The 56,357-nt window shown below is 75.6% G+C and carries 53 protein-coding genes (2 of these 53 cut by a window edge); 24 read left to right on the forward strand and 29 right to left on the reverse strand.

The window, feature by feature from the left end:
* Positions 1 to 719: the 5' portion of a type IV toxin-antitoxin system AbiEi family antitoxin domain-containing protein gene (locus MT994_RS11510; RefSeq protein WP_354806353.1), read on the reverse strand. The gene continues 295 nt to the left of window position 1, outside the view; only the first 719 of its 1,014 coding nucleotides appear in the window; it begins with the start codon at positions 717 to 719; its stop codon lies off the left edge, out of view.
* Positions 720 to 977: 258 nt separating this feature from the next.
* Here MT994_RS11510 and MT994_RS11515 point away from each other — a divergent pair, with 258 nt between their 5' ends.
* Entirely contained in the window at positions 978 to 3,362 is a 2,385-nt protein-coding gene (locus MT994_RS11515) for a prolyl oligopeptidase family serine peptidase (RefSeq protein WP_354806354.1), read from the forward strand.
* A gap of 68 nt (positions 3,363 to 3,430) precedes the next feature.
* Here the strand turns inward: MT994_RS11515 and MT994_RS11520 are convergent, their stop codons facing one another.
* Together MT994_RS11520 and MT994_RS11525 are read right to left on the reverse strand one after the other, a co-directional pair.
* Positions 3,431 to 3,637, reverse strand: coding sequence for a hypothetical protein (locus MT994_RS11520; protein WP_354806355.1), 207 nt, complete (start codon positions 3,635 to 3,637; stop codon positions 3,431 to 3,433).
* A 130-nt stretch (positions 3,638 to 3,767) separates the two neighbouring features.
* Positions 3,768 to 4,505 (reverse strand): alpha/beta hydrolase, encoded by a 738-nt coding sequence (locus MT994_RS11525; protein ID WP_354806356.1) that lies wholly within the window; start codon positions 4,503 to 4,505, stop codon positions 3,768 to 3,770.
* A 50-nt stretch (positions 4,506 to 4,555) separates the two neighbouring features.
* On the opposite strand from MT994_RS11525, the gene MT994_RS11530 reads away from it, so the two are divergent.
* Entirely contained in the window at positions 4,556 to 5,473 is a 918-nt protein-coding gene (locus MT994_RS11530) for a WYL domain-containing protein (RefSeq protein ID WP_354806358.1), read from the forward strand.
* A gap of 10 nt (positions 5,474 to 5,483) precedes the next feature.
* Here the strand turns inward: MT994_RS11530 and MT994_RS11535 are convergent, their stop codons facing one another.
* Both MT994_RS11535 and MT994_RS11540 read right to left on the reverse strand, forming a co-directional pair.
* Complete coding sequence (locus MT994_RS11535) at positions 5,484 to 5,849, reverse strand: VOC family protein (RefSeq protein WP_163186449.1); 366 nt, start codon at positions 5,847 to 5,849, stop codon at positions 5,484 to 5,486.
* Positions 5,850 to 5,890: 41 nt separating this feature from the next.
* Positions 5,891 to 6,592 carry a TetR/AcrR family transcriptional regulator gene (locus tag MT994_RS11540; protein WP_043659720.1) on the reverse strand — a complete coding sequence of 234 codons (702 nt, stop codon included), beginning with the start codon at positions 6,590 to 6,592 and terminating at the stop codon, positions 5,891 to 5,893.
* A gap of 129 nt (positions 6,593 to 6,721) precedes the next feature.
* Between MT994_RS11540 and MT994_RS11545 the strand changes: the two genes are divergently transcribed.
* The 4 genes from MT994_RS11545 to MT994_RS11560 all read left to right on the forward strand — a co-directional run bounded on the left by MT994_RS11545 (position 6,722) and on the right by MT994_RS11560 (position 13,804).
* On the forward strand, positions 6,722 to 9,799 hold the full coding sequence (locus tag MT994_RS11545; protein ID WP_354806361.1) for an MMPL family transporter: 3,078 nt from the start codon (positions 6,722 to 6,724) through the stop codon (positions 9,797 to 9,799).
* Positions 9,796 to 12,225 (forward strand): YhgE/Pip domain-containing protein, encoded by a 2,430-nt coding sequence (locus MT994_RS11550; protein WP_354806362.1) that lies wholly within the window; start codon positions 9,796 to 9,798, stop codon positions 12,223 to 12,225. The genes MT994_RS11545 and MT994_RS11550 overlap by 4 nt, the downstream gene beginning before the upstream one ends.
* Before the next feature lie 106 nt (positions 12,226 to 12,331).
* Positions 12,332 to 13,420, forward strand: a complete 1,089-nt coding sequence (locus MT994_RS11555; protein ID WP_354806363.1) for a hypothetical protein — start codon at positions 12,332 to 12,334, stop codon at positions 13,418 to 13,420.
* 123 nt (positions 13,421 to 13,543) lie between these two features.
* A complete protein-coding gene (locus MT994_RS11560) occupies positions 13,544 to 13,804 on the forward strand; it encodes a hypothetical protein (RefSeq protein WP_228485195.1) in 261 nt (86 codons plus the stop codon).
* 110 nt (positions 13,805 to 13,914) lie between these two features.
* On the opposite strand, the gene MT994_RS11565 is transcribed toward MT994_RS11560, so the two are convergent.
* Genes MT994_RS11565 through MT994_RS11580 form a run of 4 tightly spaced genes read right to left on the reverse strand, consistent with a single transcriptional unit; the run spans position 13,915 to position 17,816 of the window.
* Positions 13,915 to 14,226, reverse strand: coding sequence for a hypothetical protein (locus MT994_RS11565; protein WP_076403820.1), 312 nt, complete (start codon positions 14,224 to 14,226; stop codon positions 13,915 to 13,917).
* A 44-nt stretch (positions 14,227 to 14,270) separates the two neighbouring features.
* On the reverse strand, positions 14,271 to 16,589 hold the full coding sequence (locus MT994_RS11570; protein WP_354806364.1) for a heavy metal translocating P-type ATPase: 2,319 nt from the start codon (positions 16,587 to 16,589) through the stop codon (positions 14,271 to 14,273).
* A gap of 46 nt (positions 16,590 to 16,635) precedes the next feature.
* The gene (locus tag MT994_RS11575) at positions 16,636 to 17,607 is read right to left on the reverse strand and encodes a heavy-metal-associated domain-containing protein (RefSeq protein WP_354806365.1); all 972 of its coding nucleotides are present in this window, start codon (positions 17,605 to 17,607) and stop codon (positions 16,636 to 16,638) included.
* A complete protein-coding gene (locus MT994_RS11580; RefSeq protein ID WP_085951370.1) occupies positions 17,604 to 17,816 on the reverse strand; it encodes a heavy-metal-associated domain-containing protein in 213 nt (70 codons plus the stop codon). Before MT994_RS11580 ends, MT994_RS11575 begins: the two co-directional genes overlap by 4 nt.
* 94 nt (positions 17,817 to 17,910) lie before the next feature.
* On the opposite strand from MT994_RS11580, the gene MT994_RS11585 reads away from it, so the two are divergent.
* Complete coding sequence (locus MT994_RS11585; RefSeq protein WP_354806366.1) at positions 17,911 to 19,089, forward strand: FAD-dependent oxidoreductase; 1,179 nt, start codon at positions 17,911 to 17,913, stop codon at positions 19,087 to 19,089.
* 43 nt (positions 19,090 to 19,132) lie between these two features.
* Positions 19,133 to 21,157: an NHL domain-containing thioredoxin family protein gene (locus MT994_RS11590; RefSeq protein ID WP_354806368.1), complete on the forward strand. Its 2,025-nt coding sequence runs from the start codon at positions 19,133 to 19,135 to the stop codon at positions 21,155 to 21,157.
* 81 nt (positions 21,158 to 21,238) lie between these two features.
* Here the strand turns inward: MT994_RS11590 and MT994_RS11595 are convergent, their stop codons facing one another.
* From MT994_RS11595 to MT994_RS11615, 5 genes are all read right to left on the reverse strand, one after another.
* On the reverse strand, positions 21,239 to 21,487 hold the full coding sequence (locus MT994_RS11595) for a hypothetical protein (protein ID WP_021482232.1): 249 nt from the start codon (positions 21,485 to 21,487) through the stop codon (positions 21,239 to 21,241).
* 149 nt (positions 21,488 to 21,636) lie between these two features.
* Entirely contained in the window at positions 21,637 to 22,101 is a 465-nt protein-coding gene (locus tag MT994_RS11600) for a PTS glucose transporter subunit IIA (protein WP_061267011.1), read from the reverse strand.
* Positions 22,101 to 22,331, reverse strand: a complete 231-nt coding sequence (locus MT994_RS11605) for a PTS glucose/sucrose transporter subunit IIB (RefSeq protein ID WP_061267010.1) — start codon at positions 22,329 to 22,331, stop codon at positions 22,101 to 22,103. Before MT994_RS11605 ends, MT994_RS11600 begins: the two co-directional genes overlap by 1 nt.
* Before the next feature lie 127 nt (positions 22,332 to 22,458).
* The gene (locus tag MT994_RS11610) at positions 22,459 to 22,704 is read right to left on the reverse strand and encodes a glucose PTS transporter subunit EIIB (protein ID WP_021482555.1); all 246 of its coding nucleotides are present in this window, start codon (positions 22,702 to 22,704) and stop codon (positions 22,459 to 22,461) included.
* A complete protein-coding gene (locus MT994_RS11615; protein WP_021482556.1) occupies positions 22,701 to 23,555 on the reverse strand; it encodes a GntR family transcriptional regulator in 855 nt (284 codons plus the stop codon). Before MT994_RS11615 ends, MT994_RS11610 begins: the two co-directional genes overlap by 4 nt.
* Before the next feature lie 360 nt (positions 23,556 to 23,915).
* On the opposite strand from MT994_RS11615, the gene MT994_RS11620 reads away from it, so the two are divergent.
* A complete protein-coding gene (locus MT994_RS11620) occupies positions 23,916 to 25,310 on the forward strand; it encodes a PTS transporter subunit EIIC (protein ID WP_354806370.1) in 1,395 nt (464 codons plus the stop codon).
* Positions 25,307 to 27,040 (forward strand): phosphoenolpyruvate--protein phosphotransferase, encoded by a 1,734-nt coding sequence (ptsP, locus tag MT994_RS11625; RefSeq protein WP_354806371.1) that lies wholly within the window; start codon positions 25,307 to 25,309, stop codon positions 27,038 to 27,040. Before MT994_RS11620 ends, ptsP begins: the two co-directional genes overlap by 4 nt.
* Positions 27,041 to 27,081: 41 nt before the next feature.
* Here ptsP and MT994_RS11630 read toward each other — a convergent pair whose 3' ends face one another.
* Positions 27,082 to 27,351 carry an HPr family phosphocarrier protein gene (locus MT994_RS11630; RefSeq protein ID WP_034650738.1) on the reverse strand — a complete coding sequence of 90 codons (270 nt, stop codon included), beginning with the start codon at positions 27,349 to 27,351 and terminating at the stop codon, positions 27,082 to 27,084.
* Between the two features lie 154 nt (positions 27,352 to 27,505).
* Between MT994_RS11630 and MT994_RS11635 the strand changes: the two genes are divergently transcribed.
* The 4 genes from MT994_RS11635 to MT994_RS11650 are packed head-to-tail and all read left to right on the forward strand — an operon-like array spanning position 27,506 to position 31,393.
* Complete coding sequence (locus tag MT994_RS11635; RefSeq protein WP_194521790.1) at positions 27,506 to 28,474, forward strand: sugar phosphate isomerase/epimerase family protein; 969 nt, start codon at positions 27,506 to 27,508, stop codon at positions 28,472 to 28,474.
* Between the two features lie 16 nt (positions 28,475 to 28,490).
* Complete coding sequence (locus MT994_RS11640; RefSeq protein WP_354806373.1) at positions 28,491 to 29,822, forward strand: MFS transporter; 1,332 nt, start codon at positions 28,491 to 28,493, stop codon at positions 29,820 to 29,822.
* Between the two features lie 42 nt (positions 29,823 to 29,864).
* Entirely contained in the window at positions 29,865 to 30,530 is a 666-nt protein-coding gene (locus MT994_RS11645) for a pentapeptide repeat-containing protein (protein WP_043657410.1), read from the forward strand.
* Entirely contained in the window at positions 30,530 to 31,393 is an 864-nt protein-coding gene (locus MT994_RS11650; RefSeq protein ID WP_354806375.1) for a carbohydrate kinase family protein, read from the forward strand. The genes MT994_RS11645 and MT994_RS11650 overlap by 1 nt, the downstream gene beginning before the upstream one ends.
* Before the next feature lie 176 nt (positions 31,394 to 31,569).
* Here the strand turns inward: MT994_RS11650 and MT994_RS11655 are convergent, their stop codons facing one another.
* Together MT994_RS11655 and MT994_RS11660 are read right to left on the reverse strand one after the other, a co-directional pair.
* On the reverse strand, positions 31,570 to 32,310 hold the full coding sequence (locus MT994_RS11655) for a response regulator transcription factor (protein ID WP_354806377.1): 741 nt from the start codon (positions 32,308 to 32,310) through the stop codon (positions 31,570 to 31,572).
* Positions 32,307 to 33,683 (reverse strand): histidine kinase, encoded by a 1,377-nt coding sequence (locus tag MT994_RS11660; protein WP_194521794.1) that lies wholly within the window; start codon positions 33,681 to 33,683, stop codon positions 32,307 to 32,309. Before MT994_RS11660 ends, MT994_RS11655 begins: the two co-directional genes overlap by 4 nt.
* A 171-nt stretch (positions 33,684 to 33,854) precedes the next feature.
* On the opposite strand from MT994_RS11660, the gene MT994_RS11665 reads away from it, so the two are divergent.
* Positions 33,855 to 34,778 carry a GAP family protein gene (locus MT994_RS11665; protein ID WP_354806379.1) on the forward strand — a complete coding sequence of 308 codons (924 nt, stop codon included), beginning with the start codon at positions 33,855 to 33,857 and terminating at the stop codon, positions 34,776 to 34,778.
* 94 nt (positions 34,779 to 34,872) lie between these two features.
* Here the strand turns inward: MT994_RS11665 and MT994_RS11670 are convergent, their stop codons facing one another.
* From MT994_RS11670 to MT994_RS11700, 7 genes are all read right to left on the reverse strand, one after another.
* Complete coding sequence (locus MT994_RS11670) at positions 34,873 to 36,342, reverse strand: flotillin family protein (protein ID WP_021482496.1); 1,470 nt, start codon at positions 36,340 to 36,342, stop codon at positions 34,873 to 34,875.
* Positions 36,343 to 36,462: 120 nt separating this feature from the next.
* Complete coding sequence (locus MT994_RS11675; protein ID WP_021482495.1) at positions 36,463 to 36,933, reverse strand: NfeD family protein; 471 nt, start codon at positions 36,931 to 36,933, stop codon at positions 36,463 to 36,465.
* Positions 36,934 to 37,077: 144 nt separating this feature from the next.
* A complete protein-coding gene (locus MT994_RS11680; protein WP_354806381.1) occupies positions 37,078 to 38,097 on the reverse strand; it encodes an aminoglycoside phosphotransferase family protein in 1,020 nt (339 codons plus the stop codon).
* Positions 38,098 to 38,162: 65 nt separating this feature from the next.
* Entirely contained in the window at positions 38,163 to 39,785 is a 1,623-nt protein-coding gene (locus MT994_RS11685) for a RecQ family ATP-dependent DNA helicase (protein ID WP_354806382.1), read from the reverse strand.
* Complete coding sequence (locus MT994_RS11690; protein ID WP_354806384.1) at positions 39,782 to 41,590, reverse strand: pyruvate dehydrogenase; 1,809 nt, start codon at positions 41,588 to 41,590, stop codon at positions 39,782 to 39,784. The genes MT994_RS11685 and MT994_RS11690 overlap by 4 nt, the downstream gene beginning before the upstream one ends.
* A gap of 155 nt (positions 41,591 to 41,745) precedes the next feature.
* Positions 41,746 to 42,732, reverse strand: a complete 987-nt coding sequence (locus tag MT994_RS11695) for an NAD(P)/FAD-dependent oxidoreductase (protein ID WP_354806385.1) — start codon at positions 42,730 to 42,732, stop codon at positions 41,746 to 41,748.
* Between the two features lie 8 nt (positions 42,733 to 42,740).
* Entirely contained in the window at positions 42,741 to 43,622 is an 882-nt protein-coding gene (locus MT994_RS11700; protein WP_354806386.1) for a class I SAM-dependent methyltransferase, read from the reverse strand.
* A gap of 47 nt (positions 43,623 to 43,669) precedes the next feature.
* Between MT994_RS11700 and MT994_RS11705 the strand changes: the two genes are divergently transcribed.
* Genes MT994_RS11705 through MT994_RS11715 form a run of 3 tightly spaced genes read left to right on the forward strand, consistent with a single transcriptional unit; the run spans position 43,670 to position 44,934 of the window.
* The gene (locus tag MT994_RS11705; RefSeq protein ID WP_194217218.1) at positions 43,670 to 44,260 is read left to right on the forward strand and encodes a helix-turn-helix transcriptional regulator; all 591 of its coding nucleotides are present in this window, start codon (positions 43,670 to 43,672) and stop codon (positions 44,258 to 44,260) included.
* Between the two features lie 33 nt (positions 44,261 to 44,293).
* The gene (locus MT994_RS11710; RefSeq protein WP_354806387.1) at positions 44,294 to 44,620 is read left to right on the forward strand and encodes a hypothetical protein; all 327 of its coding nucleotides are present in this window, start codon (positions 44,294 to 44,296) and stop codon (positions 44,618 to 44,620) included.
* Positions 44,617 to 44,934, forward strand: a complete 318-nt coding sequence (locus MT994_RS11715) for a type II toxin-antitoxin system PemK/MazF family toxin (protein WP_114553117.1) — start codon at positions 44,617 to 44,619, stop codon at positions 44,932 to 44,934. Before MT994_RS11710 ends, MT994_RS11715 begins: the two co-directional genes overlap by 4 nt.
* Positions 44,935 to 45,000: 66 nt before the next feature.
* Here MT994_RS11715 and MT994_RS11720 read toward each other — a convergent pair whose 3' ends face one another.
* Positions 45,001 to 46,203 (reverse strand): MFS transporter, encoded by a 1,203-nt coding sequence (locus MT994_RS11720; protein ID WP_232422922.1) that lies wholly within the window; start codon positions 46,201 to 46,203, stop codon positions 45,001 to 45,003.
* Positions 46,204 to 46,469: 266 nt separating this feature from the next.
* Between MT994_RS11720 and MT994_RS11725 the strand changes: the two genes are divergently transcribed.
* Positions 46,470 to 46,775, forward strand: a complete 306-nt coding sequence (locus MT994_RS11725) for a GNAT family N-acetyltransferase (protein WP_061266992.1) — start codon at positions 46,470 to 46,472, stop codon at positions 46,773 to 46,775.
* Positions 46,776 to 46,832: 57 nt separating this feature from the next.
* On the opposite strand, the gene MT994_RS11730 is transcribed toward MT994_RS11725, so the two are convergent.
* The gene (locus tag MT994_RS11730; RefSeq protein ID WP_354806388.1) at positions 46,833 to 47,564 is read right to left on the reverse strand and encodes a hypothetical protein; all 732 of its coding nucleotides are present in this window, start codon (positions 47,562 to 47,564) and stop codon (positions 46,833 to 46,835) included.
* Between the two features lie 226 nt (positions 47,565 to 47,790).
* Between MT994_RS11730 and MT994_RS11735 the strand changes: the two genes are divergently transcribed.
* Both MT994_RS11735 and MT994_RS11740 read left to right on the forward strand, forming a co-directional pair.
* Entirely contained in the window at positions 47,791 to 49,659 is a 1,869-nt protein-coding gene (locus MT994_RS11735; protein ID WP_354806389.1) for an FAD-binding protein, read from the forward strand.
* Complete coding sequence (locus MT994_RS11740; protein WP_354806391.1) at positions 49,656 to 50,519, forward strand: 2Fe-2S iron-sulfur cluster-binding protein; 864 nt, start codon at positions 49,656 to 49,658, stop codon at positions 50,517 to 50,519. Before MT994_RS11735 ends, MT994_RS11740 begins: the two co-directional genes overlap by 4 nt.
* Before the next feature lie 120 nt (positions 50,520 to 50,639).
* Here MT994_RS11740 and pgm read toward each other — a convergent pair whose 3' ends face one another.
* Both pgm and MT994_RS11750 read right to left on the reverse strand, forming a co-directional pair.
* A complete protein-coding gene (gene pgm, locus MT994_RS11745) occupies positions 50,640 to 52,334 on the reverse strand; it encodes a phosphoglucomutase (alpha-D-glucose-1,6-bisphosphate-dependent) (protein WP_354806393.1) in 1,695 nt (564 codons plus the stop codon).
* Positions 52,335 to 52,412: 78 nt separating this feature from the next.
* Positions 52,413 to 53,399: a TetR/AcrR family transcriptional regulator gene (locus tag MT994_RS11750; protein ID WP_194521806.1), complete on the reverse strand. Its 987-nt coding sequence runs from the start codon at positions 53,397 to 53,399 to the stop codon at positions 52,413 to 52,415.
* Between the two features lie 133 nt (positions 53,400 to 53,532).
* On the opposite strand from MT994_RS11750, the gene MT994_RS11755 reads away from it, so the two are divergent.
* The 3 genes from MT994_RS11755 (at position 53,533) to MT994_RS11765 (ending at position 55,825) form a co-directional block, all read left to right on the forward strand.
* Positions 53,533 to 54,543 (forward strand): ATP-binding cassette domain-containing protein, encoded by a 1,011-nt coding sequence (locus tag MT994_RS11755; RefSeq protein WP_354806395.1) that lies wholly within the window; start codon positions 53,533 to 53,535, stop codon positions 54,541 to 54,543.
* A gap of 62 nt (positions 54,544 to 54,605) precedes the next feature.
* On the forward strand, positions 54,606 to 55,403 hold the full coding sequence (locus MT994_RS11760; protein ID WP_086149677.1) for an ABC transporter permease: 798 nt from the start codon (positions 54,606 to 54,608) through the stop codon (positions 55,401 to 55,403).
* A 119-nt stretch (positions 55,404 to 55,522) separates the two neighbouring features.
* Positions 55,523 to 55,825, forward strand: coding sequence for a hypothetical protein (locus MT994_RS11765; RefSeq protein ID WP_354806396.1), 303 nt, complete (start codon positions 55,523 to 55,525; stop codon positions 55,823 to 55,825).
* A gap of 26 nt (positions 55,826 to 55,851) precedes the next feature.
* Here MT994_RS11765 and nrdG read toward each other — a convergent pair whose 3' ends face one another.
* Positions 55,852 to 56,357, reverse strand: the 3' portion of a protein-coding gene (gene nrdG / locus MT994_RS11770; RefSeq protein ID WP_354806397.1) for an anaerobic ribonucleoside-triphosphate reductase activating protein. It continues 67 nt past the right edge of the window; only the last 506 of its 573 coding nucleotides appear in the window; its start codon lies beyond the right edge, outside the window — the gene reads right to left on this strand; its stop codon occupies positions 55,852 to 55,854.

Raw genomic sequence — 56,357 nt, forward strand, 5'->3', positions numbered from 1 at the left:
CGGCCGTCGTCGACGACGTCGACCTGGAGGTCGTCCGGCCCGAGCCCTGCGTCGACGCACTCCAGGCGCGCGAAGGTCTCGAGCGGTGACTCGGCGCGGGCGTCGGACTCGGCCCACCAGGCGTGGGTGCGCGCCACGCCGCGCCGACCGCGCGCGAGGTCGTGGGCGCGCGCCAGGCCGTCGGCGTCGAGCAGGCCGAGGTGCCCCGCGCTGTCCATCGCCGCGACCGCTCGTCGCCGACCCATCTCGGGAACGGCCTGGGCGAGTGCCCAGGCAGGGCTCGCGACGGCGCGTCCTTCGACCCGTACGACGGTCAACCCGTCGTCGAACTGGCGCAGGCGGATCCCGTCCCGGGACAGCGCGCCGCGCGCCCCGGGCAACGTCACCTGCGGGACGACGTCGAGACCGACCCCCTGGACGCCGAGCAGGACGAGCGCGCACGGCCCGACGGCGATCGCCTCCGGCCCGTAGGCGAGGAGAGCGAGCCAGGCGGCGCGTCGTCGACGGCGGTCGTGGGCCCGAGGGTCCGACGGCGGCAGCGTCTCGGGTGCCGGCTCGAGCACGCCGCGCGTCGGGCGTCGCCACCTCCCCTGGTCGACGAGCCGTGACCGGCGGTTCGCGTTCACCCCGTACGCGTCGCACTGCGCGGCGGACACCAGGCCGGCCTGGCGCTCGGCGAGGTCGAGGAGCGCGGACGGGACGGCGGTCAGCGGACGCATTCGGCCATCCGACCAGGCGCGGGCGGACAGGGCACCGACGGGCCCGCAGCCTGTGGACGAAGAGTGCGCCACGCTGCCCTGTGGACCGCGGTGCAACCCGTCGGCCCCCACCGGAGCGCCGATACTGCGCCTCCCACGCCGAGAACGACCCTTCCCCGCCTCCACGACGACGTTGTTCCCGTTCTCGGCCTCATGCCGCCAGCAACGTCGTGTTCGGCGGGAGCCGTTTCCGGGGGAGGGGCGTGATAGGACGTACGGGTGAGCAATCTGGCTGGCACGCCCGGTACACCCGACCCGACCGTGGGACCGTTCCACGATCTCGACCGATATCTCGCGATCCCGCGCGTCGGGGGCCTCGCGCTCTCGCCCGACGGGACGCGCCTCGTCACGACCGTCCAGACGCTCGACCCGCAGCGCACCGGGTATCGGGCGGCGCTGTGGGAGGTCGACCCGGCGGGAGAGGCGCCCGCGCGTCGGCTGACGCGCAGCACGAAGGGCGAGTCGAGCGCGACGTTCACCGGCGCGGGCGACGTGCTGTTCACGTCGGCGCGGCCCGACCCGGACGGCGGCTCGGACGACGACCCGACGTCGGCGCTGTGGCTGCTGCCGGCGTCGGGCGGGGAGGCGCGCGCGGTCGCCACGGCGCCCGCAGGCGTGAGCGGGCCGCTCGCGGCGACGGACGCGCCGGTCGTGTCGGTCGCGGCGTCGGTGCTGCCGAGCGCGCGCGACCTCGCGCATGACGCCGAGCTCCGGTCGGCGCGCAAGGACGCGAAGGTCGCGGCGATCCTGCACAGCGCCTACCCCGTGCGGCAGTGGGACCACGACCGCGGCCCCGACGAGGCGCACCGGTTCGTCGGCGACCTCACGACGCTGGTCGACGCGCCCGCGCAGCCCCTCCCCGCCCCGGCCGCCCCGACCGACGCGCCCGCGCCCTCGGGCAGCGCCGCGCCGCTCGCCGCCGCGCCGCTCGCCGCGGGAGCGCAGGGCACCGCCGCGGAGCACGCCGCCGAGCACGCCGCAGCCGAGCACGACGCGCGGCTGCTCGACCTGCGCGACGTGAGCCGCGGCGTCGGGCACGACGGCACGGCGCCCGGGCGCGCGCTGCACGAGCACTCGGCGGACCTGTCCGCCGACGGCACGACGCTCGTCACGACGTGGCAGGTGCCGGGTCCCGGCCCGCAGGTGCGCAGCACGCTCGTCGCGATCGACACGGCGACGGGCGCGCGCCGCACGCTCGTCGACGAGCCGCGCGCCGAGGCGCACTCGCCCCGCATCTCGCCCGACGGCGCGTGGGTCGCGTTCGTGCGCGAGACGATCTCGACGCCGCACCAGGCGCCGGAGGAGAGCCTCGCCGTCGTGCCGCTGCACGCGCCGGACGGGCCCGCCGGGACCGCGGAGGGCCACGACGACTCGGCGACGACGCGCGCCGAGAACCACGCGTCGCCGCGCACGCTCGTGCCGCACTGGGACCGCTGGCCGACGTCGCTGCGCTGGCTGCCCGACGGCTCGGGCCTGCTCGTCACCGCGGACGACGACGGCCGCGGCCCGGTCTTCCTCGTCCCCTTCGACCCCGCGGGCAACGGCGCGGCCGAGCACGGCACGGCGGAGCGCGTGACGAGCGACGACGCGACGTTCACGGACGTGCAGGTCGCGCCCGACGGCCGGACGCTCTACGCGCTGCGGACGAGCTACCTGGAGCCCGCGCACCCGGTGCGCGTCGACCTCGGCGCGTTCCTCGACTCCGGCATGGCGGGTGGCCGCACGCCGGTGCCCGCGACGCCGCTGCGCGGCCCGGTCGCGACGCCCGACCTGCCGGGCACGCTCGTCGACGTCGAGACGGCGGCGGGGGACGACGTGCGCGTGCGGGGCTGGCTCGCGCTGCCGCACGGTGCGTCCGCGGAGGACCCGGCACCGCTGCTGCTGTGGATCCACGGCGGCCCGCTCGGGTCGTGGAACGCGTGGAGCTGGCGCTGGAACCCGTGGCTGATGGTCGCGCAGGGCTACGCGGTGCTGCTGCCGGACCCGGCGCTGTCGACCGGGTACGGGCAGGACTTCGTGCAGCGCGGGTGGGGCGCGTGGGGCAAGGCCCCGTACACGGACCTGCTCGCGATCACGGACGCCGTGGAGGCGCGCCCGGAGATCGACGCCACCCGGACGGCCGCGATGGGCGGGTCCTTCGGCGGGTACATGGCGAACTGGGTCGCGGGCCACACGGACCGCTTCCGCGCGATCGTCACGCACGCGAGCCTGTGGGCGCTCGACCAGTTCGGCCCGACGACCGACCACGCCTACTACTGGGCGCGGGAGATGACGGACGAGATGGCGCTGGAGAACAGCCCGCACCGGTTCGTCCAGGACATCGTGACGCCGATGCTCGTCATCCACGGCGACAAGGACTACCGCGTGCCGATCGGCGAGGGCCTGCGGCTCTGGTACGAGCTGCTCGCGTCCTCCGGGCTGCCCGCCGGCCCGGACGGCGACACGGTGCACCGGTTCCTCTTCTACCCGGACGAGAACCACTGGATCCTCCAGCCGCAGCACGCGAAGGTCTGGTACCAGGTGGTCCTGGCCTTCCTCGCGGAGCACGTGCTGGGGGCCACCCCGGGCGAGGGCGACGCCGCGCTGCCGACGACGCTCGGCTGACCGGGGCCGCCGCCCGCGGACGGCGGCCCGCAGGGCTCCCACCGACGGCCAGCGTCAGCTGACCGCCGTCAGGCGACGGTCGACGGGAGCCCTGTGGCCGCCGCGCGCCAGCGCCGCACGAGGCGCCGGTCGGCGGCGCCGCGCGCGGCCGCCCACAGGCAGTGCTGGGTCGTCTCGCGGTGCTCGAGGAGCGCGTCGCGGTCGTTCTCGAGCGCCCAGAGCAGGGCGGTGCGCACCTCGGTGCGCGAGGGGGCGGAGGGCAGGGTGTCGTGCATGGTCCGTCTCGTCGTCCGTCGTTCTGCGGCGGCCGGTCGGCCGTCCACACGAGGAGACGGCAGAAGTCTCCGTCTGTGACGCGACTTCGGAGACTTTTTTCCGGAACGTGCACGATGTCTCACCCGGAGGTCAGGAGACGGCGTCGACGATCACGGCCGCGAGGTCCCGCGGGCGGGAGAACATCGGCCAGTGGCCGGTCGGGAGGTCGACGTAGGTGACGTCCTCGACCTCGCCCAGCTCGGTGTGCAGGGGCGGCCCCGGGTGCGCCATCTCGGCGAGGACGGCGGACGGGATCGACGAGCAGACGGCGGTCGCGGGCACCTTCAGGCGGCCCGGGTCCGACACCCGCACCGCCCCCCGCGCGACGGGCCCGGGGGTGGGCACCGCCCCCTCGCGGAACCGCGCCAGCGCGGCCTCGTCCAGCCCGTCGAGGCTCGACCCGGCCTCGGCGAGCTCCTCCCACGTCGGGAGCGGGACCTCCGCGGCGTCGGCCGGGAGGCCCGGCGACAGCGCCGCGCCGTCGACGAGCGGGCCCGTGTCGACGTAGACGACGCGCTCGATGCGCGCGGGGCCCCGGTCGAGGGCCTCCTGCACGACCGGCCCGCCGCCGCTGTGCCCCACGAGCACGACGCGGCCGTCGAGCCCGTCCACGAGTTCCGTGACCGCGGCGACGTGGTCCGCGCGCGTGACGTGCGCGCGGTCGGCGGCGGTCGCGCCGGGCTCCAGGCCCGGCAGGGTCACCGGGTGCGGGACGAGGCCGACGGCCTCGAGGTGGGGGACGACGTCGTCCCAGGCCCACGCGCCGAGCCAGAAGCCGGGGACGAGGACGACGTGGACGGGCTGCTCGGGTGTTCCGTGGGTGCTCATGCAGCCACCCTCGCAGGGTGTTGGTGACACCTGTCTGTCACCATTCTGGGGTGAACAGGACGGAGCGCCTCTACGCGCTCGCGGAGGAGCTGCGCCGCGCGGGCCGGACGGGCACGACGGGGCCGCGTCTCGCCGCGGCGCTCGAGGTGAGCGAGCGGACGATCAAGCGCGACGTCGCCGCGCTCCAGCAGGCCGGGCTCACGATCTGGGCCCAGGCGGGGCCCGGGGGTGGGTACGTGCTCGACCCGAGCGCGTCGCTCCCGCCCGTGAACTTCACGCCCGGCCAGGCCGTCGCCGTGGCCGTCGCGCTCGCGACGCTCCCGCCCGGGAGCCCGTTCGCGGTCGACGCCCTCGCCGCCCGCGGCAAGGTGTGGGACGCGCTCGGCGCGGGCGACCGCGCACGGGCCGAGGCGCTCGCCGCGCGCGTGTGGGTCCGTCACGCCGCGCCGGACCCGGACCTGCCCGACGTCGTCCGACCCGAGAGCCCGCCCGGCGCCGTCCCAGCCGCGGGACCGCCCGACGCCGTCCCGCCCGCAGCAGGCCCGCCCGCCGTCCCGCCCGCCGCGAGCCCACCTGCCGTCCCGCCCGCCGCGGTCCACCCGGATGAGCCGTACGGCGACACGACCCCGCCGGGCCGGGGTGACGTCGTCGGGCGCGCGCGGACCCACCTCGGGGTGCTGCGCGCGGTCGAGCAGTCGATCGCGGGCGGGCGCGTGCTGGCGATCCGGTACCGGGACGGGCGCGGGTCGACGTCGACGCGTCGCGTCGAGCCCGTGCTGCTCGCGCACACCGACGGCCGCTGGTACCTCGTCGCGTGGTGCCGCACGCGCGAGGCGATCCGCTGGTTCCGGCTCTCGCGCGTCGAGCGCGCGGACCTCACCGCGGAGGCGTACGACCCGCGCCCCGTCGCGGACGTGGGGGAGCCGCCCCCGGGCTCGGCCGCGGTGTACCGCCCCGACCCCGCCTGACGCGGAGGGGTCAGTCGCCGCGCAGGACGCAGAACTCGTTGCCCTCGACGTCCGCCAGGACGACGAACGTCTCGTGCTCGCCCTGCCCGACGTCGACGCGGCGTGCGCCGAGCCCTTCGAGCCGTGCGACGTCGGCGGCCTGCGTCGACGACGAGAAGTCGAGGTGGAGGCGGTTCTTCACCGTCTTGCCCTCGGGGACGCGCTGGAAGACGAGGCTCGGCGGTCCGAGGATCGTCTCGCCGTCGCGCGGGAAGAGCACGGCCTCGCCGTGCGGCCCGGTCTCGCGCCCCGTCCACCCGAGCGCGGCCTGCCAGAAGTCCGCCACGGCGGCGGGGTCGGCGCAGTCGACCACGGCGCCGCTGAAGGTGAGTGTCATGGCGCCAGTGTGACGTGCGCCACCCACGCCGGGGGCGGTTCTCAGTCCGCGGCGGGCAGCGGCTCGACGAGCCGGCCGACGAGCGCCGGGAGCCAGTCCGCGCTCTGGGCGCGCTGCACGGCGTCGTCGCCCGCGGGGCTGAGGAACGCGTCGCGCGCCGCGCACGTGTACGCGCTGATGAGCACGCGCGTCGCGGCCGCCGGGTCGATCGCGAACCGCATGCCGACCTCGGTGAGCACGCGGGTGAGGATGCCCGCGAGCTCGGCGCGGAACGACTCCTCCTGGTCCGCGAACCGCGCCGCGACCTGCGGGTCGCGCAGCGCGAGCAGCTCGAGCTCCGCGCTCATGAGGCACCAGCGGCGCTCGTCGCGCGGGTCGGCCATGACGGCCGCGACGATCGCGGCGATCGTGTCGGGCGCGATGACGCCGTCGCGGACCGGGTCGTCGGGCAGGTGCTCGACGGCGGCCTCGAGGTTGCGCATGCGCGTCCGAATCTCGCGCTCTGTGAGGGCGAGGAACAGCGACTCCTTCGACTCGAAGTTCGAGTAGAACGCGCCGCGGGTGAAGCCCGCGGCCTCGCACACCGCCTCGATCGAGGTGCCGTTGATGCCGTGCTCGGCGAAGAGGCCGTAGGCGGCGTCGAGCAGGCGCTCGCGCGTGCGCTCGCGGCGCCGCGAGAGCGGTGCGTCGCTCTCCGCGCGGTCGACTCGGGTCGGGTCGAGGTCCGTCGTCACGCCGGACATGCTCCCACTGTCGGACGGCGCCGCCCGAACCGGGCGGCCTTGCGATGCACGAGTGTATCCGATACGTTCGCGCATCGGATACAGCGGCGTATCCTCGAATCCGTCTGCACTCTCCCCGGGAGGCCGCTCGTGTCCTCAGCGCTGTACTCGCTCGGCCGTTGGGCGGTCGGGGCGCGCCGGCTCGTCCTCGTGGCCTGGATCGGCATCCTCGTGCTGGCCGGAGGGCTCGCCGGGCTCGTCGGCCAGGGCCTCGACGACGAGGTGACCATCCCCGGCACCGAGTCGCAGGCCGCGCTCGACCGTCTCGCCGCCACGTTCCCGCAGGTCAGCGGGGCGTCCGCGCAGGTCGTCGTCGTCGCTCCCGACGGCTCGACCATCGAGGACGACGCGGTCCGCGGCCCCGTGGAGGACGCCGTCACCGCGCTCGGCGACGTCGACGGCGTCGCCGCCGTCACCTCCCCCTACGACGACACCATGCCCGCGTCGGTCAGCGACGACGACGTCGCGACCCTCATGACCGTCCAGCTCGACGAGGGCCAGAGCGAGGTCACCGACGCCACGAAGGACGCGCTCGGCGACGTCGTCGACGACCTCGCCGCGGCCCTGCCCGACGGCGCGCAGGCCGCCCTCGGCGGCCAGCTCTTCAGCACCGAGTTCCCGACCCTCACCGTCACCGAGGCGCTCGGCCTCCTCGTCGCGCTCGTCGTGCTCGTGCTCACGTTCGGCTCGTTCGTCGCGGCCGGGCTGCCGCTCCTCAACGCCGTCGTCGGGGTCGGCGTGAGCATGGGACTCCTGTTCGCCGCGACCGCCGTCGCGCAGATCAACTCCACGACCCCGATGCTCGCCGTCATGCTCGGCCTCGCCGTCGGCATCGACTACGCGTTATTCATCGTGTCCCGGCAGCGCGACGAGCTCGCGACCGGCCTCAGCGTCGAGGAGGCCACGGCGCGGGCCGTCGCGACCGCCGGCTCGGCCGTCATCTTCGCGGGCCTCACCGTCATGATCGCGCTCGTCGGCCTCGGCGTCGCCGGCATCCCGTTCCTCACCGTCATGGGCGTCGCCGCCGCCGTCGGGGTCGGGCTCGCCGTCCTCGTCTCGATCACGCTGCTGCCCGCCATGCTGGGCTTCGCGGGCGAGCGCCTCCGCCCGAAGGCGCCGCGCCGTCGTGGGCGTGGGCGACGGCGTGCGGCCGCGGGAGCGGACGGCGGAGGGCCGGCCGGGGCGACCGGGTCGCGCGGGCGACGGACCGGACGAGCGGTGGGGGCGGCCTCGGATGCGAGAGGGCGTCAAGCCGCGCTCGTGAACCCCCGCCCGGACGACCCGGGTGACGGCGCGGCAGCCCCGAGCACCGAGGGCGCCCCCACCGCGGACCCGACCAGGGACCTCTCCGACCCGACCAGGGACCTCTCCGACCCGACCAGGGACCTCTCCGACCCGACCAGGGACCTCTCCGACCCGACCACGACCGAGCACCGCAACCGGTTCTTCGCGGGGTGGGTGCGTGCCGTCACGCGGATCCCGCTGCTGACCATCGGGCTCGTCGTCGCCGCGATCGTGCTGCTCACGCTGCCGGCGCGTGACCTGCAGCTCGCGCTTCCCGACGCGGGGACGCTGCCCGAGGACAACCAGGCGCGCGTCACGTACGACCTCGTGTCGGAGCACTTCGGCCCGGGCTTCAACGGGCCTCTCATCGTCACGGGCACGATCGTCACGTCCACGGACCCCGTCGGTCTCATGAACGACCTGGGCGACGAGATCGCGGACCTCCCGGGCGTGGCGGACGTGCCCCTCGCGACGCCGAACCTCACGGCGGACACGGGCATCGTGCAGGTCGTCCCGACCGGCGCGCCGGACTCGGAGGAGACGAAGGACCTCGTCACGGAGATCCGCGCGCAGCACGACCACTTCCTCGACGAGTACGGCGTCGACCTCGCGGTCACGGGGTTCACGGCGGTCGGGATCGACGTCTCGGCGAAGCTCGGGGCGGCGCTGCTGCCGTTCGCGTTCGTCGTCGTCGGCCTGTCGCTCGTGCTGCTGACGATGGTGTTCCGGTCGGTCGCGGTGCCGATCAAGGCGACGCTCGGCTACCTGTTCTCGGTCGGCGCGGCGTTCGGCGTCGTGACGCTCGTGTTCGAGCACGGGTTCCTCGCGGACGCGCTGCACGTGACACGGCTCGGGCCGGTCATCTCGTTCATGCCGATCGTCCTCATGGGCGTGCTGTTCGGCCTCGCGATGGACTACGAGGTGTTCCTCGTGGCGCGCATCCGCGAGGACTACGTGCACTCGGGCCAGGCACGACGGTCGATCTTCACGGGGTTCCAGGCGTCGGCGAAGGTCGTCACCGCGGCCGCGGTCATCATGTTCGCCGTGTTCGTGGCGTTCGTGCCCGAGGGCGACATGAGCCTCAAACCCATCGCGCTCGGCCTCGCGGTCGGCGTGCTCGTCGACGCGTTCGTCGTGCGCATGACGCTCGTCCCGGCCGTGCTCGCCCTGCTCGGCGACAAGGCGTGGTGGATGCCGCGCTGGCTCGACCGGGTGCTGCCGTCGTTCGACGTCGAGGGCGAGGGGCTGTCGAAGGAGCTCGCGCTCGCGGACTGGCCGGAGCCGGGCAGCACGGACGCGGTCGTCGCGCACGACCTCGTCGTCGCCGGCGCGCGCGGCCCGCTGGCCGAGCCGGTCACGGTCCGGGTGCCCGACGGCGGGTCGCTCGTCGTGCACGGGGAGTCGCCCGCGGCGGTGTCCGGGGTCGTGCTCGCGCTCGCGGGGCGCCTGCGCCCGACGAGCGGGGCGCTCAAGGTCACGGGCCTGGTGCTGCCGGAGCGTGCGCTGACCGTGCGGCGCCGCGTCGCGCTCGTGGACCTCGCGGCGGACGTCGCCGCGCTCCCCGGCGACGCCCCGGCGCCCGCGGCGCACCGCGTGCCGGCGGCGGCGAGCGTCGCCGAGGTCCTGCGCGAGCGGCCCCGGCTCCTGGCGGTGGTCGGGACCGACGCCGTCACGTCGCCCGCCGAGCGGGCCGCGCTGGCCGAGGTGCTCGCCGACGCGGCGGGGCGCGGCACGGCGGTGGTGCTCGGCGCCGTCGGCCCGGCACCGACGGACCTCGCCCCGCCCGGCACGCCCGTCCTCGACCTGCACGACCCGCACCACCCCGACCGCACCGTCCCCGCCGCGCCCGTCGTCGGCCCGCGCACCGAGGAGGTGCCCGCATGAGCGTCTTCCCGCCCGAGCCGGTCCCGACCGACCCGACCGCCGACCCGACGTCCCCAGGGGCGCCGACCGGCGGGGCGCGCCCCCGCCGCGTCGACGCCCGGCGCGCGTGGACCGTGGCCGCCGCCGTCGCGCTGCCCCTCGCCGTCCTCGGCCTGCTCCTGTGGGCGCTGTGGAACCCGCAGGAGCGGCTGGACACGGTCAAGGCCGCGGTCGTGAACCTCGACGAGCCGGTCGAGGTGGACGGCCAGACCGTCCCGCTCGGCCGTCAGCTCACCGCCGGGCTCGTCAGCGGGGGCGCCGCCTCGACCGACACCGGCGCGGTCGCCGTGCAGCCCGACCCGGGGACGACGAACTACGACTGGGTCATCACCGACGCGGACGACGCCGCGGCCGGTCTCGCCGACGGCACGTACGCGGCCGTCGTGACGATCCCGGAGAACTTCTCCGCGGCGGCCACGTCGTTCGGCGGCGACCCGTCGGCCGCGACGCAGGCCACGCTGTCCGTCGAGACGACGCCCGGCGGGCGGGTCGTCGACGAGGCGCTCGCGCGCATCGTCACCACGACCGCGACGTCGGTGCTCGGCACGACGCTCACCGAGAACTACGTGGACGGCGTCCTCACCGGCTTCACGACGCTCCACGACCAGCTCGGCGAGGCGGCCGACGGCGCGGACCAGCTCGCCGACGGCGCCGCCCAGGCGAGCGACGGGGCGACGCAGCTCGCGTCGGGCGCGGGCGAGGTCGCCACCGGGGCGGGCGCGCTCGCGTCCGGCGTCGGCGAGCTCGGCACGGGCGCGGACGGCCTGGTCGCCGGGGTCGGGGAGCTCGGCAGCGGCGCGGACCAGCTCGCGTCGGGCGCGCAGGGCGTCGCGAGCGGCGCCCAGGGTCTCGCTGCGGGGTCGCGGCAGGTGGCGGACGGCGTCGACCAGAGCGCCGCGGGCGCGGGGCAGCTGGCCTCCGGGGCGCAGAGCCTCGCGGACGGCGTGGGTGCGCTGTCCACCGGGGCGTCGGACCTCGCGAGCGGGCTCGGCGCGCTCGACGCCTCGATCGCGGACGTGCGGCTGCCCGACGGCACGTCGACCGGCCGGTCGCTCCCGGAGACCGCGACCGCGCTCGCGACGGGCTCGCGCGACGTGGCGGGCGGCCTCGTCCAGGTCGTGGCCGGTCTCGAGCAGCAGCGGGTCGCGGCGGGGTGCGTCGACGGGTCGACGGACCCCACGTGCGGGGTGCTCGACCAGCAGCTCGAGGTACTGAGCCCGCTCGCCGCCGACGCGGCGGGCGTCGCCGCGGGGAACGCGGCCCTGGCGGGCTCGCCGTCGGGCCAGGGTGGTGCCCCGACCGGTCTGTACGCGCTCGCGGCGGGCGTCGACCGGCTCGCCACGGGCGCCGACGACCTGTCCGCAGGCGCGGCGCAGGCGTCGACCGGGGCCGCCGGCGTGGCCCAGGGCGCGGCCGCGCTCTCCGCCGGGCTCGGGCAGCTCGCGCCCGGGGCGGACCAGGTCGCGGACGGCGCGGCGCAGCTCTCCGGCGGCGCGGGCCGGCTGTCCACCGGGGCCGACGGCCTGGCCGCCGGGGTCGGGGCGCTCGGCAGCGGCGCGGACCGGCTCGCCGACGGCGTCGGCGCCCTCGGGACCGGCGCGGACCAGCTCGCGACCGGCACCCAGGAGCTGGCGACGGGCGCGGGCGACCTCGCGGGCGGCGTCGGACAGCTCGCGGGCGGCACGTCCGACCTCGCCGACGGTCTGGGCGAGGCGACCGGGCAGATCCCCTCGTACACCGACGCGGAGCGCGAGAACCTCGCGAGCGTCGTGGCCGACCCCGTGGCCGCGCCCGGTGTCGACGACCTCGCGACCGGCTCGACCGGCCCGCTGTTCGCGGTGCTCGCGCTGTGGCTGGGCGCGCTCGCGATCTTCGTCGCGTTCCCGCCGGTCCCGGCACGGCTCCTGGGGTCGACGCGCGGCCCCGGCCGGCTCGCGCTCGCGGCGCTCGCGCTCCCGGCCGGGATCGCCGCGGCGACCGGTCTCGTGGTCGGCGGCGTCCTCGCCGCGGTCGAGGGTGCGAGCGTGGGCGGCTGGATCGGTCTGCTCGCGTCCGGGGCGCTCGCGTCGGTCGTGTTCGTCGCGCTCAACCAGGCGCTCGCCGCGCTCCTCGGGAACGTGGGGCGCGCGATCGGCCTGCTCGTGGCGGTGCTGCTCGTCGCGACCGGCATCGTCGCGACCGTCCCGGCCGCGCTCACGAGCCTGCGGGACGTCCTGCCGGTGGGCTCGGCGCTCCGCCTGCTCACGTCGATCGTCGACCCCGGCGCGGCCGGGGGAGCGGGCGACGCCGTGGCCCTGGTCCTGTGGGGCCTCGTGTCCGTCGCGGTGACGACGCTCGTCGTCGCGCGCCGCCGGTCCGTCCGGGTGGAGCAGCTCCTGCGCGCCTGACGCGGGTGCGGCGCGCCGCGGTGCGCGTGTGGGCGGCTGCCGCCAGACTCGCTCGGCAGGACGCGGGCGGCGGGAGCCGTCCGCCGGGCGAGGGGACGGTGCACCGATGGACCAGCAGAAGGCACGGGAGATCAAGTCGCAGCTCGCGGACTACGCGCGCGAGCTCGCCGAGCGGTCGGGCCTGGCGGGCCGGTCGGACACGGCGATCGAGGCGCGCGACGTGCCCGACGCCGCGGAGGTCGTGCGCGCCCCCACGCTCGCGATCGGGCTCGCCCCGCACGACGACGGCGGGTACGCGATCGCGGTCCGGTACCGCCTCGGGGTGCCCACCGCGCGCAGCATCGCGCGCAAGGTCGCCTCGGAGGCGGGCGACACGGTGGACGTGCGGCGCACGGGACGCATCCGTCCGCTCGCCGCCGCGCCGGGCGCCGGGCGTGCCCGCGGCGACGGCCCGGGCGTGCGCCCGCCCGTCGTCACCGCGTACGCGACCGGCGAGACGGGCCGTGTCCGGCCGCTGCGGCCCGGCGTCTCCGTCGCGCACGTCGACGTCACCGCGGGGACGCTCGGGGCGTTCGTGCGCGTCGCGCCGCCGGCGGTCGACGGGGCCGACGAGGCCTCGGTCTACGCGCTGTCCAACTGGCACGTGCTCGTCGGCTCGCCGGCCGCGCGGGTGGGGGACGTGGTCGTGCAGCCCGGCCCGGCCGACGGCGGTCGCGCGCCCGACGACCGCGTGGGCACCCTCGCCGGGCTGGTCCCGCTGGAGGCGGGGGTCACGCAGACCGTGGACGCCGCGGTCGCGCTGCTCGACGACCCGGACGTCGACCCGGAGTACCCGGTCGGCAGGATCACGACGACGGCGGTCGCGCTGGGCGGCGAGGTCGTGGGCAAGTCGGGCCGGACCACGGGGGTGACCGCGGGGCGGGTCACGGCGATCGAGCTCGACGACGTCGTCGTCGGGTACGGCGACGGGCTCGGCGCGCTGCGCTTCGACGACCAGATCGAGGTCGAGTCCACGGGAGACGGGCCCTTCTCGCGCGGCGGCGACTCCGGGTCGCTCGTGTACCGCGAGGACGGCGTGGCGCTGGGGCTGCTGTTCGCGGGGTCGGAGACCGGGGGCGCGAACGGCACCGGGCTCACGTACTGCAACCCCATCGGGACCGTGCTCGATCGGCTGGGTGCGACGCTGCTCGGCTGAGCCTGGCGAGACGTCGATCTGGCCGTCCGGAGGGACCCGCTCGCCCGCCCCCTGGAGGGAGGGACGGTCGGCCCTGCCTTCCGGCCGCCGTCGGGCGCACAATGGGTGCGGGAGGTGGTTGCCGTGGCGACCCTCGAACGAGCCCGGGAGGCCAAGGCCGCGCTGCGCGACGAGCTCGCGGGCCTCGACGGCGTGACCGGCGTCGGCATCGCGCGCGCCGATCTGACCGGCGCCCCGGTGCGCGGTGCGGGGACGTCCGGCGTCGGCGACGACTGGCTGCTGCGCGTGAACGTGACGTCCGACGACGTCGCGGTCCCCGAGACCGTGGACGGCGTGGACGTGGAGGTGCGCGTCGTCGGCGACGTGACGGCGTCGCGCGCCTGAGCCTCTGCCGCACGACCCGTCCGTCGCACGACGCGTGCCCGGCACCGCACCGGGAGGGTGCGGCACCGGGCACGAGGGCGCCGGGACGACGCGGCCGGTGATCCGTGCGGTCAGGCGGCGCGCGCGTACCGGGCCGGGTCGGCGTCGAACAGCGGCCCGCACGACGAGCAGCACAGCCAGTAGCGCACGCCCTCGTGGTCGCGCACGAGCCCGGCCGCCTCGGCGTGGGCCTTCGCGACCATGCTCCCGCGCATCACGGGGCACTCGGCGAGGTCGTCGTCCGCCGCCTCACTCGTCGCAGGCGCGACCCCCGCGGCGGTCGCGGGCGCGTGGTGGTGCGCCGCGTCGTGCGCACCGTGGTGCCCGCCGTCGTGCGGGTGGTCGTCGTGGCCGGGGTGCGTGTCGTCGTGGTGCTGGCACATGCGGGGTCCTCCTGGAGGGTCGTCAGTCGGGGTCGGGGTCGGGGTCAGACGCCGGCGAGCCGGGCCGTCGGGGCGGTCGGGGCGGGCGTGCCGGGGTGCGTGCCGGTCGCGCGGCTGGAGAACGAGCGCAGCCGCAGGCTGTTGCCCACCACGAAGACGCTCGAGAACGCCATCGCGGCACCGGCGAGCATGGGGTTGAGCAGGCCGAGCGCGGCGAGCGGGATCGCGGCGACGTTGTAGGCGAAGGCCCAGAAGAGGTTCACCTTGATCGTCCCGAGCGTCCGACGCGCGAGCCGGATCGCGTCGGCCGCGGAGCGGAGGTCGCCCCGCACGAGCGTGATGTCGGCGGCCTCGATCGCGACGTCCGTGCCCGTCCCCATGGCGAGGCCCAGGTCCGCCTGGGCGAGCGCGGCGGCGTCGTTCACGCCGTCGCCGACCATCGCGACGACCTTGCCCTCGCCCTGGAGCCGGCTGACGACGTCGACCTTGTCGCGCGGCATGACCTCCGCGATGACCTCGTCGATGCCGACCTCGGCCGCGATCCGTCGGGCGACGGTCGCGTTGTCCCCGGTGAGGAGCACCGGGGTGAGGCCGAGCGCGCGGAGCTGGCGGATCGCCTCGGCGCTCGTGGGCTTGACCGCGTCGGCCACCACGAGGATGCCGCGGGCCCGCCCGTCCCAGCCGACGACGACGGCCGTGCCGCCCTGCTCCTCGGCGCGCGCCTTGGCGTCGGCGAGCTCGCGCGGGAGGTGCTGCGCCCACTCGGCGAGGAGCGACTCGCGGCCGACGAGCACGGCGTGCCCGTCCACGACGCCCTGCACGCCCTTGCCCTCGACGTTGGTGAACTCCGTGGGCACGGGCAGCGGGCCGACCTCCTGGACCGCGCCGCGGGCGATCGCCCGGGCGACGGGGTGCTCGGAGGCGTCCTCGAGCGCGCCCGCGAGGCGCAGGAGCTCCGCGCGGTCGGTGCCCGTCCCGGTGACGACCTCGGTGAGCGTCATGACGCCCGTCGTCACGGTGCCCGTCTTGTCGAGCACGACGGTGTCCACGGAGCGCGTCGACTCCAGGACCTCCGGCCCCTTGATGAGGACGCCCATCTGCGCGCCGCGTCCCGTCCCGACGAGCAGCGCCGTCGGGGTCGCGAGGCCCAGGGCGCACGGGCACGCGATGATGAGGACCGCGACGGCGGCGGTGAACGCCGCCGAGGCCGGGGCGCCCGCCCCGAGCCACGCGCCCAGCGCGCCGACGGCGATCGCGATGGCGATGGGGACGAAGATCGCGGAGACCCGGTCGGCGAGGCGCTGGACCTGCGCCTTGCCGGACTGCGCGTCCTCGACGAGGCGCGCCATCTGCGCGAGCTGGGTGTCGCCGCCGACGCGCGTCGCGCGGACGACGAGCCGCCCGCCGGCGTTGACGGTCGCCCCGGTGACGGCGTCGCCCTCCCCGACCTCGACGGGCACGGACTCGCCCGTGAGCATCGAGGCGTCGACGGCGGACGTGCCGGCCACGACCGTCCCGTCCGTCGCGATCTTCTCGCCCGGGCGCACGACGAACTCGTCGCCTACGGCGAGGTCGGTGATCGGGATGCGGGTCTCCGTCCCGTCGCGCAGCACCGCGACGTCCTTCGCGCCGAGCTCGAGCAGGGCGCGCAGCGCGGCGCCCGCCTGCCGCTTGGACCGCTTCTCGAAGTAGCGGCCCGCGAGGATGAACGTCGTGACGCCCGCGGCGACCTCGAGGTAGATGTTCGCCGCGCCGTCGGTCCGGGCGACCGAGAGCGTGAACGGGTGCGTCATGCCCGGCTCCCCGGCCGTGCCGAGGAAGAGCGCGTACAGCGACCAGAGGAACGCGGCGCTGGTCCCGACGGAGATCAGGGTGTCCATGGTGGCCGCGCCGTGGCGCAGGTTGGTCCACGCGGCGCGGTGGAACGGCCACGCCGCCCACACCACGACGGGCGCGGTGAGCACGAGGCTCGCCCACTGCCAGTACGTGAACTGGAGCGCGGGGACCATCGCCATCGCGATGACCGGGACCGACAGCACGACGGCGCCGATCAGCCGGTGCCGCAGCGCGGTGAGCTCCGGGTCGTCCGCGTCCGCGCCCGCGTCCTCCTCGGCGGTGGGGGCCTCGGCGCGCGGGACCTGCGCCGTGTAACCCGTCTTCTCGACCTCCGCGATGAGCGTGGCCGCGTCGACGCCGTCCGGGACGGTGACCCTCGCCTTCTCGGTCGCGTAGTTCACGGTCGCGGTGACGCCGTCGAGCCGGTTGAGCTTCTTCTCGATCCGCATGGCGCACGAGGCGCAGGTCATCCCCCCGATCTCGAGCTCGACGAACGTCCCCGGCGACGGGGCGGCCGATGCCGTCATGAGGTTCTCCTTCCGGCCGGGCAGCGGGCTGCCCGGTGCAGGGTGGTCAGTGGTCGTCGTGCGCGGCGGGGTCGTCGTCGGCCGGGGCGTCGGCCGGGGCCTCGTCCGGGGTCGACGGGGCGCCGGTGGCCTCGACGGTGAAGGCCGCGGTGCGGACCTGGCCCTCGACCTGGAAGTCGAGGTACAGGAGGTACCGGCCCGCGGTGGGTGCCTCGACGGCGAACGCGACGGTCGGGCCGGACACCTCGCCCGGCGCGGCCTCGGCGCCCTCCGGGTGGGCGTGCAGGTAGGCGAGGTCGCCGTCGCGGAGCGCGACGAGGTGGCCGAACGCGCCGAGGTACGGCTCGAGCGTCGTGACCGGCTCGCCGTCCCGCGTGACCTCGAGCGTCAGGCGCGAGGCCGTGCCGACCTGGAGGCTCCCGTCGAGCGTGACGTCGTACCCGTCGACGGACGCCGTGGTCGTGGGGGCTCCCGCCCGGCCGGGCACGACGTCGCCCGCGACCTCGACGGTGCGGCTCAGGGTGATCGGGTCGCCGCCGGTGGGGACGGCGTCGGCGTACACGCGGTAGGTGCCCGCGGCGTCCCACGTCCAGGGCACCGACCAGCGGCCGGCGTCGTCCAGCTCGGGGTGGGCGTGGCGGTAGTGCGCCCCGTCGGAGCGCACGACGACGAGGTGCAGGCGCTGCTCGTGCGCGACGGCGAAGTCGGTCACCGGCGCGCCCGTCGGATCGGTCAGGGTGAAGGCGAGCTCGCCGGGCGTGCCCGGCGACTGCGGCGCCTCGATCTCGCCGAGCGTGTAGCCGCCCTGCTCCAGGGACAGTCCGCCGACCATCTCCGCTCCTCTCGTGGTCTCCTGCGGGGGGTCGTCGCTCGTGGCGGCGTGCTGCTCCGGCGCGTGCGCGGCGGGCGGCTCCGCCAGCGCGCCCTCGGGGACGACGGCGCCCGCGACCGCGGCCGAGGCCACGAACACGACCCCGAGCCCGGCGACGTAGAGCGCGATCCGGGCGGGGGCTCTCATCGCGTCCGCTCCGCCGTGTAGCCGGCCTCGTCGACGGCGGCGAGGACCGCGGCGTCGTCGAGGGGCTGGTCGGCCGTGACGACCAGCCGACCGGTGGTCGCGCTCACGTCGATCGCGGTGACGCCGGGCACCTGCCCGACCTCCTCGCGGACCGACATCTCGCAGTGGCCGCACGTCATGCCGGTCACCTGGTACTCGATCTCGACGATGCTCACGACGTTCCTCCTCCGTGCTGATACCCCCATGGGGTATAGCTAGGATGGCGAATATACCCACGGGGGGTATCTAGGTCAAGGAGGTGAGATGGGCGACGTGGACAGGCCGGACGTGGTGGTGGTCGGCGGCGGAGCCGCCGGGCACGCCGCCGTGACGACGCTGCGCGGCGAGGGGTTCGACGGTCGCGTCGTCCTCGTGCACGGCGAGGAGGGGGAGCCCTACCTGCGCACCCTCGTCGACAAGGCGATCCTCCAAGGCCTGCTCACCGCGGAGCAGGCCGCCCTGCCGGTGCCGCTCGACGTCGAGCTCGTACGGGCGCACGTGATCGGCCTGGACCCCCAGCGGCGGGCCGTCGTCCTCGCGGACGGGCGCGAGCTCACCGCCGCCGCCGTCGTCCTCGCGACCGGCGCGGTGCCTCGCCCCGGGCCGGCCGTGGACCGCGTCCCGGCGCTCGCGGGCGCCGACGGCGGGGAGCCCCGCGTGGTGCACCTGCACACCGCGCGGGACGCCGAGCGGCTGCGTGCCCTGCTCGGCCCCGATCCCGCGCGGCGCACGGTCACCGTGCTCGGCGCCGGGTTCGTCGGTTCCGAGACCGCCGCCTGGCTCGCCGAGGTCGGCGCGACCGTCCACCTCGTCGCCCGCTCGCGGCTCCCGCTCGCGGGGGCGCTCGGGACCGCGGTCGCACGCGCCGTCGCCCTGCGTCACGAGGAGCACCTCGACGCCCACCTCGGCCGCCGGGTCGAGGCGGTGACCGAGCGCCCGGGCGGCGTCACCGTGCGCCTCGTGGGCGGGACGGTCCTGGAGTCCGACCTCGCGGTCGTCGCGCACGGCACCGCGCCCGCCGCACCCGGCACCGGCGGCGGCGTCGACGTCGACGACCGCCTCGCCGTCCCCGCCGCGCCCGGCCTGTTCGCCGCCGGGGCGGTCGCCGTCCACCGGGACCGGCACGGACGACGGTTCCGGACCGACCACTGGGACGCCGCCGTCGCGCAGGGCGCCCTCGCGGCGCGCGCCGTCCTGCGCCGTCTCGTCGGCGGCCCGGACCCCGGCCCGTACGTGCCCGACGCCGGTTTCTCCCTCGTGCTGCACGGCGCCCAGGTCGCCGGGTTCGGCGTCGCCGTGCCCGGCGCGACCCCGGAGCACCGCACGCTCGACGGCGGCGGGCTGCTCACCGAGCTGCGTGTCGGGGGCGACCTGGTCGCCGTGGTCGGCCTCGGCGCGACGCGGGAGCTCCACGCGCTGCGCCGAGACCTGCGCCGCCCCTGAGGCGTCGTCGGTCCACAGCGCGCCGGCGCGCGAGAATGGCCGCGTGACCACCGAGCGACTTCCCCGTGTCCGCGCGTCCGAGCTCGTCGGGCGCGGCTGGCTCAACACCGGCGGCCGCGACCTGACCCTCGCCGACCTGCGCGGCAAGATCGTCCTGGTCGACTTCTGGACCTTCTGCTGCGTCAACTGCCTGCACGTCCTCGACGAGCTGCGCGAGCTCGAGGAGCGGCACCGAGACGTGCTGGTCGTCGTCGGCGTGCACTCGCCGAAGTTCGAGCACGAGGCGGACCCGGCGGCGCTCGCGGCCGCGGTCGAGCGGTACGAGGTCCACCATCCCGTGCTCGACGACCCGGAGCTCGTCACCTGGTCCGCGTACGCGGCGCGCGCCTGGCCGACGCTCGTGGTCGTCGACCCCGAGGGCTACGTCGTCGCGCAGATGGCGGGGGAGGGGCACGCGTCCGCGATCGCCGCGCTCGTCGAGGAGCTCGTCGCGGAGCACGACGCGAAGGGCACGCTGCACCGGGGCGACGGCCCGTACGTGGCGCCCGAGCCGTCGTCGGGCACGCTGCGCTTCCCCGCGAAGGCGATCGAGCTGCCCGGTGGCAACATCCTCGTCGCGGACGCCGGGCACCACGCGCTCGCCGAGCTCCTGCCCGACGGCGAGGCCCTCGTCCGGCGCATCGGGTCCGGCGAGCGCGGGCTCGCCGACGGCGGCCCCGAGGACGCGCGGTTCGCCGAGCCGAACGGGCTGTGCCTGGTCCCGGCCGAGCTCCGGCCGTGGCTCGGGTACGACGTCGTCGTCGCGGACACGGCCAACCACGTCCTGCGCGGGGTCCGCCTCGAGGACGGCCACGTGACCACCGTCGCGGGGACGGGCGAGCAGTTCATGGTCGGCGGGGTCGAGAACGTCGTGCTGCGGGAGGGACGGGGCGCCGACGTCACGGGCCACGGTCCTGCCGAGGCGGGCGGGCAGTACGCGCCGCTCGACGTGCGCCTCTCGTCGCCGTGGGACGTGGCCTGGTCGCAGGACCTCGCGGCGTTCGTCGTCGCGATGGCCGGGAACCACACGCTGTGGGCGTTCGACGGCGAGCAGGGCTCGATGACGCACCTCGCCGGGACCATGAACGAGGGTCTGGAGGACGGGCCGGGAGCGTCGGCCTGGTTCGCCCAGCCGTCCGGGCTGGCCGTCGCACCCGACGGCGCCGTCTGGGTCGCCGACGCCGAGACCTCGGCGCTGCGCCGCGTGACCGCGGTCACCGGTGGAGATGTCGAGGTGCGGACCGCCGTCGGGCAGGGGCTGTTCGACTTCGGCCACCGCGACGGCCCGGCCGAGCAGGCGCTGATGCAGCACCCGCTCGGGGTCGCGACGCTGCCCGACGGGAGCGTCGTCGTCGCCGACACCTACGACGGCGCGCTGCGCCGGTTCGCGCCCGCGGCCGGTGACGCCGGGAGCGTCGGGGACGACGCGGAAGGGACGCGGCTCGCGGGCGAGGTCACGACCCTGGCGACGGGCCTCGCGGAGCCGAGCGGCGTCGTCGTGCAGGTGGGCGAGGGGCCGGACGGCGAGCCGCAGGTCCACCTGCTCGTCGTGGAGTCCGCGGCGCACCGCCTGACGCGCGTCGCGCTCCCGGCGTCGCTCGCGGGCGAGGTGCTCGACGGCGGCGCGCACCGCACGCAGCGCCCCGTCACCGACATCGGGGCCGGGCCGCTGTGGCTCGACGTGCCGTTCGTCCCGGCGCCGGGGCAGAAGCTCGACGACCGGTTCGGCCCGTCGACGGAGCTGCGCGTGAGCGCGACGCCGCCCGAGCTCCTGCTGTCCGGGGAGGGCGTCGGCGTCGAGCTCGGCCGCGACCTGGTCATCAACCCCGCGGTCGGGGAGGGCGTGCTGCACGTGACGGCCCGGGCGGCGTCGTGCGACGTCGTCCCCCTCGGCCCGGACGGCGAGCCCGACCCGGACGTGTTCCCCGCGTGCCACCTCGCGCAGCAGGACTGGGGCGTGCCGGTCCGCGTGGTCGACCGCGGCGAGCCGGGGGACGTCCCGTCCCTCACGCTCCCGCTGCGCGGCTAGACCACGGTCCGCACCGGGGCCGTCGGTGGACGTGCGCGGGGTCGGGCTCCGACGGAGCCCGACCCCGGTGACGCATGATCGTCAGCAGGCGGTCCAGGAGTGGCCGAGGATGTGGCCCGCGGTGCTGAAGGTCTTGGACTGCCCGCCCAGGAGCCGGTAGGTGGCCGTCGTCTTCGCCCCGCCGGCGTTGGCGTAGGAGATCACGAGGACCCGGCAGCTGCCGAACGTGTTGGTGTACGTCCGCGTCTCCGCCGCGTTCGCGACGGTCGGCGTGGCGAGGGCCAGCGCCGCAGCGGCGGCGACGACGGCGACGAGCTTCTTGAACTTCATCGTTCCCCCTTCATCGGGTGTGATGCGCGAGCATCCTGACGCCGTGCTCGCCCCCTGTGGACGTGGCGTCAGTATCGAAGCCTCGCATATGGAAGGGGTCCGCACAATCGCTCGCCGCGGCCCTCCCGGCCGATCGGGGGCCCGACGCATCAGCCCCAGGTGAGCAGCTCCTCGCCGTGGGCGGCCCACGCCCCGACCTCGGCGAGCGAGGTCACGTCGTCGGGCGCCGCCTCGAGCGCGACGACGGGGCACACGGCCGACCGGCCGCCGGCGCGCACGGCCTTCGGGTCCCACGTGACGAGCACCGTGCCGCGCTGGACGTGGTCGCCCTGCGCGACGTGCGTCGTGAAGCCCTCGCCGCCGAGCTGGACGGTGTTGATGCCGAGGTGGACGAGGACCGCGCGGCCGTCGTCGTGCTGGACGACGAACGCGTGCGGGTGCAGCTTGACGACCGTGCCCGTGATGGGTGCGACGGCCTCGCCGCCCTGCGCGTCGTCGGGCTCGACCGCGAGCCCGGGACCGACGAGCCCGGCGGAGAAGACGGGGTCGTCGACGTCGCCGACGTCCACGACCGTGCCCGTGACGGGGACGAGCACCGTGAGCGGCGCCGCCATCAGCGGAGGTCCTCGATGTCGGAGGCGATGTTGTCCGCCTCGGGGCCGACGATGACCTGGATCGCGGCGCCCGACCGCACGACGGCGATCGCCCCGGCCGCGGTCAGCGTGGCGTCGTCGACGAGCGCCGGGTCCTCGACCTCGACGCGCAGGCGCGTGATGCACGCCTCCAGGTCGAGGACGTTCGCGTCGCCGCCGAGGCCTCGGAGGATCTGCTCTGCCTTGCTCACGGGTGCTCCTCGTGGTCGGGGTCCGGCCGGGGCCGGGTCGGGGGGCCCGGCCGGCAGCCGTGCCGGTCGGGTTGCGCGGGGTGCGCGGGGAAGGGCGGTGGCCCGGGTCGCGCCCGGGCCGGGTTCCTCACATGAGGTCGGCGAGGTCCGACGCGATGGTGTCGACCTGCGGGCCGACCACCACCTGCACGACCCGCCCGTTCACCATGACGCCGAACGCGCCGGCGCGGCGCAGGAGCGCGGCGTCGACGAGCGCGGGGTCCTTGACGAGCGACCGGAGCCGCGTGGTGCACGGGTCGATCTCCTCGATGTTCCCCACCCCGCCGAGGCCGGCGAGGATCGTCGCGGCGCGTTCCGCGTCGGACTGTGTCATCGGTCGTTCCCTTCGGTCGCCCGTGCCGGCACCGGCACGGGGGCGAGCTGGTCGGTCGGCGCGTCGTCGGTGACGGCGCCCCCTTCCGCGGTGGTGTCGTCGGCTGTGGTGCTGCGCGGCACGAGCGTCGGGCGCGCCTCGCGGAGCGGGACGAAGACGCTGTACCGGTCGCCGCGGTAGCTGGAGCGGGAGTACATGAGGGGCGAGTCGCCCGCGAACGTGCGCCGCACGGTGCGCATGACGGCCCGCGAGGCGCGGAGCCCGAGGAGCTTCTGCTCCTGGACGGTGGCGTCGGACGCGGTGATCGTGTCCTCGCCCCACGTCGGCGCGAGGCCGCGCTCGCGCAGGGCGCCGTACAGGCTCTCGGGCACGCCGTCGTCGAGCAGGTCGGGGGCGAGGTCCACGGGGATCCAGGCCTCCTCGACGCTCATGGGCGACCCGTCCGCGGTGCGCAGGCGCACGACGTGGTGCATCGGGTCGCCGGTCGCGCGGCCGAGCGACTCGGCGACGGAGGCGGGCGCGGGGACGGTCCCGACCTCCAGCACCTCGGTGCCCGGCTCCATGCCGCGCCGTCGTGCCTCCTCGCCGAACGTCGTGAGGCGCATCTCGAAGTCGGCGCGCGGCGGCGCGACGAAGGTGCCCCGCCCCTGCGCGCGCTCCAGCACGCCCTCCGTGACGAGCGCGTCGACGGCCTGGCGCACGGTCATGCGCGAGACGCCGAACTTCTCGGTGAGGCTGCGCTCGGACGGCACGGCGTCGCCGACGGAGAGCTCGCTCGCCACGAGGTCGGCGAGGTAGGCGCGCACCGTGAGGTACTTGTGCTCGCTCGCCTGCGATCGTGACCTGCTCATCGTCGTGCCGCGTCCTCGTCCTCGTGCCGTCCCTGGTCCCGGTCGTCCCCGACCGCCCTGCTCCGGTGCCGCGTTCTCCACGGCTGCATTGTCGTCGCCCGGCCGTCGTGCGACCTGCGACGACGCGCCCCGCGGGGCCCGCCGTGTGTCCCGGGTCACCCTCGGGGGTTGACACATCATGAGGTCTAGACCACTCTTCCTGCAAGTGGTCCAGACAACCTGGACCGACAGCCCGGGCACGACGACCCCAGGTCTTCTCGTCGCGCCTCGGGACCGGCAACGACGCCGCACGACGTCGCGCCACAGCCGCCGCTCGACGCACCTCGCCTGCGCCCCAGGCCTGCCCAGGAGGAGAAGGACATGACGACCGTCGCCGAACCGACGAGGACCAAGAGGGGGGTGCCCGGCTTCGCGCAGCTCCAGCGCGTCGGGCGCTCGCTCATGCTGCCCATCGCGTCGCTGCCCGCCGCCGCGCTGCTGATGCGTCTCGGTCAGCCGGACATGCTCGGAGCTCAGGGCGCCGCCGGGACCTTCGCGTGGATGCAGCCCGTCGCCGACGTCCTCGGCGCCGCGGGGAACGCGCTCTTCAGCAACCTGCCGATCATCTTCGCCCTCGGCGTCGCGGTCGGGTACGCCAAGAAGGCCGACGGGACGACGGGTCTCGCGGCCCTCATCGGCTACCTCGTGTTCTCCGGCGTCACCGACTCGCTCTCGCCCTACGTGCTCGGCGAGGCGGCGGAGGGCGAGACGCAGGCGCTCATCAACTACGGCGTGCTCGGGGGCATCGTCATCGGCCTGACGGCCGCGCTGCTGTACCAGAAGTACTACCGGATCAAGCTGCCGCCGTACCTCGCGTTCTTCGGCGGGCGACGGTTCGTGCCGATCGTCACGGCGGGCGTCTCGGTGCTCATCGCCGTGGTGGCCGCGCTGATCTACCCCGCCTTCGACTGGCTCATCAACGAGCAGATCGGCGGGTTCGTCACGGGCTCGACCATCCTCGGCGCGTTCGTCTTCGGCACGCTCAACCGCCTCCTCGTGCCGATCGGCCTGCACCACCTGCTCAACTCGCTGCCGTGGTTCCAGTTCGGCGAGTACACCGCCGCCGACGGCACGGTCGCGCAGGGCGACATCTTCCGCTTCCTCGCGGGCGACCCCACCGCGGGCACCTTCCTCACCGGGTTCTTCCCCATCATGATGTTCGCGCTCCCGGCCGCCGCGCTCGCGATCGTCCACACCGCCAAGCCGGCGCAGCGCAAGGTCGTCGCGGGCATCATGGGCTCGGCCGCGCTCGTCTCGTTCGTCACGGGCGTCACCGAGCCGCTCGAGTTCGCGTTCGTGTTCGTCGCCTACCCGCTGTACGTCATCCACGCGGTGCTCACCGGCACGTCGATGGCGCTCGTCAACGCGCTCGGCATCCGCGACGGGTTCGGCTTCTCCGCCGGCGCGATCGACTACCTGCTGAACTTCCGCATCGCCGAGATGCCGCTGCTCCTCATCCCCATCGGGCTCGGGTACGCGGTGCTCTACTACGTCCTCTTCCGCTTCGTCATCACCCGCTGGAACCTGCGGACGCCGGGTCGTGAGGACGACGACGCGGAGGGTGCCGTCCAGGCGACCGGCGCCGTCGACACCACCGAGGACGCGCGGCCCGACGCCTCGGCGGCGGAGGTCTCGCCGGTGCGACGCGACGCCGACGCCGCGGAGGCGGGCGCCCCGAGCCGGACGGGTGCGTCCGGCGGCGGGGGCACGGCGTGACGCTCGCCGACCACGCGACGCGCGCCCCGGCGCGGGCCGTCGACCCGGGGCTGACCGGCGTGCCGGTCAGCCCCGGGCGGGGGGCAGGACCGGTGGCCCGGATGCCCGGCTCGGTCGCGGAGCCGGACCCGGCGCCGCTGCCCGCCGCCGCGTCGGACGCCGACGTCGACCTCGCGGTGACGCAGGTCCTCGCGGCGGTGACGACGGTCCAGGAGGACCTCACCGCCCGCGCGGCGCGGGCCGAGGGCACCGCGGCGGAGGTCCTGGGCGTGACCGCCGCGATGGCGGCCGACCCCGCCCTGGCGCGCGACGCCGTCGGGCGGGTGCGCGCGCAGCGGGCGACCCCGGCCCGGGCCGTGTGGGACGCGGCGGGGGTCGTCGTCGGGCGGCTCGAGGCGCTGGGCGGCCTCCTCGCCGAGCGGGCGCGCGACGTGCGGGACGTGCGCGACCGGATCGTCGCGACCCTGCTCGGCCTGCCGGTGCCGGGCGTGCCCGACCCGGGCCACCCGTTCGTGCTCGTGGCGGACGACCTCGCGCCCGCGGACACGGCGCAGCTCGATCCCGAGCGCGTGCTCGCCGTCGTCACGCGCGGCGGCGGGCCGACGTCGCACACCGCGATCCTCGCGCGCGCCCTGGGCATCCCGGCCGTCGTCGCGGTCGAGGGCGCGCTCGCGCTGCGCGACGGCGAGACCGTGCTCGTGGACGGCGGCCTCGGCACGGTGGAGCGCGACCCGTCGGAGCACGACGTGGCGGCGGTCGTCGCGGCCCGGGGCGCGCGCCGCGCCCGGCGGCGCCTCGACGGCCCCGGCCGGACGGCGGACGGCCGGCGCGTGGAGCTGCTCGCCAATGTCGCAGACGGCGCGGACGCGCGCGCCGCCGCCGAGGCGGGCGCGGAGGGTGTCGGGCTGTTCCGCACCGAGGTCTGCTTCCTCGGCCGCACCGTCGAGCCGACGGTCGACGAGCAGGTCGCGGCCTACCGGGAGGTGCTCGCCGCGTTCCCGGGCCGCAAGGTCGTCGTGCGCACGCTCGACGCGGGCGCCGACAAGCCGCTCCCGTTCGTCACGCCCGACGCCGAGCCGAACCCGGCGCTCGGGGTGCGCGGCCTGCGGACCGCGCGCCGCCATCCCGACGTGCTCGACCGCCAGCTCACCGCCTTCGCGCGCGCGGCGGAGGCGGAGGCGGCGGACGTGTGGGTCATGGCGCCGATGATCGCGACGCCGGACGAGGCGGAGTCGTTCGTCGCGCTGTGCGCGGACCACGGCCTCGCGACGGCGGGCGTGATGATCGAGGTGCCGGCCGCGGCCCTCGGCGCGCGCTGGGTGCTGGCCAGAGCGGCGTTCGCGAGCATCGGCACGAACGACCTCACGCAGTACACGATGGCGGCCGACCGCGAGGTCTCCGACCTCGCGCGCCTGTCCACCGCGTGGCAGCCGACGGTCCTCGCGCTCGTCGGGGCCACGGGCTCGGGCGCGGCGCTCAACGGGCGACCGCTCGGCGTGTGCGGGGAGGCCGCGGCCGACCCGGTGCTCGCCCCGGTGCTCGTCGGGCTCGGCGTGACGTCGTTGTCCATGACGCCGCGCGCGCTCCCGGACGTCGCCGCGGTGCTGGCGGCCACGACGTCGGAGGAGTGCGAGGAGCTCGCGTTCCTCGCGCTGCAGCAGCCCACGCCCGACGCCGCGCGCGCGGCGGTGCGCGCCCGGCTCCCCGTGCTCGACGAGCTGGGCCTGTGACGAGCGCCGTGCCCGGCCCCGCGACGGGGCCGGGCACGGCGTCAGGCGACCTCGGTCTGCTCCAGGAAGGCGACGAGCGCGTCGATCGAGGCGCTCGCGTCGTCGCCGTCGGCGTCGGTCGACAGCACGACCTCGTCCCCGGCCGAGACGCCGAGCGTCATGACCCCGAGGATGCTCGCCGCCTCGACGGCGTCGCCGCCGGGCTTGGCGATGCGCACGGGCGCGGGCTGGGCGGCGGCGGTCTTGACGAAGAGCGCGGCCGGGCGGGCGTGCAGGCCCTCGGTGATCGCGACGACGACGGCACGGTCCATGGTGTTCCTCCGGCAGACAAGTGGTCTGGACCAGTGCATCCTAGGCGATCCGGCCCGGAAAGGGGAGGGTCGGAAGCCCTCGGCGCGGCGCGGCGTCGTCGGCGCCGACCGCCCGCTGGTGTGGGCCACAGCGGACGGGTCTAGGGTGACCGGCATGTCAGACGCGACGACGCCGCGAGAGGCCCCACCGTCACCGGGGGAGCAGCCGCGCATCCACGTCACGCTGTCCACGGCGAGCGTCTACCCGCGCAAGGCCCAGTACGCCTTCGAGGCGGCGGCCGACCTCGGGTACGACGGCGTCGAGGTCATGGTGTGGTCCGACGAGACGACGCAGGACGCCGCGGCGCTGCGCCGGCTCTCCGCCGAGCACGACGTACCGATCCGCAGCATCCACGCACCCACGCTCCTCGTGAGCCAGCGCGTGTGGGGACGGTCGCCGGGCCCCAAGCTGCGGCGCAGCGTCGAGCTGGCTCAGGAGGTCGGGGCGAGCACCGTCGTCGTGCACCCGCCGTTCCGCTGGCAGTACCGGTACGCGCGCGAGTTCGAGGACCTCGTCGGCGAGCTCGACGAGACCGAGGGCGTCACCATCGCGGTCGAGAACATGTACCCGTGGCGCAGCCGCAAGCGCGAGATGCAGGCGTACCTGCCCGGCTGGGACCCGTCCGAGCACGGCTACGAGCACGTCACGCTCGACCTGTCGCACGCCGCCGTCGCGCAGCAGGACGCGCTCGCGCTGCTCGACGTGTTCGACGGCCGCCTCGCGCACGTGCACCTCGCGGACGGGTCGTCGTCCATCACGGACGAGCACCTCGTCCCCGGGCGCGGCGACCAGCCGTGCGACCTCGTCCTCGCCGAGCTCGTGCGCCGCGGCTGGGAGGGGGACGTCGTCGTCGAGATCTCGACGCGGCGCGCCCGCACCGCGGCCGAGCGGCGCGAAGACCTCGCCGCCTCGCTGTTCTTCGCACGCACCTACCTCACGCCCGGGCCGCACCCCGGGTACTCGCCGCCGCCCGGACCTCCGCACCGCCACGTCGACGCGTGGGGCGAGGCGGAGGCGCGCGACAGCGCCCTCGCGGACGCGGACGAGCCCGGCACCACGAGGACGGGCCCACCCGCCGGCTGACGTAGGCTCGGCGGTCGTGGCTCGAGTCAACGGTCTTCTCGCCGACACGACCCCGCTGCGCATCTCCCCGCCGTTCCGCCGCCTGTGGTGGGGGCTCGGCATCTCCAACCTCGGCTCGCAGCTCACGGTCGTCGCCGTCGGCCTGCAGGTGTACGCGCTCACGGGCTCGTCGCTCGCGGTCGGCGTGCTCGGCCTCTGCGCGCTCGTGCCGCTCGTGGTGCTCGGGCTCTACGGCGGCGCGCTCGTCGACGCGTACGACCGCCGCAAGGTCGCGCTCGCGGCCTCGACGGCGCTGTGGGTGGTCACCGCGCTCATCGCCGTCCAGGCGTGGCTGCACCTGGACTCGGTCGGCGTGCTCTACGCGCTCGTCGCGGCGCAGTCCGCCGCGTTCGCGATCAACAACCCCGCGCGCTCCGCGATCATCCCGCGCCTCGTCGAGCCGCGGCTCCTGCCCGCGGCGAACGCGCTCCAGACGATCGCGTGGAACGTCGCGCTCACCGTCGGCCCGCTGGGCGGTGCGTTCCTCGTCGCGCTGTGGGGCTACCAGGTCGCGTACACGATCGACGCCGTCCTGTTCACCGCCGCGCTGTGGGCGGTGTGGCGGCTCCCCGACATCCCGCCGCTGCCCGCCGGGCCCGGCGCCCCGGCCACGGTCGCCGCCGCCCCCGCGGGGCGTCGGCGCCGCGTCGTGGGGTGGCGGTCCGTCGTCGACGGCCTGCGGTACCTCGCGACCCAGCCCAACGTCCGCACGACGTTCCTCGTCGACCTCGCCGCGATGGTGCTCGCCTCGCCGCGCGTGCTCCTGCCCGCCGCCGGGGTCGTGTTCCTCGGGGGCGGAGAGGCGACGACGGGCGTCCTCACCGCGGAGTTCGCCGTCGGGGCGGTGCTCGCGGGCGTGTTCTCCGGCGGCCTGTCGCGCGTGCGGTGGCAGGGCCGCGTCATCGTGTGGGCGATCACGGCCTACGGGCTGTCGATCGTGCTGTTCGGCGTCGTGCTCCTCGGCGCGGGCGCGACCACCCCGACGACCGTCCTCGTGGGCGGCGTCGTCGCGGCGAGCGTCGCGCTGGCGCTCGCGGGCGCGTCCGACGCCGTGAGCGCGGTGTTCCGTCAGACGATCCTCCAGACCGCGACGCCCGACGACATGCGCGGCCGCCTCCAGGGCGTGTTCATCGTCGTCGTCGCGGGCGGGCCCCGCCTCGGCGAGCTCGTCCTCGGCGCGCAGGCCACCTGGGTGGGGGAGGCGTGGGCCGCCGTCGCGGGCGGTATCGCGTGCGTCGTCGTGCTGTGGCTCGTCGTGCGGGCCCAGCGCCGGTTCTGGCGCTACGACGCCCTGCACCCGGAGCCCTGAGCCGCTCCTCGCCGCGTGGGCGGCCCGGCCTAGGCTCGGGGCGTGCCCCCGAAGAAGCCGACGACCGAACCACCCGCGATCGACCCGGTCGTCCTGGACGACCTCCAGCCCGGTGACGCCTACGACCTCGAGGCGGAGGCCGACCTCGAGGGGTTCGAGATCACGGACCTCCGTCTCGACCGGCTCGACCTGCACGGCGCGACCGTGTTCTCCACGCGGCTCGACCAGGTGCGCGCCGACGAGGCCGACCTGGGGGCGGTGACGCTCACGGAGGTCGTGCTGGGGCGCCTCGACGTCCCGGTGGTGCGCGGGACGCGCGGCCGGTGGCGCGAGGTCGAGGTGCGGGGCGCGCGCCTCGGGTCCGCCGAGCTCTACGAGTCGTCGTGGACCGGGGTGCGGTTCGTCGGCTGCAAGCTCGGGTTCGTCAACCTGCGGGGCGCGTCGCTGCGCGACGTGGTGTTCACCGACTGCACGATCGACGAGCTCGACCTCGTCGCGTCCGACGCGCTGCGCGTCGCGTTCGAGGGCACGCGCGTCCGCCGGCTCGACGTGCAGGGCGCCACGCTCGCCCACGTGGACCTGCGCGGTGCCGAGATCGACGAGCTCGGCGGCATCGAGTCGCTGCGCGGATCGACCATCGACTCGATGCAGCTCGCCCGCCTGGCCGCGACGTTCGCCCACAGCCTCGGCATCACGGTGACGGACTGATGGCGGCCCCGCAGGCCGAGGTCCTCGTGGCCGGGCCGGCGTCGTGGAACCTCCTCGTCCAGCTCGACGAGCTGCCCGCTCCCACGCCGCACACCGTGTTCGCGCGGTCGCACCGGCACACGGTCGGCGGCACGTCCGCGGGCAAGGCGCTCAACCTCGCGCGCCTCGGCCGGTCGGTGCTCCTGCGCACGGTGCTCGGGACGGACGACGACGGCGCGCGCGTCCGGTCCGTGCTCGAGGGCGCGGGCGTGCGGGTGCTCGCGGAGCCGTCGCCCGACGGCCGCACCGAGAGCCACCTCAACCTCATGGACGACGACGGCGGCCGCGTCTCGGTCTACCTGCGTGCACCAGGCGAGGTCCCGGCCCAGGGCGAGGCCTGGGACGCCACGGTCGCGGCGCTCGACGCGGCGCGGGCCGTCGTCGTCGACCTCGCGGTGCCCGCGCTCCCGGTGCTCGACCTCGCCGTGGCGCGCGGTCGCGACGTCTGGGTCGACCTGCACGACTACGACGGCGAGTCCGCGTTCCACCGACCCTGGGTCGACGCGGGCACGCACGTGTTCCTCAGCGGGGACCGGCTCGACGACTGGCGCGGCTTCATGGCCGCCCGGGTCGCGGCGGGCGCGCGCCTGGTGGTCTGCACGCGCGGCTCGCGCGGCGCGGTCGCGCTCACGCCGGAGGGCGGCTTCGTCGAGGTCCCGGCACAGCCCGTGCCGCACGTCGTCGACACGAACGGCGCCGGCGACGGCTTCTTCGCCGGGTTCCTCGACGCGCACCTGCGCGGCGCGGGCGTCGAGGAGGCGATGCGGGCGGGCGCCCGGCACGCCGCCCTCGTCGTGCAGAGCCCGGACCTGGCCCCGGCCTGACCTCGGCTGACCCGGCCTGCCCCCCGGCGGCCCGTGGCCCCCGCCCCGACCCCACCCAGCCGGCGAGCACGGGGTCGGCGACCGGATCGGGCGGGTTCCGGTCGGTGACCCCGTGGTCGACGGGCGCTGGGCGACGGGGGCTGGGCGCTGGGCGGCGGTCGGGTGCAGGGGGGCGGTCAGGCGAGGCCGCAGTCCCGCGCGACGATCGCCGCCTGCATGCGGGTCGCGACGCCGAGTTTCGCGAGCACGCGCGAGACGTGCGTCTTGGCCGTGGCCTCGGTGATGTAGAGGTCGGTCGCGATGCCCTGGTTGGACAGGCCGCGGCCGAGCGCCGCGAGCACGTCGACCTCGCGCGGCGTGAGGTCGGCGAGCCGGGGGTCGGGCCGGTCGTCGACGACGCCCCCGCCGCCCGACGCCGCGGGGTCCCCGGGACCGTCCGTGCCGCCCGGGCGCGATCCCGCGGGGAGCCGGGCGGCGTCGGGAACGGGGTCGCGCGCGAACGCGGCGAGGAGCCGACGGGTGACCTCGGGCGCGAGGACGCCGTCTCCGTCGGCGACGCGACGCACGGCGTCGATCAGCGCGGCGGGCTCGGCCGTCTTGAGGAGGAACCCCGCGGCCCCGGCGCGCAGCGCGCCGTCCACGTACTCGTCGAGGTCGAACGTCGTGAGCACGAGGACCTCGGCGAGGCGCTCGCCGGTGATGACGCGCGTCGCCTCGATGCCGTCGACGCCCGGCATCCGCAGGTCCATGAGCACGACGTCGGGCCGCAGCGCCCGGGCGTTCGTGACGGCGGCGGTGCCGTCCGCGGCCTCGCCGACCACCTCGACGTCGGGCGCGGCGTCGAGCAGCAGGCGCAGGCCCGCCCGGATGGCGGCGTGGTCGTCGGCGAGGAGCACCCGGACCGGTCGTCGCGTCATGCGTCCTGCCTCTCGACCGGGAGCCCGGCCACGGGGATCTCGGCGCGCACGGACCACCCGCCCGCGGGCAGCGGGCCGGCGCTGCACGTGCCGCCGAGACCGTCGGCGCGCTCGCGCATCGTGAGCAGGCCGGTGCCGGCGCTCAGCGGCGCCTCGACCGTCCCGGAACCGGGGGCGCCGTCGTCGCGCACCTCCAGCACGACGGCCGCCCCGTGCCGGGAGAGCTCGACGACGACCGGGGCGCCCGGCGCGTGCTTGAGCGCGTTCGTCACGGCCTCCTGCGCGATGCGGAACAGCGCCTGGTCCGCCGCCGCGGGCAGGGGCGACGCCGCGACGCCGTCCGGGTCGCGGAGCGTGACGGTCGTCGTCGCGCGCGCGGCGTCGAGGAGAGTGTCGAGGCCGGCGAGGCGGCCGGGGGCGACGACGGCGTCGGATGCGCCGCCGTCCTCGCGTCGCCCCTCCGTGCGCAGCAGCAGGATCATGGACCGCATCTCGTCGAGCGACGCGACGGCGCTCGCGCGCACCTGCTCGAGCGCGGCGCGGTCCTTCGCGGCGTCGGGCGGGAGGGCGAGCGCGGCGCCGGAGTGGATGGCGATGGTCGACAGGTGCGACGCGATGACGTCGTGCAGGTCGCGCGCCATCGCGGCCCGCTCCGCACGGACGGCCTCGTGCCGGTCGAGCTGCGCGATGCGCTCGAGGTCGCTCGCGCGCTGGCGCTCCAGGTCGGCCGTGCGGGCCGAGGCCTCGGCCTCGCGCGCGGCGAGGTCGGCGCGCTCGCTCGCGACCTCGGCGAGCTCGCTCGTGGTGCGCACGTTGGTGGCCCACCACATCGGCACGAGGAGCAGCGCGCTGAGCTGCAGCCCCATGTAGACGAACTCCCGCACGTCCCGCGTGGCCTCGCCCGCCCCGACGGCGCCCACCGCCACGACCGTCGCCGCGACGCCCCAGAGCCATGCGCGCGCCCGGGGCCGCGACCAGAGGGCCGCGGCGTAGAGCAGGTCCCAGAGGACGAGCATGAGGGCGAGGCTCCCGCCCCACCGCAGGTCGACGGCGGTGACGACGACCCCGCCGAGGAGCGCGAGGATCGGGTGCGCGCGCTTGACGAGGATGAGGAGGCACCCGACGCCGAGCAGCGCGACCCGCCACCAGGCGTGCGGGGGCTCGACGACGAACGACGCGCGGACGATGCCGACGAGCCCGACCTCGAGGAGCACCCACCCGAGGACGAACGTCGTCACGGCGGAGAACAGGTCGTTGCGCCGGTCCTCGATGCGCCACACGCCGCGCAGGGAACCGGCCGCCGCGCGCCAGCGCCCGGTGCGCCCGGGCGCGGCCGCGCGCGCGTCCTGCGTCCCGCCGTCGTGCGTGCTCACGCCTCCATCCCAGCACAGCGCGCCCGGAGACGGATCGGTCGAACGGTGTACGACGCCCGCGCCCGTCCCCGGCACCACGCCCCCCTCGCGCCTCCGCGGCCCCGCGACGGGGCGCACGAGTCGGTCGTTCGCCGGACGACGCGCCGGTCGCCGGACGGGAGGCTCGGGGGCATGGACCTCCCTCTCGACCTCGACGCCGTCGGCGGTCCGGGCCTCGGCCTGGCCGCCATGGCCGGCGTGCTCGTCGTGCTGGCGCTCATCGACTCCATGAGCTTCGGCACGCTGCTCATCCCCGTGTGGCTCCTGCTCGCGCCCGGGCGGCTGCGTGCGGGGCGCGTGCTCGTGTACCTCGGCACGGTGGCGGGGTTCTACCTCGCCGTCGGGATCGTCGTGCTGCTCGGCGCGGGCGCGTTCCTCGACCGGTTCGGCGACGCGCTCGACACGCGAGCCGCCGCGATCGTGCAGCTCCTCCTGGGCATCGCGCTCTTCGCGCTGAGCTTCCGGTTCGACAGCAAGCGCGCGGCGCGCAAGGCCGCGCAGTCCGACGCCGCCCCGTTCGGTGCCACCCCGTCCGCCGCCGGCCGGGCCGACGCCGTGGGGGCCAGCCCGTGGACCGGTGCCGGTGCCGGTGCCGGTGCCGAGACCGCCGGGCCGGGCGCGCCGTCGTCGCCCCCGCGCCCGGGGAGGCTCTCGCGGTGGCGCGAGCGTGCGCTCGGGATCGAGGCGGACGCCGTCGGGACCGGGGCGGTCCGGACGCGCTCGTCGGTGCTGCCGCTCATGGGGCTGGCCCTCGGGGCCGTCGCGATCGAGGTGGGGACGATGCTGCCGTACCTCGCCGCGATCGGGATCGTCACGACGTCGGACGTCGGCTGGCCCGGGAACGCTGCGATCCTCGCCGCGTACTGCGTCGTCATGGTCGCGCCCGCGCTCCTGCTGCTGCTCGGCCGGCTCGTCGCGGCGCGTGCGGTCGACCCGGTGCTGCACCGTCTCGACCGGTGGCTCACGAAGAACGCGACGGACATGACGGGCTGGGTGCTCGGGGCGCTGGGCGTGCTGCTCGCGCTCAACGCGTTCGGGCGCCTCGGCTGGGCCTGACCGGCCCCGGTTCTGCCGGCCGGCTCGCCGACCATGCGGCTGTGGCCCGCCCGGAGGTCCGGACGGGCCACGGCCGCATGGTCGGCGGGGTGGGTCAGTGCGACGTGCCGTTGGTCGGCGCGTCGCCCGAGCCCGCGAGCTGCGTGCCCGCGAGGTTGGCGATGAGCTGGTTGATGTCGACGCCGGTGAGCTGCTTGATGACGCCCTGGCCCTCGCCCAGGACGGACGCGACGTTCTTCGTGAGCGCGGACGCGCCGTCGGTCGAGACGACGGTCATGCCCTGGATGTTGCCGATCGGCTCGGCCGCGGCGCGCACGATCTCGGGCAGGCGCTCGATGAGCTCCTGGACGAGCGCCGCCTCGCCGTACTTCTGGAGCGCGTCGGCCTTGGCGTCGGTCGCCGCCGCCTCGGCGCGACCCTCGGCCTCGATCGCCGCGGCGCGGGCCTCACCCTCGGCCCGGATACCGGCCGCGAGAGCGACCTGGCGGTCGCGCTCGGCCTCACCGGCACGACGCACGGCCTGCGCGGACGCCTCGGCGTCCTGGATGGCCGCGGTCTTGTTCGCCTCGGCGATGACGGTGCGCTTGTACGCGTCGGCCTCGGTGGCGGCGTTCGCGGCGTCACGACGCGCGTTGGCCTCCTGGACCTCCGCGTACGCCTTGGCCTCGGCGGGCTTGCGGACCTCGATGTCGAGGCGCTCCTGCGTCACGCGCGCCTGCTCGGCGAGCGCCTCGCGCTCCTGCTGCGCGACGAGGCGGTCCTGCTCGGCGCGCGCGAGCTGGCCCGAGGCCTCGGCCTCGGCGTTGGCGCGGTCGGTGTCGGCCTTGATCGCGGCGCGCTTGAGGTCGAGGGCCTTCTGGCGCTCGGCGATCTGCTCGGCCGCCTCGATGACGGCGAACTCCGACGCGCGCTGGGCCTCGGCCTCGGAGACCTCGGCGACCTGGCGGGCGCGGGCCGACTCGGCGCGCCCGAGGTTCGCGAGGTAGTCCGACCCGGGCGTCGAGATGTCGGAGATGTTGAGCAGGTCGACCTGGAGGCCCTGCTCCGAGAGGTCGGCCTTCGTGGACTCGACGACGCGGTCGGACAGGCCCTTGCGGTCGGAGATGATCTGCTCGATCGTCATGTCGCCGACGATGGAGCGCAGCGAGCCCTCGAGGGACTCCTTGATGATCTCGGTGAGGGTGCCCTGCTGGGAGAGGAAGCGCTGGGCCGCGCGGCGCACGCCCTCCTCGTCGCCCCGCACCTTGAAGTTGATCGACGCCTTGATGGCGATCTTGATGCGGTTCTTGTCCACGCCCTCGACCGTGATGCCGATCTGGCGCTGCTCGAGCGAGATGGAGAAGCCCTGCTGGAGGATCGGCCAGACGAACGTGCGGCCGCCGACGACGACCTTCTGCCCGCTGCCCCCGGCCTCCTTGCGGCCCGCGCCGCGGCCGACGATGACCAGGGCCTCGTTCGGCGGGACGCGGCGGATGCGCTTGCTGATGAAGATGACCACCGCGAAGAACGCGATGACCAGGGCGACGATCGCCAGGGTCGTGATGAGGTTCGTGTCGTCGAACATGGTCCGCGCCGGGGCGCGTCTCCTTCCGTGGGTGCGGGCAGGTCAGGACGTGCGGCAGTCGTGCGGGTGCGCGGCACCCACGGGACGACGCGCGGGGCGTCGTGGTCGGTCCGTCGGACCTCAGTCGTTGGGGTAGTGCCGCTGGACGCGCACGCGGCTCCCGGACTGCTCGAGCACGACGACGCGCGCGCCCTCCGGGATCGGTTCGTCGGACCACGCGAGGCGGCGCTCGAGCTCGTGCGCCGCGTCGAGCGAGACCTCGCCGCGCGCGGGGTCGATCGCGGTGGTCGCGGTGCCCTGGACGCCCACGAGGGACACGGGGACGCCGTCCTCCGACGCGCGCAGGTTCTTGACCAGCAGCTGGACGAGGACCATGACGACGAGCGCCACGACGAGGGACCCGACGTACGCGAGCCACGTCGGCAGGTCGTTGGAGGCCACGATCACGCCGACGGCGCCGAACACCACGCCACCGACGCCGAGCGTCGTCCCGGACACCGCGCCGTCACCCAGGTCGACGATCTCGCCGACGAGCAGCGAGAGGAGCAGGAGGGCGAGTCCGGCGATGCCGATGACGATGAACGCGATCATGCGAGGTCCCCTCGGACGGGTGGCCACGGCGCGGGAGTGGCGTGTGGAGTTGTCGTGAACGTACGCACACCTTACCGTGACTCGACCATGCCGTGGGGCGATCCGGGGGTACGTCACATGGGGAGGACTCCCCACAGGGGAGTCTCAGACGCCCAGCTCGTCCAGCATCCGCAGCAGGTTGGCGCGGGCCGTGCCGGCGTACCCCTCGACCCAGTCGCCCTCGTAGCCCCGCGGCACCACCTCGACGGCGAGGAGGCACGACAGGTAGGTGCGGTACAGGCGCAGGCGCGTCCACGCGGCGGGGTCGCCGCTGCCGGGCGTGCCGTCGCCCAGGCCCAGGTCGCCGCCCTCGGCGGCGTAGCCCGCGAGGAGGTCCGCGTCGACGGGGCCGGACCCGAGCTGGTCGGCGCCCGCGAGCTCGAACAGCGGGTCGCCCCAGAGGGACCGCTCGGCGTCGAGCACGCCGACGATCCGTGGGGCGTCCGGCGCGAGCAGCACGTTCCCCGGCCACAGGTCCGCGTGCACGAGCCGGGGGACCTCGACGCGGGCGAGGACGTCGCGGTGCCGGGCGACGGCGTCGCGCACCCGGGCCTCCGGGAGCTCGACCCCCCACGTGCGCGCGTCGTCGAGCACGGCGTCGACCATGCGGGCGACCGCGTCGGGCCAGGTCGCGGCCGCGAGGCCCGACGCGGGGGCCGGGTAGCCGAACCGGTCGCCCGCGATCCGGTGCAGCCGCGCCATGAACGACCCGAGCCCGCGGCGGACGGCGGCGGACTCCGCCGCGTCGGCCTCGCGCGCGCTCCACAGGGTCCCGTCGAGGAACGTCACGACGAGCGCGTCACCGTCCACGTGCTCGCGCGTGAGGTCGGCGTGCAGCACCTGCGGGACGGGCAGGCCCGCGGCGTGGGCGGCCCGGTAGGCCGCCGCCTCGGTGCCGGGGATGCCGTGCTCGTACCGCAGGAGCCGGGACGTGTCGGCGCCCGTGACCTTGACGACGACGCGGCCCGGGACGTCGTCGGGCGTGGCGCCGGGCCGCGGGGCGAGGTCGACCGCGAAGACGCTCGCGAACATCCCGCCGCTCAGCGGCTCGGACCGCAGTGCCTCGCCGAGCGGCGCCACGAGCGCCGCGAGCTGGTCGTCCGTGACCGTCGTCCTGGTGAGCACGCGGCGATGCTACCGGCCGGGGCGGCGGCGCCGGACGCGCGCCCGCGCCGGCCACCGGCGGCGGGTCAGGACGCCGTGAGCAGGCCCTGGTCCGTCACCGCGTCGAGGCTCAGGGTCCGGTACCCGTGGGTCTCGAAGAGCACGGTCACGCGGTCGTCGCCCTCGTAGCCCATGACGGTCCCCTCGCCGAACTCCGGGTGACGCACCGTCGTGCCCGTCGACCACGGCGCGGACGCGTCGTCGGCGGCCCTCTCCTCCGCGGTCCCGGCCCAGCAGCTGTCGCAGCGCCCGCACGGCTCGGGCAGCTCCTCGCCGAGGTAGGCGAGCAGGAACTGGCGGCGGCACTGCGGGGTCTCGGCGTACGCGCGCATCATCTGCAGGCGCGAGTCGTCGACCCGGCGCCGGGCCTCCGCGAGCTCGTGCGCGACGTCGGCCACCGCACCCGGGCGCGCGTCCTCGCCGGCGAGCGCCCGCGCGTCCTCCACGAGCGCGCGCAGGCGTGCCAGACGCCGCGGCAGCCGCGCCCGCCCTCCTGACGACGACGAGCCCGACGCCGGGCCGCCCCGGCCCAGGGCGCGCGCGACCTCGCGGAGGTCGTCGCGGTCGGGCACGCCGACGGCGAAGTAGCGCTGGAGGCCCAGGTCCTCCGGCCGGTAGAAGAGCACCGCGACGGCGGGCTCGCCGTCGCGGCCCGCACGGCCGACCTCCTGGTAGTAGGCGTCCGGGGAACCGGGGACGTCCGCGTGCACGACGAACCGCACGTCCGGCTTGTCGATGCCCATGCCGAACGCGGACGTCGCGACCACGACGTCCACCTCGTCGTCCGTGAACCGCCGCTGGGCCTCGTCGCGCTCGGCCCGCCGCAGCCCGCCGTGGTAGGCCGCGGTGCGCAGGCCCGCCTCCGCGAGCGCGTCGGCGACCTCGGTCGTGCGACGTCGCGTGCCCACGTAGACGATCCCCACGCCGTGCTCGGCCTCCGCGCGCACCCGCTCGACGACCGCGCGGTCCTTGTCCGCCGCCTCGACGGTGCGCACGACCTCCAGCGCGATCCCCGGGCGGGCGAACCCGCGGACGATCACCGCGGCGTCGCGCAGGTGCAGGCGCTCGGCGACGTCCTCGCGCACGGGCGGGGACGCCGTCGCGGTGAGCGCGAGCACGGGCGGTCGCGGGTCGAGCGTGTCGAGGCGCTCGCCGACGCGCAGGTACTCGGGCCGGAAGTCGTGCCCCCAGGTCGAGACGCAGTGCGCCTCGTCGACCGCGACGAGGCTGGGCCGGGCCGCGCGGACGGCGTCGAGCACCTCCTCGTTGGCGAGCTGCTCGGGCGAGAGGAAGAGGAACTCCAGCTCGCCCGCGGCGGCGGCCTCGAGCGCGGCGCGGCGCTCGGCTGCGGGCACGGCCGAGCTCACGGCGGCGGCCCGCGCGTCGTCGTCGCCGAGCTCGAGGAGGGAGCGCACCTGGTCCTGCTGGAGCGCGATGAGCGGCGAGACGACGAGCGTCGGCCCGGGCAGCTCGAGGCCGGGGAGCTGGTAGACCGCGGACTTGCCGGCCCCCGTGGGCAGCACGAGCAGGACGTCGCGGCCGTCGAGGAGCGCGGTGATCGCCTCGCGCTGCCCGGGGCGCAGGTCGCGGTAGCCGAAGACCTCCCGGGCGGTGTCGCGGACGTCGGCGAGGGTGGGCTCGTCGGTCACGGGCGGGGCACGTTGCGCAGGTTGGCGCGGGCCATCGAGACGACCTCGCCCATGCCGCCGCCGAGGACCTCCTTGCTCATCGCGACCGCGAACCCGCGGACCTGGCCCGCGGTGATGTTCGGCGGGATCGAGAGCGCCCGGGGGTCGGTGACGACGTCGACGAGCGCCGGGCCGGGCCGGTTCAGCGCCTCCTGGAGCGCGCGGCGCAGGTCCTTCGGCTTCTCGACGCGCACCGCCGGGATGCCGATCGCGTTCGCGACCGCGGCGTAGTCCACGTGCGGCGACTCGGTGCCGAACATCGGCAGGCCGTCGACGAGCATCTCGAGGCGCACCATGCCGAGGCTCGCGTTGTCGAACAGGACGACCTTGACCGGCAGGTCGTAGTGCTTGAGCGTCACGAGCTCGCCGAGCAGCATCGAGAGGCCGCCGTCGCCGGCCATGGCGACGACCTGGCGTTCGCGGCCCCCTTCACGCCCGGCGGCCGCGGCGCCGATGGCGTGGGGGAGCGCGTTGGCCATCGAGCCGTGGATGAACGACCCGATGACGCGGCGCTTCCCGTTGGGCGTGATGTACCGCGCGGCCCACACGTTGCACATGCCCGTGTCGACGGTGAACACCGCGTCGTCGGCGGCGACCTGGTCGAGCGTGTCCGCGACGAACTCGGGGTGGATCGGCGTCGTGCGCTCGACCTTCTTCGTGTACGCCCCGACGACGCCGGTCATCGCCTTCTCGTGCTTGGCGACCATCGAGTCGAGGAACTTGCGCGAGCGCGCCTTCTTCACGAGCGGCAGGAGCGCGCGGACCGTCTCGCCGACGTCGCCCACGACGGCGAGGTCCAGGCGTGTGCGCCGGCCGAGGTGGGTCGGGTCGACGTCGACCTGCGCCGTGCGGACCGACTCCGGGAGGAACTGGTCGTACGGGAAGTCGGTGCCGAGCAGCACGAGGAGGTCGCAGTCGTGCATGGCGTCGAACGCGGCGCCGTAGCCGAGGAGGCCGGACATGCCGACGTCGAACGGGTTGTCGTACTGGATGAACTCCTTGCCGCGCAGCGAGTGGCCCACGGGCGCGGCGATCTTGTCGGCGAGCGCGATCACGTCGTCGTGCGCGCCGCGCACCCCCGCGCCGGCGAAGATCGTGACCTTCTTCGCGGCGTCGATCGCGTCCGCGAGCTGCTGGACGGCGGTCGCGTCGGGGACGACGCGCGGGGGCGCGGGCCGGCACGCGACGTCGGGCACGGCGGCCGGGGCGTCGAGGTCGGCGACGTCGCCCGGGAGCGTGAGGACGGAGACGCCGCGGGCGCCGTACGCGTGGTGGATCGCGGAATTGATGACGCGCGGCGCCTGCTCGGCGCTCGAGATCATCTCCGAGTAGACGGAGCACTCGGTGAACAGGCGGTCGGGGTGGGTCTCCTGGAAGAACCCGGTGCCGATCTGCTTGCTCGGGATGTGGCTCGCGATGGCGAGCACGGGCACGCGCGACCGGTTGGCGTCGTACAGGCCGTTGATGAGGTGGAGGTTCCCCGGCCCGCACGACCCCGCGCACACCGCGAGGCTGCCCGTGACCTCGGCCTCGGCGGCGGCGGCGAACGCGGCGGCCTCCTCGTGGCGCACGTGGATCCACTCGATCCCCTTGCCTGCGTTCTCGCCCGCGTTGGACCGGTGCACGGCGTCGACCACGGGGTTGAGGCTGTCGCCGACGATGCCGTAGATCCGGCGCACCCCCGCCTCGATGAGCTGCGCGACGAGCAGGTCGGCGACCGTGCGGTTGCGCTTGTCCTGCGGGGACCGACCGATTCCGAACGGCATGACGTACCTCCACGGTGGGCTGGGGTCGTCCTCCATCGTGCGACGGGCCGCCCGGCCGCGCAGCGCGAGCGGGCGTCTCGTGCGTCACCCTCCGCGCGGCCGGGCCCGCGGTCGTTCCCGGCCGCGGGCCCGGTCCGGTGCCTCGGGCCGACGCCTCAGACCGCGGGCTCGGCCTGCGCCGCGAACGGCGTCCGGCGTCGTGCGACGGCCGCCGCGGCGTCGGTCTGCGCGAGCTCCCCGTGGATCCCCGCGCCGGCCATGACCCCGGCCGCCGCCGACGCGCCGACCTGCGCCATGAGGTCGCTGGAGTTGCCCGCGGCCCACACGCCCGGCACGGCGGTCGCGCCGCGCGGGTCGGCGGGCACGAACCGGCCCGCTGGGTGGTCTTCCAGGGTCCCGCCGAGCTGCTCGAACAGCTCGCCGCGCGCGACGAACCGCGGCCCGACGACGACCGCGTCCACGGGGAACGACGTCCCGTCGGCGAGCACGACCGACCGCCCGGACCGGCCGTCGACGTCGAGCCGCGCGACCTCGCCCTCGACCACGCGCACGCCGAGCGCCGAGAGCTGCTCCCACGTGGCGTCGTCGGGCTCGGGGGCGGTGTGCTGGAACAGCGTGACGTGCGGGGTGAGCTGGCGGAACAGCAGCACCTGGTGCGCCGCCGCGGGCCCGGTCGCGAGCACCGCGATCCGCTGGCCGCGTACCTCCCACCCGTGGCAGAACGGGCAGTGCAGCACGCTCGACCCCCAGCCCTCGCGGACCCCGGGGACGTCGGGCAGCTCGTCGACCAGGCCGGTCGCGAGCAGCACGCGGCGCGCGCGGACCGTCCCGCCGTCGTCGAGCGTGAGCGTGAAGCCGGACCCGGCGTCGCCGTCGGCGCGGGCGACGCGCGCGTCGCGGACCTCGGCGCCGTAGCCCTCGGCCTCGGCGCGGCCGGTGGCCAGCAGCTCGCGCGGCGGCACGCCCTCGCGCCCGAGCAGGTTGTGCGCGCCCTCCGCGGGCGCGTTGCGCGGCTCGCCGGCGTCGAGCACGACGACGGACCGCAGCGACCGCGCGAGCGTCACCGCGGCGCTCAGCCCGGCGGGGCCGCCGCCGACGATCGCGACGTCGTAGGGGGCGTTCTTCTCGGTGGTGGTGTCCATGACTCTCCTCAGCGGGGGCGGCGGGCGGCCCAGACGACGCGGCCGCCCCGGGCGCGGACGGTGTGGTCGGTGGTGCCGGGCGCGGTCGCCGCGAGCACGGCGTCGAGCGCGGCGAGGTCGGCGGGCTCCAGCCGGTCCGCCAGGTGCTCGCGCTGGCGCAGCGCGGTCGCGTGCGCCCAGCGGGACGTGTCCGGCCCCGGCGGCACGACGGCGGTCGGCTCGCGCCGGTCCACCACCTCCAGCCCGGCGTCGGTCAGGTACGGGGTCCAGTCGGGGTAGCGGTTCCAGCCGGCGTGCGCCATGGCGCGCTCGAGGCGCGCGGTGAGGTCGGCGTGGTCCGCGCCGTCGGGCAGGACGGGCGACGTCGCGGTCATCTCGACGACGATGAGCAGGCCGCCCGGGGCGAGCGCGTCGCGGGCGTCGTGCAGGACGCGCGCCGGGTCGGCGACGTGGTGCAGCGAGGCCGACGCCCACACGACGTCCGCGGCGCCGACGGGCGGCCACCCGGCGTCGAGGTCGGCCTCGACGGTGCGCACGCGCTCCGCGAGACCCGTCCCGGCGAGCCGGGCCCGCAGGCGGTCGAGCATCGCGGCGTCCGCGTCGACCGCGACGACCTCGGCGTCGGGGAACGCCCGCGCGAGCGCTCGGGTGCCGGTGCCGGTCCCCGCGCCGAGGTCGACGACGGCGTGCGTCGGGGCCGGGGCGTGCCCGACGGCGACCGCCACGGCTTCGTCGAGGAGATGCCCGAAGACGAGCGCGTCGAGCTCGAGCAGCTCGGCCAGCCCGGCACCGTCGTGCGGGCCGTGGGCGTGGCCGTGGGTGTGAGTGTGGCCGTGCCCGGGCGCGTCGCCGGGGGTGGGCGCGGGGCGCCCGGGGGCGGGGAGGTCCATGACTCCACCGTAGGACGACCATGCGTGCTGAGCATAGGATCTTGCTCATGACGCAAGAACCGGATCTCGACGCCGTCGTGCGGCAACGCATCCGCGGGCTGCGGCTCGCGCGCGGCTGGACGCTCGACGCGCTCGCCGCGCGCTGCTTCCTCAGCCCGTCCACGCTCAGCCGCATCGAGACCGGGCACCGGCGCATCGCGCTCGACCAGCTCGTGCCGATCGCCCGCGCGCTCGGCACGACCCTCGACCAGCTCGTCGAGCCCGTCGACGACGAGGACGTCGTGATCCGGCCCGAGCCGCAGCGCCGCCCGGGGGAGACCACGTGGCTGCTGTCGCGCGAGCGGACCGGGACGATGGTCGCGAAGATGCGCCTCACGCCCGAGCGCGCCGTCGGGCCGGAGCACCAGCGCGTCCACCCGGGGCACGAGTGGTTCACCGTGCTGTCCGGGACGGCCGTCGTCTACCTCGCGGACCGCCGGATCCTCGTCCAGGAGGGCCAGGCAGCGGAGTTCTCGACGATGGTGCCGCACTCGTTCGGCGCGCACGACGGCCCGGTCGAGATCCTCACGATCTTCGACCAGGAGGGCGAGCGGGCCCACCTCTCGGGCGCGGCGTCAGCCGCGCCGGGTCGTGTCTGACAAATGTGGGACACGCGGCGTAGTGTCGTGACCATGGCGACGACAACCCGCAGCACCACGCACGAGAGAACGACTCCCCGAGGCTCGACCTCGCGGGGCGGGAAGAACGTGCCTGCCGGGGGGACCCCGCGGGGCGAGAAGGGCGAGGGCGCCTCGACGAAGCGCGACTCCGTCACGTTCCGACCCACCCCCGAGGAGCGCCGGATCCTCGACCGCCTCCGCGACGAAGGCGTCACCGCCAGCGATGCCGTCCGTCGTGGCCTGCACCTGGTCGCGCACGAGAAGTGGGTCGACCAGGCCCGCGTCGATGCGGAGAGTCTCGCCCACGAGAACCTCGACGACGAGCCGGACGCCTGGTGATCCGCGGCGCCGTCTACCGCGTCGACCTCGGTGACCCCCGGGGCCACGAGCAGGGCGGTCGGCGGTACGGGGTGGTCCTGTCCCCGACGAACATGCCGTGGTCCGTCGCGACGATCGTGCCGACCTCGACGAGCGCGCAGCGTGCGATCTTCCGGCCCGTCCTCGAGATCGCGGGCCAGGAGACCGTGCTCCTGGTCGACCAGCTCCGTGTGATCGACACCGACTACGTCGTCGGGGAGCCGGTCGACTTCCTTCTTCGAGACGACCTGGACGCGCTCGAGCGGGCCGTGCAGAGCTACCTCGGCATCATCTGACCCCGAGCCGTCCCGTCCGTCGTCCTCGGGCGGCTCGACGTCGACCGTCGCGCGGCGTGCCCCGCGTCAGTGGGCGGGCGTGCCGTCCGTGACGTCCTCACGGTCGGCGCTGCGCCGCAGCGACCGCAGGGCCACGAGCACCAGCACGACGGCGAGCGCGGCCGCCGCGACGACGACCTCGAACCCGGCGTGCGCACCGCCCGCGTCGATGCGCGACCCGGCGACGGACGACCCGATCGACACCCCGACGCCGAGCGACGTCCCGACCCACGCGAGGCCCTCGGTGAGCTGGGTCGGGGCCACGAGGTTCTGCACGAGGTTGTTGCCGTTGATGAGCGTCGGCGCGATGGCGAACCCGGTGACGAACATGACCGCCGCGAGGACGGGGATCGACGTGACGAAGAAGAACAGCGAGACGCCCGCGGCGAGCGCGACGATCCCGATGACGAACCGGCGCCACAGCGGGGACACCCAGTGGCGGGCGCCGTAGACGAGGCCGGAGATGAGCGAGCCCAGGGCGAACACGGCGAGGATGACGCCGGCGGCGCCCTTCTGGCCCTCCTCCTCGGCGAACGCGATGGTCGAGACGTCGGTCGCGCCGAACACGATGCCCATCGCCACGAAGATCACGGCGAGCACGATCATGCCCGTCGACCGCATGGCCGAGCGCTGCTTGACGCCGGCCTCGGGCACGACGACGGGCGGCTCGGTCGCACGCTGGGACAGGAACCACAGCCCGCCCACGACCGCCGCGACCAGGGGGACGACCAGCCCGGCCGACGGCGACACGCTCGTCGCGAGCACGGTCGCGAGCACGGGCCCGACGACGAACACGAGCTCGTCGAGCGCGGACTCGAGCGAGTACGCGGTGTGCAGGCGCCGCGCGTCGGGCACGACGTGCGTCCAGCGCGCGCGGACCATCGAGCCGTACGACCCCTGCGTCGCGCCGGAGACGGCGGCGAACACGTAGAGCGTCCACTCGGGCGCGCGGAGCACGGCGCACAGGATGAGCCCGCCGAGCCCGAGCGTCGCGGCGGCGAGCAGCGGCAGCATGACGACGCGCTGCCCCGTGCGGTCCACGAGGCGCGCGATCTGCGGCGACACGACCGCCTGCGCGACGACGAGCGCGGCCGCGACGCGTCCCGCGAGGGCGTACTCGCCGTAGATGCCCTGGATCATGAGGATCGTGCCGATGCCGACCATCGACATCGGCAGGCGCGCGACGAGCGCCGCGGCGGAGAACCGCCACGCGCCGGGCAGCGTGAGCACGGCGCGGTAGGGGTTGCGGGAGGCCCGGACGGGGGCGTCGGGCGCGGTGACCGACGTCGTCCCCTCGGTCGTCAGGTCGTCCCGCCGGTGCTCGGGGTTCTCGGGGTCGTCAGCGCGCGACGGGGAATCCTGGACCACCGTCCCAGTGTCGCACCCGGAAGCCGTCCGGCCGGTAGCGAATTCGCCTCGCGAGGGCCCGACGTGACGGCCGTCTCAGGCGTCGCGCCGCGGTTGTCCGGGGGCGCCGGGCCGACGACGATGGCGGCATGACCGACAGCCCCGCACCCCGCACGCCCACCGTCACCGTCACCGACGAGGGCGACCGCTTCGAGGCCCGCACCGACGACGGTGTCGTCGCCGGTTTCGCCGCCTACGTGCGGGAGCCGGGCGCGGTGATCTTCACGCACACCGAGGTCGACCCCGCGTTCGAGGGGCGCGGCGTCGGGTCCGCGCTCGCCGCGGGCGCGCTCGACAGCGTGCGGGAGTCGGGCGAGCGCGTCGTCGCGCTGTGCCCCTTCATCCGCGCGTACGTCGAGCGGCACCCGGAGTACGAGGACCTGACCCGGCGCTGAGCGCACGAGAGCCCCGGTCCGTCGGGACCGGGGCTCTCGCGGCAGGCGCGGGCGGCGTCAGGAGATCGTGCCGGTGCCCTCGCCCTCGATGCGCTCGTCGTGCAGGAGCTCGCCCTCCGCGTCCACGGGCGTGATCACGGCGTCGAACGTGATCGGCGAGCCGGGCTGGTAGCGGAAGTTCGTGGCGTACGAGTACGACTGGCCCGTCGCGAACGGGTACACCGACGGCTCGCGGTACGCCTGGTTGTGCATCGCGTCGTCGTGCACGCCCTGCGCCTCGTACAGCGCGTCGTCGACGATCGTGTCCATGCCCTGCATGTACGGCCAGTCGTCGTAGCGCTCGTCGATGCTCACGAGGCTCGAGCCGAGGTCGATCGGGTCGCCCTCGTTCGTGATGACGTAGTTGATGAAGACGATGTCGTCGCCCGCGGCGATGAGCGGCTGGTTGGTGTCGGGGTCGACGAACAGGCCGTCCTTCGAGGCCTGCGTGACGCCCACCTGGTAGACGTCGACGCGCACGTCGCCGACCGTGAACGTCGAGATCTGCTCGCCCGGCGTCGCGACGGGGTTGGCCCAGTCGGGGAGCTCGCCGTCCGCCTCGGTCCCCTCTGCCGCGGCCTCGTCGGTCTCCTCGGCGTCCTCGGCGGGCGCGGACTCCTCCGTCGTCGTCTCCTCGGGGGCCGACGTCTTCGGGGCGTCCCCGCCGTCGACGGCGACGGTGCACGCGGTGAGGCCGAGCGCGAGCGCGGCGGCAACGGTCAGGCGGGCGGCGGTACGGGCGGGACGCATGAGTGCTCCGGTGGTTCGGGGAGGGGTTCCGCACGGACCTTACCCACAGACGGGTCGTGGGCTCGATGGGGAGCGGTGCCCATGGGGCCCCGGACCGGGACCTTCGCCTGTTGCGCTGCCCCGGCGGCGCGGGGACCCTTCCCCTATGCCTCGGCACGCTCTCCCCCCGCTCCGCCCTGCACCCCCCCGCACCGGCCGGCCCCGCCCGCACGCCCCGAGGACGCCGGTGACCGCGCTGCGCGTCGAGCGCGCCGACGTGGTCGTGGTCGGGGGCGGCGCCGCCGGGCTGAGCGCGGCGCTCGCCGTCGCCGAGGCGGCGGCCCGCGACCACGGTCGCGCCCCCGTGGTCGCGCTCGTGTCGAAGGTGTACCCGATGCGCTCGCACACGGTCGCCGCGGAGGGCGGCGCGGCGGGCGTCGTGGGGGACGACGACTCGCTCGAGCAGCACGTCGCCGACACCCTCGCGGGCGGCGCAGGGCTGTGCGAGGAGGACGCCGTCCGGTTCGTCGTGGAGCGGGCGGCCGGCGAGCTCTACCGGCTCGAGCGGTGGGGGCTGCCGTGGTCGCGCACCGACGCCGGCGACGTGGCCGTCCGCCGGTTCGGCGGCATGAGCCGCGCGCGCACCTGGTTCGCCGCCGACAAGACCGGCTTCCACCTCCTGCACACCCTGTTCCAGACGTCGCTGCGGCACTCCGGCCCCGACGGTCCCGTCCGCCGGTACGACGAGCACCACGTGCTCGACCTCCTGGTCGACGACCCGGGCGGGCCGGACGCCCGGGTGCGCGGCGTCGTCGTGCACGACCAGCACCGCGGCGAGCCGCTGCTCCTGGAGGCGCCCGCCGTGGTCCTCGCCACGGGTGGCTCGGCGCGCGCGTGGGGGACCAGCACGAACGCGGGCATCTGCACCGGCGACGGCACGGCGATGGCGCTGCGGGCGGGCGTGCCGCTGCGCGACCTGGAGTTCCTCCAGTTCCACCCGACCGGTCTCCCGGGCAGCGGCATCCTCCTCACCGAGGCCGCGCGCGGCGAGGGCGGGGTGCTGCTCGACGCCGACGGCCGCCGCTACCTCGCCGACTACGGTCTCGGCCCCGAGTCGCCCGTCGGGGCGCCCGTGCCGCGCACCATGGAGCTCGGGCCGCGCGACCGCCTGTCGCAGGCGTTCTGGCACGCCGACCGCGACGGCCGCACGATCCCCACGCCCGACGGTGGCGTCGTCCTGCTCGACCTGCGCCACCTCGGCAAGGAGCGGCTCGCCGAGCGGCTGCCGCTCGTGACCGGCCTGGCCAAGCAGTTCGCGGGCGTCGACCCGGCGGCGGAGCCTGTCCCCGTCCGCCCGACGGCGCACTACACGATGGGCGGCATCCGCACCGACGCGCGCGGCACGACCGGCGTCGCCGGGCTGTTCGCGGCGGGGGAGTGCGCCTCCACCGGCCTGCACGGCGCCAACCGGCTCGGGTCCAACTCGCTCGTCGAGACGCTCGTCGTCGGGCGCGCGGCGGGCGAGGCGGCGCTCGCGTGGTCGCGGGAGATGGGCCCGCCCGGGGCCGACGGCGGGCCCCCGGCCGTCCGGTCGGGCCCCGAGGTCGTGGACCGGGCCGCCGAGATCGCCGACGGCTACCTCGCGATGCGCGGCCGGGGCGCCGAGCCGCCCGCCGCGATCCGGGCCGAGCTCGGACGCGTCCTCGACGCCGACGCCGGGATCTACCGCGACGCCGACGGCCTGCGGCGGGCGCTCGCGGCCGTCGAGGACCTGCGGGCCCGGTACGACGACGTGCGCGTCGCCGACACGAGCGCCGTGCTCAACACCGACTGGGCGACGACCGTCGAGCTGGGCGCGACGCTGCTCGTCGCGCACGCGACCGTCGCCGCCGCGCTCGCGCGGGAGGAGTCGCGCGGCGCCCACCAGCGGCTGGACTTCCCGGCGCCGGACGCGGTGGCGCGCCACTCCGAGGTCCGCCTCGGCGCGGGCGGCACCATCGAGGTGGCGCACGTCCCGGTGGGCGCCGGGACCCCCGCCGAGCACGGGGTTGCTGTCGGGAAGAGCTCGGAGACGACGACAACGTCGTTCTCGGCGGAGGAGGGAGAGGGCGCGTGAGCGAGCAGACGGTGCGGCTGGAGGTCGCGCGCACGTCGCCCGACGGCGCGGCCACCGGCGGGCGGGACGTGTTCGACGTGCCCTACGACGACCGCACGTCCGTGCTCGACGCGCTCCAGTGGGTCAAGGACCACGCCGACCCCACGCTGACGTTCCGGTGGTCGTGCAAGATGGCGGTTTGCGGGAGCTGCGGCGTCATGGTCAACGGCCGCCCGGTGCTCGGGTGCGAGACGTTCGTGCGCGGCTACCGCACGTCCGGCCTCGTCGTCGAGCCGCTCGCGCACGCCGAGGTGCTCCGCGACCTCGTCGTGGACACCGACACGTTCCTCGGCAAGCTCGCCACCGTGCAGCCCTGGCTCGTGCCCGACGGCGCCACGCGCCTCCCGCTCGTCGACCCGCCCTCGGCCGGGGTCGGGGCAGGGGCCGGGACCGGCGCCGGCGCCGGGGTCGAGGACGTCGACGGCTCGCGGACCCCGGACGGCGGCGACGTGCTGCGGGCGGTCGGGCCGGCGTCGGGCCACCGGCAGACGCCGGGCGAGCTCGCCGCGTTCAAGGGCTTCGCCGAGTGCATCGACTGCATGCTCTGCTACGCGGCGTGCCCGCAGCTCGACGTCGCGCCCGACTTCCTCGGCCCGGCCGTCGTCGCGACGGCGCGCCGCTGGGACGAGGACTCGCGCGACGCGGGCGAGCTCGACCGCGCCGACGTCCTCGACACCGAGTTCGGCGCCTGGCCGTGCATCCAGATCGGTGCGTGCACGCAGGTCTGCCCCAAGGGCGTCGACCCGGCCCGCGCGCTCCGCGACGCCCAGCGCGTCGCGACGGACACGTGGGACGAGCGCGAGCGCCGTCGGACGACGTAGCCCCTTTTCGCGAGGGAGAGCCCCGGTCCCGCGAGGTAGAGGCGTGGTCCCGCGAGGTAGAGCCCCGGTTTCGCGAGGTAGAGGCGTGGTCGTGACCACGCCTCTACCTCGGCGGGGTCGTCAGCTCCCGAGGGCGGCGGAGACGACGTCCTTCGCCTCGGCCTGGACCTGAGTCAGGTGCTCCGCGGAGACGAACGACTCGGCGTAGATCTTGTAGACGTTCTCCGTGCCCGACGGCCGGGCCGCGAACCACGCGTTCTCGGTCGTCACCTTGAGCCCGCCGATCGGGGCGTCGTTGCCGGGCGCGTTCGTGAGCTTCGCGGTGATCGGCTCGCCGGCGAGCTCGGTCGCGGTGACCTGCTCGGGCGAGAGCTTGCCGAGCGTCGCCTTCTCCTCGAGCGTCGCGGGCGCGTCGACGCGCGCGTACCAGGACTCGCCGTAGCGCTCGACGAGGTCGCGGTGGTGCTCGGACGGGGTGCGGCCCGTGGTCGCGATGATCTCCGACGCGAGCAGCGCGAGGAGCAGGCCGTCCTTGTCCGTGGACCAGACGCGGCCGTCCTTGCGCAGGAACGACGCCCCCGCGGACTCCTCGCCGCCGAACCCGACAGAGCCGTCGAGCAGGCCGGGCACGAACCACTTGAACCCGACCGGGACCTCGACGAGCCGACGGCCGAGCCCGCCCGCGACGCGGTCGATGAGCGCGGACGACACGAGCGTCTTGCCGATGGCGGCGTCGTCGCGCCAGCCCTCGCGCGCGCCGCCGTAGAGGTACTGGATCGCGACGGCGAGGTAGTGGTTGGGGTTCATGAGCCCGGCGTCGGGCGTGACGATCCCGTGGCGGTCGGAGTCGGCGTCGTTCCCGGTGGCGACGTCGAACGGCGCGCCGCCCTCGGCGTTCCCGGACTCCCCGGTCATGCCCGCGACGAGGGACGCCATCGCGTACGGCGAGGAGCAGTCCATGCGGATCTTGCCGTCCCAGTCGAGGGTCATGAACGCCCAGCGGGGGTCGACCTGCGGGTTGACGACCGTGAGGTCGAGCCCGTACCGCTCGCCGATCTCGCCCCAGTACTCGACCGACGCGCCACCCAGCGGATCGGCGCCGATCCGCACGCCGGAGTCGCGGATCGCGTCGAGGTCGAGGACGTTCGCCAGGTCGTCGACGTACGTGGTGAGGAAGTCGTGCTTGTGCACGTGCTCGGACGTGAGCGCCTGGGTCAGCGGCACGCGCGGCACGCTGCCGACGCCGGTGCGCAGGATCTCGTTCGCGCGGTCCGCGATCCAGCCGGTCGCCTCGGACCCGGCGGGGCCACCGTGCGGCGGGTTGTACTTGAAGCCGCCGTCGCGCGGGGGGTTGTGCGACGGCGTGACGACGATCCCGTCCGCGAGGCCGGGGCCGGTGGTGCGGACGCCGTCGACCGTCGTCGCCTCGTTGTGCAGGAGGATCGACTGCGAGACGGCGGGGGTCGGGGTGAACGAGTCGCGCGCGTCGACGTACGTCTGGACGCCCGCCGCGACGAGGACCTCGAGCGCGGTCTGCCACGCCGGGAGCGACAGCGCGTGCGTGTCGCGCCCGATGAACAGCGGCCCGTCGGTGCCCTGCGAGCGCCGGTACTCGACGATCGCGGCCGTGATCGCGATGATGTGCGCCTCGTTGAACGCGTGGTCCAGGCTCGACCCCCGGTGGCCCGACGTGCCGAACACGACCTTCTGGGCGGGGTCGTCGACGTCGGGCGCGAGGTCGTAGTAGGCGCCGACCACGGCGTCGACGTCGATGAGGTCGCTGGGCTGGGCGGGCGTGCCGGCGCGGGGATCCATGGGTCGATCCTGCCAGGGGTGGCGCCCGCACGTCAGCCGGGACGGACGTCGTGGCGCGGGACCTTCGGCACGACCTCCCTAGCCTGCGGGGTCGGGGTCCTCCGGCGCGGCGCCGGGGTCGTCGGACCGGTCGGCGCTCGCGCTGTCGATGGCCAGCTCGACGGCGTCGAGCAGACGGTCGAGGCTCGCGTCGAAGGGCCCCTGCGGCGCGTCGAAGCCGCCCGCGACGTAGACGCGCGTCATGACGGGGTAGCGCTCGACGTCGAACCAGTCCTCCCAGAAGCTGCCGAGCGTCGTCCAGTACTCGTCGTTGCCCACGCCGGTCGCGTCGCGCTCGGTCCGTTCGGCGATCGTGGCGCGCGCGAGGCCCTGGACGTAGTTGTCGACGAGGCCGAGCGTGTCGACGACCTGGAGCTCGGAGAGGCCGGTGTCGACGATGGTCCGCAGCCCGGCCTCCTGGGCGTCGAGCACGTGGGGCGCGAGCGGGGCGCGCCACATGTTGGTCTGCAGGATCCAGGGATGGCGCAGGTAGAGGTTCCACAGCTCGTGCGCGTACTGCGCGAGCGCGGGCCGCCACGGGGCTCCCGCGGCGGGCAGGTCGAGCTCGGCGTACGCGCGGTCGATCATGAGGTCGACGAGCTCGGTGCGGCCGGGCACGTAGGTGTAGAGCGACATCGCCCCGACGCCGAGCTCGGTCGCGACGCGGCGCATGGACAGCGCGTCGAGCCCGCCCTCCTGCGCGACGGCGATCCCCGCCCGCACGACGTCGTCGAGCGTGAGGCGCGGCTTGCGGCCGCGCGTCGCGGGGGCCGGCGGGTCCCACAGGAGCGCGAGGCGGCGCGTGATCTCGGGGGTGCGGACGATCTCGGTGAACTGGGCGCGAGCGTGCTCGGCCGCCTGCACCGCGGAGGCGACCCCGGCGTCCGCGGCGGCCGCGACGCCGCGCGTCCGCACGGCGTCGTCGTTGCCCGCGGCGTCCTCGGGGTCCGGGGTCGCGGGCGGGGTCGGCGCGGTGGCCGACGGCGCACGGTCGGCCGCGCGGGCGTCGGTCGGGTCGGTCGTCACGTCCGTATCCTCCCCGACTTCCCGCGGGATCTCGCCTCCGGCGCCGTCGCGCGCCGAAGGCTTGCCTTTTCCCGTACACCGTATGCTAGCGTGGTCGCTCCATTTCGGTACCGCGTACGAGAGGGTGGCTCCGGTGATCCGAGCCCGCGGCCTGACCAAGACCTTCCACCGCAAGAAAGAGACCGTCGAGGCCGTCAAGGGCATCGACGTCGACGTCCGGGAGGGCGAGCTCGTCGCCTTCCTCGGCCCGAACGGGGCCGGCAAGTCCACGACCCTGAGGATGCTGACGAGCCTCCTCGCGCCGACCGCCGGGACCGCGGAGGTCGCCGGGTACGACGTCGCGCGCGATCCCGCCCGGGTCCGCTCGCGCATCGGCTTCATCGGCCAGGGCAACGGCGGCGGGTTCTCCTACCGCGTGCTCGACGAGCTCCACAACCAGGGCCGCTTCTACGGGCTGCCGCCCACCGAGTACACGCGGCGCGCCGCCGAGCTCCTCGACGCCCTCGACCTCGGCGGGCTCGAGAAGCGGACCGTGCAGTCGCTGTCCGGCGGCCAGCGCCGCCGCCTCGACGTCGCGCTGGGGCTGATGAACCACCCGCCGCTGCTCTTCCTCGACGAGCCGACGACGGGCCTCGACCCCCACGCCCGCGCGAACCTCTGGGAGCACATCGCGGCGATGCGCGAGCGCTACGGCATGACGATCGTGCTCACGACCCACTACCTCGACGAGGCCGACAGCATGGCGGAGCGCGTCGTCGTCATCGACCACGGCGAGATCATCGCCGACGCCACCCCGGACTCCCTCAAGCACGACCACGCGGACGACGTCATCACGCTCGCCGTGGTCCCGGCCCCCGGTGGCGGGGCCCCGGCGGAGGCGTCGCCGGGAGCGGCGCCCGACGTCGTCGGCCGCGTCCGCGCGTCCCTCGCCGAGGACGCGGGAGAGGTCGCGACCACGACCGGCGCGGACGGCGTCGTGACGGTCCGCATCTCGACGACGCACGGCGCCGACCGTCTCCCGGAGGCCATCGAGGCGCTACGCGTCGCGGGGCTGGCCGTGCGCTCGGCGGAGCTGAAGCAGGCGAGCCTCGACGACGTCTTCCTCAACCTCACCGGCCGCAGCCTGCGAGAGGAGGCCGCATGAGCACGCGGACCGACCTGGCGGGCGCGCGCGTCGGGGCACCGGCCGCCGGCACCGACACGGCGATGCGAACCGGGGTCGCGAAGTTCGTCGGCGACACGTGGGCCGTCTTCACGCGCGAGATCCTGCTCGTGCTGCGCGACCCGTTCACGCTGATCTTCTCGCTGCTGCAGCCGCTGATCTTCCTCGGCCTGTTCGGTCCGCTCCTCACGGGAGCGGTCGGCGGGTTCGGCGGCGGGGCCCCCGGGGGCGGCGGGTCGACGGCCGAGACGCTGCAGTGGTTCGTCCCGGGCGTGATCGTCATGATCTCGCTGTTCGGCACGTCCATGAGCGGGTCGAACCTGCTCTACGAGATGATGACCGGCTCCTACGAGCGTGTGCTCGCGACCCCCCTCGACCGCTCCGCGATCCTCGTCGGGCGCTCGCTCAAGGAGTTCGCGCCGCTCGTCGTGCAGGGGCTGCTCATCGCGCTCGTGTGCGTCCCGTTCGGCTTCACGCTCTACCCGCTGCACCTGCTCGTCGGGCTGCTGCTGCTCGGGCTGTTCGGCATCGGGGTGGGCGCGCTGTCGATCGCGCTCGCGCTCGCCGCGAAGAACCGCGAGTGGCTGTTCTGGGGCGTGCAGCAGTCGCTGCTGTTCCCGCTGCTCATCCTCTCCGGCATGATGCTGCCGCTCGAGGCCGGACCGGCGTGGATGCGCACCGCGGCGCTCTTCAACCCGCTGACCTACATCGTCGACGCGGAGCGCGCGCTGCTCGCCGGGTCGTTCGCCGACCCCGACGTGCTGTGGGGATTCGTCGCCGCGGCGGTGACGTGCGCCGTCGGGCTGTGGGTCGGCATCCGCCGCACCCGCAAGACGGTCTGACGACTCACGCGGCGCGGCTGCGCGGGGTGAAGGTGTTTCCGGCGGGCGTGGTCGCCGTCCGTGGTGGGTGGGGGTCGTCCATGAGATCGTCGAGCGCAACCGACCACCAGGAGGACGACATGTCGTGGACCACGCCGGCGAAGAAGGCGGTCTCCGGGCTCGTGCTCGCGGTGATCGCCTGCGTGATCTTCTTCAGTGCCGCCGCCGTGGGTTCCTTCCTCACCGCCGTCGTCGTCGCCCCGGACGCTCCCGACGTCATCACACCTGTCCCGCGCGGCGCGCTCAACGCCCTCTACGTCTGCGGGTTCGTCCTCTTCCTCTGGGGAACCTTCCGGATGACGACGGCGACGTGGGAGATGATCGGGAGCATCCGCCGCCCCGCCGAGTCCGACCCCGCTCCCCGGCGCCGCGCGTCCCGGTGATCCCGGCGGCCCCGGGGCTGCCGTCGTCAGGCGCTCGTCGTCGCGCGGTCCGAGGCCCACGGGACGGCGCGCCCCGTCGCGAGCGAGGCCCGCGCGTCGAGCACGCGCTGGTTGGTGCTGCCGCGGAACGCGAGCGTGAGGTCGCGGCGCGCGAGCTCGAACCGGCCGTCGACCAGCACGTCGACCTCGGCGAGCAGCGCGCGCTGGTCCGCGGTCCCCGCACGCAGCTCCTCGAACGTGTAGCCCGTCCAGCACCACACGTCCCGGCGGTCGCCGTGCTCGGCGCGCAGGCGGCGCACGAGCCGCAGGCACACGCCCGTGTTGAGGAACGGCTCCCCGCCGAGCAGGGACAGGCCCTGCACGGCGGGGTGCGCGAGGTCGGCGAGGACGCGGTCCTCCAGGGCGTCGTCGTACGGGCGGCCGTAGCGGAAGCTCCACGCGGCCTCGTTGAAGCAGCCGTCGCACGCGAACAGGCACCCGCTCACGTACAGCGAGCAGCGCACGCCCTCGCCGTCGACCATGACGAACGGCT

Source organism: Cellulosimicrobium sp. MI9406 (assembly GCF_040595865.1).
GTDB classification, from domain to species: Bacteria; Actinomycetota; Actinomycetes; order Actinomycetales; family Cellulomonadaceae; genus Cellulosimicrobium; species Cellulosimicrobium funkei.

Coding starts and splice junctions, on each gene's coding strand:
- MT994_RS11600 (WP_061267011.1), bottom strand. CDS start 22,101: ATGGCGGCGCCGCTCACGGTGCTCGTCCCCGTCACGGGCACGGTCGTG.
- MT994_RS11615 (WP_021482556.1), bottom strand. CDS start 23,555: ATGAGCAGGTCACGATCGCAGGCGAGCGAGCACAAGTACCTCACGGTG.
- MT994_RS11575 (WP_354806365.1), bottom strand. CDS start 17,607: ATGAGAGCCCCCGCCCGGATCGCGCTCTACGTCGCCGGGCTCGGGGTC.
- MT994_RS11525 (WP_354806356.1), bottom strand. CDS start 4,505: ATGAGCACCCACGGAACACCCGAGCAGCCCGTCCACGTCGTCCTCGTC.
- MT994_RS11595 (WP_021482232.1), bottom strand. CDS start 21,487: ATGAAGTTCAAGAAGCTCGTCGCCGTCGTCGCCGCCGCTGCGGCGCTG.
- MT994_RS11730 (WP_354806388.1), bottom strand. CDS start 47,564: ATGCGTCCCGCCCGTACCGCCGCCCGCCTGACCGTTGCCGCCGCGCTC.
- MT994_RS11555 (WP_354806363.1), top strand. CDS start 12,332: ATGGACCAGCAGAAGGCACGGGAGATCAAGTCGCAGCTCGCGGACTAC.
- MT994_RS11710 (WP_354806387.1), top strand. CDS start 44,294: ATGGCGACGACAACCCGCAGCACCACGCACGAGAGAACGACTCCCCGA.
- MT994_RS11630 (WP_034650738.1), bottom strand. CDS start 27,351: ATGGACCGTGCCGTCGTCGTCGCGATCACCGAGGGCCTGCACGCCCGC.
- MT994_RS11725 (WP_061266992.1), top strand. CDS start 46,470: ATGACCGACAGCCCCGCACCCCGCACGCCCACCGTCACCGTCACCGAC.
- MT994_RS11565 (WP_076403820.1), bottom strand. CDS start 14,226: ATGTGCCAGCACCACGACGACACGCACCCCGGCCACGACGACCACCCG.
- MT994_RS11540 (WP_043659720.1), bottom strand. CDS start 6,592: ATGTCCGGCGTGACGACGGACCTCGACCCGACCCGAGTCGACCGCGCG.
- MT994_RS11535 (WP_163186449.1), bottom strand. CDS start 5,849: ATGACACTCACCTTCAGCGGCGCCGTGGTCGACTGCGCCGACCCCGCC.
- MT994_RS11655 (WP_354806377.1), bottom strand. CDS start 32,310: ATGACGCGACGACCGGTCCGGGTGCTCCTCGCCGACGACCACGCCGCC.
- MT994_RS11670 (WP_021482496.1), bottom strand. CDS start 36,342: ATGTTCGACGACACGAACCTCATCACGACCCTGGCGATCGTCGCCCTG.
- MT994_RS11760 (WP_086149677.1), top strand. CDS start 54,606: ATGCGAACCGGGGTCGCGAAGTTCGTCGGCGACACGTGGGCCGTCTTC.
- MT994_RS11550 (WP_354806362.1), top strand. CDS start 9,796: ATGAGCGTCTTCCCGCCCGAGCCGGTCCCGACCGACCCGACCGCCGAC.
- MT994_RS11700 (WP_354806386.1), bottom strand. CDS start 43,622: ATGGACCTCCCCGCCCCCGGGCGCCCCGCGCCCACCCCCGGCGACGCG.
- MT994_RS11570 (WP_354806364.1), bottom strand. CDS start 16,589: ATGACGGCATCGGCCGCCCCGTCGCCGGGGACGTTCGTCGAGCTCGAG.
- MT994_RS11620 (WP_354806370.1), top strand. CDS start 23,916: ATGACGACCGTCGCCGAACCGACGAGGACCAAGAGGGGGGTGCCCGGC.
- MT994_RS11705 (WP_194217218.1), top strand. CDS start 43,670: ATGACGCAAGAACCGGATCTCGACGCCGTCGTGCGGCAACGCATCCGC.
- MT994_RS11665 (WP_354806379.1), top strand. CDS start 33,855: ATGGACCTCCCTCTCGACCTCGACGCCGTCGGCGGTCCGGGCCTCGGC.
- MT994_RS11610 (WP_021482555.1), bottom strand. CDS start 22,704: ATGACACAGTCCGACGCGGAACGCGCCGCGACGATCCTCGCCGGCCTC.
- MT994_RS11690 (WP_354806384.1), bottom strand. CDS start 41,590: ATGCCGTTCGGAATCGGTCGGTCCCCGCAGGACAAGCGCAACCGCACG.
- MT994_RS11635 (WP_194521790.1), top strand. CDS start 27,506: ATGTCAGACGCGACGACGCCGCGAGAGGCCCCACCGTCACCGGGGGAG.
- MT994_RS11765 (WP_354806396.1), top strand. CDS start 55,523: ATGTCGTGGACCACGCCGGCGAAGAAGGCGGTCTCCGGGCTCGTGCTC.
- MT994_RS11585 (WP_354806366.1), top strand. CDS start 17,911: ATGGGCGACGTGGACAGGCCGGACGTGGTGGTGGTCGGCGGCGGAGCC.
- MT994_RS11650 (WP_354806375.1), top strand. CDS start 30,530: ATGGCGGCCCCGCAGGCCGAGGTCCTCGTGGCCGGGCCGGCGTCGTGG.
- MT994_RS11675 (WP_021482495.1), bottom strand. CDS start 36,933: ATGATCGCGTTCATCGTCATCGGCATCGCCGGACTCGCCCTCCTGCTC.
- MT994_RS11695 (WP_354806385.1), bottom strand. CDS start 42,732: ATGGACACCACCACCGAGAAGAACGCCCCCTACGACGTCGCGATCGTC.
- MT994_RS11520 (WP_354806355.1), bottom strand. CDS start 3,637: ATGCACGACACCCTGCCCTCCGCCCCCTCGCGCACCGAGGTGCGCACC.
- pgm (WP_354806393.1), bottom strand. CDS start 52,334: ATGGATCCCCGCGCCGGCACGCCCGCCCAGCCCAGCGACCTCATCGAC.